The following is a 57,671-nucleotide window of genomic DNA, read 5'->3' on the forward strand; positions in this document are numbered from 1 at the left end:
ACCACGGTCAGTCCGTGCTCCAGCGCGGTGGCGGCGATCATCAGGTCGGCGCTGTCGTTGCCGAGCGCGGCGCTCAGCGCGCCCCAGCGCCGGGCCGCGCGGAGATCGAACGGGACGATACGCTCACCATAGACGGTCAGGATTCGGTCGAGCCAGGCGGTGAGGGCGCGGGCGAAGTCCGGATCGGTCGCGCGTTGTCGCGCAATGCCACGCTCGATCTCGCCGATGCTGATAACGCTGAGGAACAGGTCGGCCGTCCGCTGGCGTTCGAACCACGCGACGACATTCGGATTGCGCTGTCGCTTGCGCAAGGCCGACAGCGTGACGGTGTCGATCAGAAACATCAGAGCTCGACGTCGCGCATCCGCACGGGATCACGCGAAAAGTCGCCATCGTCCTGCGGCATCGCCAGCAGCACGTCGGCGAACGACGGGGCCGTGGCGCGTTCGAGTTGCTGGAGTCGTTCGTACTCGGCCACGTCGACCACGACGACGGTGGGCTTGCCGTGCTTGGTCACCGTCTGCGGACTGCGCCGCGCGGCCTCGACGACCTCGCTGAACCGGTTCTTGGCGTCCTGCACCGACCAACTTCGCTCGGCCATTTTGGATTCGTTCTGGCTAGAAAATCTAGCCAGAATATATAGAGCGGAGGCAATCGCGGTCAAGCCGTAGGCGGAAGGCGGGGCGATTGGAGGAGGGCGGTTCGGCGCGCGCAGTGCTCCCTGGATTTCGCTGCGCTTCATCCAGGCTACAGGCCCACGGCGCTGACTGTCGCCCGCCGCTGCACCGCGTTACGATGGAATTGTTAGTCGGTAGCTTAGATCTGGGATTTCAGGCGGGTCGAAGACATGTTGTCTCATTGGATTGCCGTGATGGTTTTGATCCTTGTTTTCTGCGGCGCAATGGCCCTCGCTTGGCCGCTTCGGAAGAAAGGAAGAGATCCATTCGGCGCCGACGTGAGTGGTCCGGGCTCCGCGATCAGCGGAGGCCATTGCCACTCGGATGGGGATAGCTGTTCGGGAGGGGACGGGGACTAGATCGGCAAGCAAGCGCAGCCCGGGTGAGCGGAGCGACACCCGGGATTCTTGACTGAAGCGCTCGCTTTCCCGGATATCGCTGCGCTCATCCGGGCTACCCCTTTGCTGCGCCTCTCCGAACGGATCAATCACCGCAGCCCGTAGGGCGGATTAGCGGAGCGTAATCCGCCATTGACCGAGACAAGTCCTGCGGCTGTTCGGCGGGTTGCGCCTTCGGCTAGCCCGCTCCACGGGCTGCGGGCTGCCGCAGTGCCGCCCGGACTCGCTACGCTCGTCTCTTGACTGAGATCGTCGGTGCGTTCGAACGACCACGCCGGAATGCTTGATCGGGCGATGGGAGCGCCCTAGATACAGGCTCTGCTCCTTCTGACCGTTTGGAACCGCGACGATGATTTCATCCCGAGCCGCAATGCCGACCCGCCTTGCCTCTCGGGAGTTTCATCCTCATGTCCGCGCCAATCGTTCTCTCCAAGCTGACTCTCGCCACGCCTGGTGGCCGACCTCTTCTCACTGACCTGGACCTCAGCTTTGCGCGCGAGCGCACCGGCCTGATCGGGCGCAACGGCGTCGGCAAGTCGTCGCTGCTCGCGGTGATCGCCGGCGAGCGCGCCGCGTTGGCCGGGACCGTCACGGTGGCCGGACGGATCGCGATGTTGCGCCAGACAGCCCAGCCTCGGCCCGGCGAGACCGTCGCCGACCTGTTCGGCGCGCGCGCCGCACTGGCGCTGCTGCGCAAGGCTGCGCAAGGCGAGGCCGCGCCAAGCGAACTGGACGAAGTCGATTGGACCATCGGGCAACGCATCGTGGCGTCGCTGGCGCGGTTCGGTCTCGACGTCGATCTCGACGTCGGTCTTGCGGCTCTGTCGGGAGGGCAGGCGACGCGCGCGCGCCTCGCCGCGCTGACGTTCTGCGAGCCGGATTTCCTGCTGCTGGACGAGCCCACCAACAATCTCGATGGGGGAGGGCGCCGCGCCGTGCTCGAGCTGCTCGCCGGCTGGCGCGGGGGAGCGATCGTCGTCAGCCATGACCGGGAGTTGCTTGAAACCGTCGACGCCATCATCGAACTCACATCGCTGGGTGCGTCGCGCTACGGCGGCAATTGGAGCCGCTATGTCGAGCGCAAGGACATTGAATTGTCGGCGGCAACGCGTGATCTGGCGGAGGCGGAGCGGCGTCTGACCGAGACCGATCGCAAGGCGCAAGCAGCTGTCGAGCGGCAGGCGCGGCGCGACGGCGCGGGCAAACGCAAGCAGGCGCGGGGCGACTTGCCGCGCATACTCCTCGGCGCGCGCAAGGATCGCAGCGAAGATACTGGCGGCGCCGGCGCGCGCACCGCATCGCGCCAGCGTGTCGAAGCGGTGGCCGGCGTCGATCTCGCCCGCCAGCGCGTCGAAGTGCTGCAGACGCCGTCGGTCGTGCTCGCGCCGACCGGTCTTGCCGCCGGCAAGACGGTTCTCGCGCTCGACCGTGTCAGCGTGGGCTATCAGCCGCTTCGGCCGGTGCTGAGCGATCTATCGTTGTCGATCACCGGCCCGGAGCGCATCGCGATCGTCGGGCATAATGGGACGGGCAAGACGACCCTGCTCAAGCTGATCAGCGGCGAGTTGCGTCCGTGGCGTGGCGTCGTCCACGTCACGTCGCGTCTGGCAGTGTTCGATCAGCAGCTCAGCCTGCTGCGTCCATCGGAGTCGGTGCTCGCCAACTATCAGCGGATCAATCCGGATTCGGACCTCAACGCCTGCCGCGCGGCGTTGGCGAGGTTCCTGTTTCGTGGCGACGCTGCGTTGCAGATCGTCGGCCAGTTGAGCGGCGGCCAGGTTCTGCGCGCCGGGCTCTCCTGCGTTCTTGCCGGGCCGCAGCCGCCTTTCCTGCTGGTCCTCGACGAGCCGACGAACCACCTCGACCTGGATTCGGTCCGCGCAATCGAGGCCGGCCTCATTGCGTATGACGGCGCCTTGGTGGTCGTCAGCCACGATGAGCAGTTTCTCGATGCCATCGGCGTGTCGAGCCGGATCGATTTGAACGCTTCACGGCCGGAGATGAAGCTGGGGCCGAACTGAGCCGCAAACCCATCGATGGAGTGTTGTGTGCGTACAGTCGGTCTCGCCGACGGGGACTGCAGCCGTACCGTGCGGGGGAATTGATTGACACGGGTGCAGGATAGTGGTCACGTCGCGGCCAGCACAATGCATCTCTGCGAGGCGGAGATGCCGATCGGTCGACGCTGCTGATGCAGGCGTCGCAAGATTCCCGAAACTCGCAAATCAGCTCCCGCGCAGGTGGACTGCGATGCGGGGCTTGCTGCAGTTCGCGGATCATCAAGGAGGAATGATTGCAGGTACTTGTCCGGGATAACAACGTCGATCAGGCGCTCCGCGTTCTCAAGAAGAAGATGCAACGCGAAGGCGTATTCCGCGAGATGAAGCAGCGGCGCTCTTACGAGAAGCCGTCGGAGCGCAAGGCGCGCGAGAAGTCCGAAGCCGTCCGCCGCGCCCGCAAGCTGGCGCGAAAGAAGGCGATCCGCGAAGGCCTGCTGCCCGCGCCGCCGAAGAAGAAGCCGTTCGAGCGGAAGTCGCCGTTGCCGGAGACCAAAGAGCGCGTCGGCCAGACCGGCGCACAGCCTTCGGCCCACAGCTGAGCAAACCGTCGCCCGCGCTACAGCGCCTCGTATTGCTGATAGATCGCGCGGGCGATGCCGAGCAGGTGGTCGCGGTCGGTCTGCGCCACCACGGCGTAGGACAGCTTGGCATCGATCCAGGAGAACGCCGCCAGTTCGCCGGTGCGTTCGAACCGGAACGCGCTCGGCTCGGCGTCGCCGCCGGGCCGCACATAAACGGTGACGCGGCGGCCCTGGGCGTCTTCGTACATGAACTGCGCCGCCGGGCCGCTGGTGGCCGGCAGCAGCCGGCCGCCGATCAGCTTCAGCCCGAGCGCGTCGAGCTTCGGCGCGGTCAGTTTTCGGCCGAGCCGGCGCGACAGCCATTTCACCAGATGCGCTTCCTGGTCGGCCGAGACTTCGACCGGATGCGCGACCTCGACCGCATAGGTCCGCCACGCCACCATCGCGGCGTCGGCGACCGGCGCGGCCGCAAGGATGGTCGGCGTGCGGTGCCAGCGCTCCGAGGCCAGCCAGCCGCCGGCGCCGCCGATCAGCAAGAAGGCCAGCGCCGCGGCGATGGCGCCGAACCGCTGCCCCGCAAAGGCGCGGCGCTCGCTGCGCAGATGCGCGATGCTGAGCCGCGCCGGGATCGGCTCGGCGGCGACCGCCGCGAGCCGGGCGCGCAGATCGTCGCGATCGGCGATCTGGCCGGCGATGCGGCGGGCGGCCTCGGCGTCGGATTCCAGATAGGCTTCGACCTCCGCGCGGCGCGCGGCCTCGAGCCGGCCGTCGACATAGGCCTGCAGATCGTCCTCGCTGAGAGGGCGACGGGCGGTCATTTCACTCTCCTCAACACGGTGGTGCGGCCGGCCTCGACGCTGTGGCGCAGCGCCTCGCGGGCGCGGCTGAGCCGCGACATGATGGTGCCGACCGGCACGTCGAACACCCGCGCGGCCTGCTCGTAGCTCAATTCCTCGACGCCGATCAGCAGCAGCAGCGAGCGCTGATCTTCCGGCAGATCGCCCAGCCGCGCCAGCGCGTCGCGCGCGATCAGGCTGCGCTCGGGGCCGGCGGCCCCGTCGGTAAACGGGCCGCGGGAGTCGAGATCGACGGCGGGGCCGCGACGGACCGCGCGGCGGCGTTGGTCGAGATAGAGATTGCGCTCGATCGTAAACAGCCAAGCGCGCAGATCGCCGCCCGGCCGCCGCAGCCGCCAGCGCGTCAGCGCCCGCTCCAACGTGCTCTGGACGAGATCGTCCGCGGCGTCGCGATCGTGCAGCAGCGCCCGCGCGTAGCGGCGCAGGCTTGGTATCAGCGGCTCGATCTCGGCGGCGATCTCGTCCAAAGCGGTCTCGTCGGATCAGGGCTTGGCGATGTGCCAGGCGCCGTTGAGGAAGCCGTCGCCGGTGGTGTCGCCCGGCTTGGCGTCCTTGGTCCAGGCATACAGCGGCTTGCCCTTGTAGGCCCACTGCTTGGCGCCGTCGTCGCGGGTGATCACGCTCCAGTCGCCGGAGGCCTGCGCGCTCGCCGCAGCCATCAGCGGCGGCCAGTTGGTGGCGCAGGGGCCGTTGCAGGCCGACTTGCCGCCGGTGTCCTTGTCGAAGGTGTAGAGCGTCATGCCCTTGGCGTCGACCAGCGCCTTGCCTTTGGCGGTGTCGGCGACCTTGGCCGGGGCGGCGGCCTGGGCGAATGCCGCGGTGGCGGCGAGCACGAGAGCGGATGCGAGCGTGAGCGTGCGGATCATGTTTCCTCCTTCGGGTGGGTGGATCCGCAACCAGAGACGATTTCGGTCGGCGGTTATTCCCGAAGGCGCGGTCACGAGCGCGTGAGGACGAAGGCGGCAGGCGCGTGCGCTCACCGCCACCTGTTCACCACCCAGATCGCCCCCCACGCCCCCGCCAGCGTCACGAGCATCGCGCCCGCAAGCGCGACAGCCATCACCGGGCCGCCGGCGGCGGCGAGGGAGGATGAGCCCTGCACGAACGGGGCGAGCAGCATGGTCACGGCCATGCCGCCGAGCGGGGCACAGAGGAAGGCGCCGATGAGGGCGACGGCGATGCTGACGATCCAGCCGAGCGGGCCGCGGCGGCTGGTTCGGGCGTCGTGGATGCCGACCGCCAAGGCGCCGAGCAGGAAGGCCAGCGCGATCAGCATCGGCCCGCCGACGCTGCCTGCGGGGATCGCGCCGGTCGCTTGCAGACACAGGATGCCGATCACGGCACTCAGCATGATGATGGGCATGCGGCGCGTCCTCGCTGCTCGGGCGCCGAGAAGCTCGCGGCGGCCCATCGGCATGATCGAGATGGGGGCGCAGAGCAGCCTGCTGCGGCGTCGGTCGACTTCCCTTTTGTCCGGGAAGCGCGCTTGCAAGTTCAACGCGCTGCGTTCGGGATGATCACCCGGCCGACGGCCGGTTTGTCACGCGATCGGTTCGGCTGCGATGCTGCAGCCACAGTAGCGTCGCGCCGAACAGTGGGATGAGGATGTCGGTGTAGAACACCACGCCGGCGTTGCCCGGGGCGAAATTGTGTTGCGTCACCATCTGATTGATGTGGCCGACGGCGGCGCCGAGCGTGAACAGGCCGGGGCCGACGATCGCAGCGAGGCGAAGATCGAAGCTGCGGAAGGCGGCGAGGAAGCCGACGACCGAGTACCCGAGGCTCGCGGTGGCGACCTCGAACTGGAACGGGCTGTCGGCCCAGCCGATGAACGCCGCCGACATCCTGCCGAAGAAGCCGTGCATCACGAAGTTGTAGAAGTAGCAGACGCCGATCGACCAGAACAGGTGCCAGGCCAGCAACCGGTCGATCACGTCCGGGAATCGCAGCGGCTTCGGCGCGCGCGCGATCGCGACCAGCCCGAACAGCAGGCCGATGACGAAGAAGCTCAGGGAAAAGTTCGACAGCATGAACACGATCGTCGCCTTGATCACTTCCGCCATACCTCGTGCTCCGTGCGGTGATGATCTCCGCAGCCATGGAGCTGAAGCGGCGGGATCGGGTCGATGGTAACACTCATTCGGACAGCAGCCATCAAGGGCGAAGACTCGCCGGACGATCACGGGGCGAGGGCGCGTTGCTACGCGGGGAACCGTTCGACGTGGAGTTCAGCGGAGACGATTTTTCGCAATGCGGGATTAGGTTCACACGCTGTTTTAAACGCAGTTCGATCAAGACAACCCGGCGGGTTCGTGTCTATAACCGATGCGCGGTCGTCCGCCCGGGACGGCTGCCAACGACGCCAAGAAACGCAACCAAGAAAAGCCACGAGGAGCACGCCCGCATGCAGACGGCCTACGTCCCCCGCCAGACCCCTTACACGCTCGCGCCCGAAGACGCGCTCAACGATCTGCGGATGAGCGAGGCCGTCCGGCCGCTCTACGACCATGTGAAGAAGTTCATCGCCGAGACCGTCGAGCCGATGCAGCACGAGTTCGATATCGCGGAAGCGAAGAATCCGAACCGCTGGTCGTTCTCGCAGGAACAGCTTGATCTGCTCGGCAAGGCCAAGGCCAAGGCCAAGGAAGAAGGCCTCTGGAACTTCTTCCTGCCCGACGCCGAAACCGGCGAAGGCCTCAGCAATCTCGACTACGCCTATATCGCGGTCGAACTCGGCAAGGCGCCGCTCGCCTCCGAAGTGATGAACTGCTCGGCGCCCGACACCGGCAACATGGAAGTGCTGGAGCGCGTCGGCACCCCTGAGCAGAAAGAGAAGTGGCTCAAGCCATTGTTGAACGGCGAGATCCGCTCCGCCTATGTGATGACCGAGCCGAACGTCGCTTCGTCCGACGCCAAGAACGTCTCGACCTCGGCGGTGCTCGACGGCAACGAGTGGGTGATCAACGGCGAGAAGTACTACATCTCCGGTCTTGGCGATCCGCGCTGCAAGATCATGATCGTGATGGTCAAGACCGATCCGACCGCCGCGCCCAGCAAGCAGCAGTCGCAGATCCTGGTGCCGGTCGACACCCCCGGCGTCGAAGTGCTCGGCCCGATGCACGTGTTCGGCCACGACCACGCACCGCGCGGCCACATGCACATGCGCTTCAACAATGTCCGGGTGCCGAAGGAGAACATCCTGCTCGGCGAAGGCCGCGGCTTCGAGATCTCGCAGCTCCGGCTCGGCCCCGGCCGCATCCATCACTGCATGCGCACCATCGGCAAGGCCGAGAAAGCGCTCGACCTGATGGTGGCGCGCGGCCTGACGCGCGAGGCGTTCGGCAAGAAGCTGGCGCATCTCGGCGGCAACATGCAGATCATCGCGCAGGCGCGCTGCGAGATCGAAGCGATGCGGCTGATGGTGCTGAAGGCCGCCAAGGCGATGGACGTGCTCGGCAACAAGGAAGCGCGCGTCTGGGTCAGCATGGTCAAGGCGATGGTGCCGGAGCGCGCCTGCAAGATCATCGACCAGGCGATCCAGATGCACGGCGCCACCGGCATCTCGCAGTGGACCCCGCTCGCCGAGATGTACACCGACGTCCGCCACCTCCGCTTCGCCGACGGTCCGGACGAAGTGCACTGGATGGTGGTCGGCCGCCACGAGCTGACGCTGTAAGCGACTGCTATCAGCTTGACGACATCAGGGCCGGGGCATTGTCCCCGGCCTTGTTATTTGTGGGATGCGCGGCCCGAGCCCGGCGTCACGACGAACTCACGCCTCAGCGAAACTTCTTCTTCGCCTTCGTCTTGAACGGCGGGTTCTTGGCCGACGGATCGGCGCGGCGGGCCTTGCTGACATAGGCCGGCTTGTCGCCCTTCGCCTTGCCCGGCTTGAAGCCGTCCTTCTTGAACGGCTTGGCTTTGAAATCGCCCTCGATCGACTCCTCGCCGCGCGGCTTGAAGCCCTTGTCCTTGAAGCCCTTGTCGTTGAAGCTCTTGTCCTTGAACCGCGCCGGCTTGCCGCCGCGCGGAGCCTCGTCGTGCGGCGCGCGCTTGCCCGGCCGCGGCGCGTCCTGCTCGCGCGGATCGGGCAGCGGTTCGCCGGACAGCGGCGACCACGAGTCGGGGCGCTTGCCACGGCGCGCGTCGCGATCCGGCTTGCGGTCCGCATCCGGCCGCGGCGGACGCTTGTCTTCGCGCGGCGGGATCGGCTTGGCGCCGATCAAGGGCTCGATCCGGATGTTGTCGTCGTGATCCGGCCGCTTGATCTGCGCCGCGAACGCATCCGCGGCGGCGGGCGAGATCTCGAACTCGGTGGTGGTGTCGAGGATGCGGATCGCGCCGATGTCCTGACGGGTGATGCCGCCACGGCGGCAGATCATCGGCAGCAGCCAGCGCGCCTCGGCGTTCTTGCGCTTGCCGATCGCGGCGCGAAACCACACGCCGCCCGCCATCGCGTGCTTCTCGCCGGCCTTGGCCGAGCGCGTTCGCGGTGCCTTGTCGCGCGGCTCGTGATCGCGCGGCTCGCGCACAGCCTTTCCGCCGCGCTCGTCGCGGCCGCGAACCGGGCGCTCGCCGGGATCGAGGATGTCCTCCGGCGCCGGCATCCGCGCCCGTACTACCCTGGCCAGCGCCACCGCGATCTGCTCGGGCGAGCGCTCGGCGAGCAGCGCCTGCGCCAGCGCCTGATCTTCGGCGGTCGGCTCCTCGGTGAACAACGGGTCCTGCAGCATGCGCTGCTGATCGAGGCTGCGGATCTCGTCGGCCTGCGGCGCGGTGCCCCAGTTCGCTTCGATGCCGGCGAGCTGCAGCAGCAGCTCGGCGCGCCGCCGCCGCGCCGGCGGAACTAACATGACGCTGATGCCCTTGTTGCCGGCCCGCCCGGTGCGGCCGGAGCGATGCTGCATCACTTCGGCGTCGTTCGGCAGCTCGGCGTGAATGACGAGGCCGAGGTTCGGCAGATCGATGCCGCGCGCGGCGACGTCGGTGGCGACGCAGACCCGGGCGCGGCCGTCGCGCAGCGCATTCAGCGCGCCGGTACGTTCATTCTGGGTGAGCTCGCCGGATAGCGCCACCACGGCGAAGCCGCGCTCCAGCAGAGCGGTCTGCAGATGCGTGACCGCGCTGCGGGTGTTGCAGAACACGATCGCGGTCGGGGATTCGACGTAGCGCAGCACGTTGACCACGGCGTGCTCGACGTCGCTCGGCGCAATCCGGATGGCGCGATACTCGATGTCGGCGTGACCGCCCTCGGCGCCCTCGACCTCGATCCGCATCGCGTCGTGCTGATAGGTCTTGGCCAGCGCGATGATGCCGCGCGGCAGCGTCGCCGAGAACAGCAGGGTGCGGCGGGTCTCGGGCGTGGTTTCGAGGATGAACTCCATGTCCTCGCGGAAGCCGAGATCGAGCATCTCGTCGGCCTCGTCGAGTACCACGGCCTTGAGCTGCGAGACGTCGAGCCGGTTGCGGCGCAGATGGTCGCACAGCCGCCCCGGCGTGCCGACCACGATGTGGGCGCCCTCTGCCAGCTCGCGCTGCTCGCGCCGCGGGTCCATGCCGCCGACGCAGGAGACGATGCGGGCGCCGGCGTGGCGATACAGCCAGCTCAGCTCGCGGTGCACCTGCAGCGCCAGTTCGCGGGTCGGCGCTACGATCAGCGCCAGCGGCGCGGCGGCGGGCTCGAACTGTTCGGCATCGCCGAGAAGATCGCGCGCGATTGCGAGGCCATAGGCCACGGTCTTGCCGGAGCCGGTCTGCGCCGACACCAACAGGTCGCGGCCAACCGTGTCGGGCGCCAGCACCGCGCTCTGCACCGGCGTCGCCTGGAGATAATTACGCTCCGCCAGAGCTCGGGCGAGCGGCGGGGGACTGGTCGGAAATGTCACGAACGACGACCTTCTGGGCGATCACGCCGAATGGGAAAATCCCGTCCTGGCTCTTCTGTTTGAGCCTTCGAACGATGCGCCGCCGCGCGCGGCGGGCAATGACGGGAGACCGGCACGCTTTAAGCCATGCCGGGCCAAAGCGCCAATCTTTCGTGCGGGTGGCGACGTGCCGCGCCCGCTGCGACGTTTACGGGGCGTTAACGACACCCCGTAATTGCCCTGGGGGCATTCAGGAGTTGTTGTCTGCCGCTGTGCAACTCATGGTGTAATTCAGTCGCTGGCGCGTCGCGGAGATCGTGACAATGCACAAGAGACGAACCGAGGAAACGTACCCCTGCGCGGGACCGCCGGATCATCCGGGGGAGAGCGCACAGCTACAGCGCGAGCTGGCCGAGGCCAGGCAGGCGCTGGAGACGCTGTACGCCGCGCTCGACAATGTCGACGCGGGCCTCTTGATCCTGAACGAAGAACTGCGCGCAGTTTACAGCAATCCGGTGCTGCATGTGATGTTCAGGGCCAACAGCGCCGAGGAGATCCGGCAGAACCGGCCGCTTTATGCCGAGATGCTGGCCGCCTCCGCGCAGGCGGTCGCGGTCGATCTCGACGACTATGTGTCGCGGCGGCTGGCCTGGGTGCAGTCCGGCGATCCGAAGCCGATGGATCTGGCGATGACCGACGGCACCGCGCTGCGCTGTCATCTGGCGGTGCTGCCCGGCGGCGGCCGGATGCTGATCTACAGCGATGTCACCGATATCGTGCGCCACGCCGAGGAGCTGGAGCGGCTGGCGACCACCGACGGCATGACCGGGGTCTACAACCGTCGCCACTTCCTGACGCTGGCCGACCGCGAATGGTCGCGCGCCCGGCGCTACGATCGGGCGATGTCGTTCCTGATGATCGACATCGATTACTTCAAGGCGATCAACGACGGATTCGGTCACCAGGTCGGCGACGAAATGATCGTGCATCTCGCCAGGTTGGCGCGCGACTGCAAGCGGGATTGCGACGTGCTGGCAAGGCTCGGCGGTGAGGAATTCGCTCTGCTGCTGCCGGAGACCGATCTGGCGCAGGCGGAAGTGGTCGCAGAGCGACTGCGCCGCGAGGTCGCCGCCAACGCGCTGGTGGTCGCCTCGCATGCGATCCCGGCGACGGTGAGCATCGGTGTCGCCACCGCACTGCCGGGGATGAAAGATGTCTCCGACCTGATGAAGGCGGCTGACCAGGCTCTCTACGACGCCAAACACGCCGGCCGCAACCGCGTCATCTGCCGCGCCTGCCACGATCCGGCGCCGAGTCTGGTCCCGGCCGTGGTGCCCCGGCGCAAGACTGCGACGATCGGGTGAGGCGGCTTCAGAAGCCCAGCGTCTGCGCTCGCTCGATCGCCTCGCGCAGCCGCTCGCGCGAGGGGGCCGCCAGCCGCTCGATCTCCAGGAGTCGCGCATAGACCAGGGGCGGGTCGTCTTCGGCGAGCGCGTGGGTGTGCGCCAACACAAAATCCACCAGCTCAGCGAGGGCGATTTCGGCCAAAGGCCGGCGGTGATCCGGGCCGTGAGGCATGCGGAACGCGACGCGTTCGGTCATCGTGCCGGGCAGCCACAAGAACGCGCCGGACGTTTCATCCGTCCGCTCGTAGTCCTTCAAATGCCGCGACACCTGTTCGCGAATGCGGGCGCCGGTCCGCGACCAGCCGTGCGCCCGCGCGATGCGCTGAGCCAGGACGTCCTCCCTCACCGGTGCTTCGGCGATCATCACCGCATCGACCATCGCCGCGATGGTCGGACGGTACGAGAACTCAAAAAACCGTTCGGCGTCCGTCTTGAATCCCGAGAGATCGGCGATGCGGAAGGTCGTGCAAGTTTCCTTGACGGCAAGATCGAACGAGGCCAGTCGGGCTTCGCCGGCCGGCTGGGCCACGGCGTGGGCAGCCTCCCATTCGAGCTCGCGGAGGTCGTGGTCTTGCTCCGGTTCGTCTGACCTTTGCGCGTCCGGCTGTCGCTCGTCCGGCTCGCCCAGCGTCAGATCCACGCCGTCTGCAAAGCCGGCATTGCTCTCGCTGGCCGGTTCGCCCGCACGTTCGTTGTCAGCATCGGCACGGCTGGCCGTGAGGAGTTCATTCAAGGCGGTATGGACGCGCTCGATCGCATCGGCCGCACTGAACCACCAGTCGGTCGACCATATCCGCAGGATGTTCCAGCCCAGACCACGCAGAACCTGCTCGCGCACCTTGTCTCGATCGCGGGCCGTGGCTGAGCTATGATAAGTGGCGCCGTCGCATTCGATTCCGGCGAGATACAGTCCAGCGTGATCTGGATGCCGGATGCCGAGATCGATCCGGAAGCCGGACACGCCGACTTGCGTCACCACCTGCCAGCCGCGGGCTTGAAGCGCGGCCGCGACAGCCTGCTCGAACGGTGACTCGACCCCGCCGAGCGATCCCTCGTCCTGAGCGGGCAGGGCGATCGCGCCGCGCGCCGCATAGTCGAGAAATGCCTTCAGGTGATGCACGCCCAACGCTTTGCTGCGGTTGAGATCGATATCGTCGGCACGGATGCCGGAGAATACTTTCAGTTCACAGCGGGTGCGTGTAATCGCCACGTTCAGTCGTCGTTCGCCACCTGGCCTATTGATGGCGCCAAAATCCATCGGCAGCTTTCCGGCGGCATCGCGGCAGAAGGTGATCGAGAAGTAGATCACGTCGCGCTCGTCGCCCTGAATGTTCTCGAGATTCTTGACGATGACCGGCTCGATCCGATCGTCGGAGAAGAACCAGTCGAGGTCAGGATCGGCGCGGCACACTTCGTCGAGCAGGTCCTGAATAAGCGACTGCTGCTGCGCATTGAACGTGATGACGCCGACCGTCGGGCGTTCGGCCTCCGGCAAGCCGAGCCAGCTCTTCAGCTTGGCCCGGATGTCGGCGGCGATTGCGCGCGCCTCCTCGGGATTGGTCCGGCTCTTGCCCCGATCATAGACGCCGGTCGGCACCAAGTTCAGGGAGACCGCACGATCCTCCGTCACCGGGCTCGGGAAGGTGACGAGATGATTGTCGTAGTAGTGCCAGTTCGAGAACGCGATGAGAGATTCGTGGCGGCTTCGATAGTGCCATCGTAGATTAAGACGGCGAAGTCCCGAAGCCAGCGTTTCGTCGAGGATGCTCTCGAGGTCACGTTGAAACTCGGGTACGTCGTCCTCCTGATCGTCCGCACGGCCGAAGAAGTTCGTCGGCGGGAGTTGCTTGGGATCTCCGACGATGATGGTCTGTCGGCCACGCGCGATTGCACCGACCGCGTCCCAGGTGGCGATCTGCGACGCCTCGTCGAAGATCACGATGTCGAACAGCGCCTGATCGGGCGGAAGATACTGCGCGATCGATAGCGGTGACATCAGCACACACGGCGCGAGTTTGCTAAAGCTATGTGGCATCGCCGCGACCATCTCGCGAATTGATCGGCTGGGACGTGTTAGACCCATTTGATGGCGCAGTTGTCCGAGCTCTGATTGCCGAGGCACCGCAGCTGACGGGGGAAGGCCATGCGCCAGCGCGCTGACCACCTTGTCACTGGCATGGGCGCGGACCAGATCGTCCACCGCTCTGAAATCGTCGATCGCATTCTCGTGGGCGAAGCGGCGGAAGCTCCGCAGCTCTTTGCTGTCGTCGATCGCGAGCGGCAGCCACCAACGTGCGTAGCCGAGCCTGAACGCCGACACGCTGCTGTCGGCCGGCACGGCACCGGTCTCGATAGCTTCCACGAGGGGCGCTAGTCCGCGCGCGATGGCCCGCTTCCGGACCGCGCACCACGACGACCAATCGCGAAACAACGCGCGGGCGTGTTCGATCTCGTCCATCTGCCGGATGATGGAGCCGAGAAAATCGTCGGTATTGCGCTCGAGCGGCAGGCCGGCAGCCTGTTCGAACCGGCCAATGCAGGACTGCAGCTCCTGGTAAGAGGTCAGATAGGTCTTGGCGGCTGCAAGCTGCGGCTGATTGACCTGTCCCTTCAGGTTGGCGGCGATGCTGGCCGCCACCTTTTGTACGTCGCCAGCGAACTCGCCGAGCTGCACCAGCGAAGTTCGCAGCCGCTCCGCTTTTTCCAGATGACCCGTCAGCGCCTTGCAGTCGGTATCGAGTCCTTTGAAGGCCAGCGGGGCCTGGGCGATCGCATTATTCTGGATCGATTGAAGCCGCGCCTGCAATTCGCGCAGCAGCCCGATGTCGGTGCCGGGCTCCGCGGTCTTGGTTCCGGCGTAAGATCCGAGCAGGCGTCTCACCCGCCGCGTCCCAAGCCAGGATTTCGGCCACATCGCCGCCTTCGCCTCGTGCCAGTCGCGATCGATCTCTGTGATCGGAATGCGCGCGACGGTGTCTGGCGCGTAACGTGCGGACAGACCGGTCTCGCTATGGCGGTAGGCCGAAATTGCCGTTTCGAGCTCGGCCAGCGCTCTGGCCAGCGCGGCGAAGTCGCGGTGCAGGATGATGGTGTGATCCTCGCCGGAGGTCGCGATCAGATCCTGGGCGAGGTCGGCGAAGTATTTCAGGCCATCTGCTCGGCAGTCCTGAAAGCCGTCGAGACCGAGCCGCGGACTGATCGCGGCCAGCGCGGTCCGTGCCGCGATCGCCGCTTCCGCCAGTGCCTGTGCGGCCGCGAGCAGTTTTTCCTGCCACGCGTTGGTCCACTCCTCGACATGCAGCAGGCTGAGCACCGGGCGGACGGTTACGGCCGCATAGGTCAGGCCGAGATCGCGGGCGAGATCCTCCAACTCGCCGTAGGCCCGAGCGTCATGAGAGTCCTTGCTCGGCCACTCGAATTTCGGGGCGTGCTCGTCGCTGCCGAGGGTTGCAATCCCGATAGCGAGGTAAGGTGTTAGTCCGTTTGGTGACTTGCTGTGGAGCGCTTCGACATAAGCATTCAGCTCGTCGCGGCGGATCTGCAGCCGATGATTGAGCTTCACCCATTCGGTTTCGTTCTTGGCGGCGCGCTTCTCCCACGAATTCTTCAATTGGCCGAAGAAGTGCTTCCGGTCCGCCTTGCTGGAATGCAGCTCGAGGCAATGGTCGCCGAGCCGGTGCTCGCGCAAGCGCCGATACACGACGTCGAGAGCCGCCGTCTTTTCGGCGACGAACAGCACGGTCTTGCCGGCTGCCAGGCACATCGCGATCATGTTGGCGATGGTCTGGCTCTTGCCGGTGCCGGGCGGCCCGATGATGACGAAGTCGCGCCCTTGTGCTGCCGCGAGGCACGCGGCGATTTGAGACGAGTCCGCCGGAAGCGGCAGCACCAGATCGGCCGAGGCGTACTGCCGATCGATATCGGCTTCGTCCGGAAAGGGCTGGTCGGCACCGTCGAGGATGCGATCGGGATTGTCGATCAGGTGTTTGACGACGCGATTCTGACGCAGCGCTGCGACGCGGTCGGTCAGATCCTTCCACATCAGGTATTTGGCGAACGAGAAGGTCGACAGCGCGATGTCGTCGACGACTTCGAAGCTCGGGACGTCGCGGACGGCGCGTCGCACCCCGTCGAGCACCTTCGACACGTCGATGCCCTTTTCGTCCTGCGGAAGGCTGCCGCGAAAATCCGGAAGCGAAAGGTCGAAATCACGCTTGAGAAACTGCAGCAAGGTGGCGTTCAGCTGCGGTTCGTCTTCGTGGAATTTGAGGCGGAAGCGATCGGATGCCCCCGAGCGTTCGAGCTTCACCGGGAGCAGCAGCAGCGGGGCGCGATAGACACGCTCATCCGTCGGCGCTTTCTTCCATTTCAGGATTCCGACCGCGAGATACAGCGTATTGGTGCCACCTTCGGTCAGGTCATTCTTGGCCTGACGATACAAATCCGTGAGGCGAGCCGACAGATCCTTGGGCTCGAGCTTTGAAGACAGTTCGTCTCGCTTCAGCGCTTCGGCCGCGAAGGTCCGGTGCAGGTCGTCGCCGCGCCGATCGCGATGCAGGGACGGGTCCCGGTCGCCCAGCGGATTCTGCTGGGGCAGCGAGATGATCTTGATCGAAATTCCCTCGGCCAGACGATCTTCGAGATAGGCGACGTCCGGGCATAGGAACGGGATCGCCCGTTTTCCCTCGGAGAAGTTCAACAGACGATTGCGGAGCGACAGATCGAGCAGCCGCGATCGCCACCGCTCGATGCGTCCGTCCGGTGTGGTCGGCTTCTCGTCGACCAGATCGGCCGGGGAAAGAATGTCAGGTGCGGGAGGCAGAGGGAGTTCGGCGGACGTTTCTTCCTCGTCGATCCCCGCCTCCATCCTCGGCGTGTGGGATGCCAACGGCAGGATGCCGGACGAGCGCGAGCGCGCGACGTCGACTGCAGCAACAAACGGCTGCAGCGCCTCTTCCTTGAGTTTGTCTTCGCCGACCTTCCGGGCTTGTTCGAATGTCATCGCAGGCCGGTGCGTGACCCCGGTCGTTTCGAACACGATAAACTCGCGGGCAGCGATTGCCTTGCGGAGTTCGCTGACATCGTCTTCGATGGTTCTCGGCAGGGTGCGCTTCACGAGCCACACGCCGACAAACGCATGTCCGTCGAGCAAGACGGTGACAGGATTCAGGCCGACGGCCTCCAGGGCCGCAGCGAACAGAAGAGTCACGTCAAGGCAGGTCCCGAGCTGATCTTGGATCAGCTTGCTCGGTCCGCGCACTTTCTGCCCGCGCTTCTCGAAACTCGCAGGCGGCTCGGCGTAATGCAGTCCCAGTGCCGCGATCGCCGAATAGACCGCTGCCGCCAGCATGTAGGCGCGCTTCGGATCGCTGCTCTGGTAGCCGTCCAGGGCCGATGAGTGGCCATGGGAGGCAAGGCGTTCGGCAGCCGATCGCAGGACTCTGTGAATGGCCGGGTCGTTCGGCATCACAAACGCCGGAAGGAGCTGTGCCATGTCGGACACGCCGCCCCATTCGTCGCGGGCCAGCAGGCGCACTGGCAGGATGGCCTCAGCAACGAGGGTATCTGCCTGCAGCAGCCGCAACGTGATGTCGCCTGCCTCTGCTTCATCAAGTCCGGCCAGATACGAGGGATCTAAATCCACGCGCCGGTCGCTGAGGGTATGCCTGTCGCCCGCGAAAATCCTGTCGATTGTCCAGGTCTTCGGCCGAAGAAATTTGGGACTGGAGACCAGCTCCAGACGAAGCTTCTCAAGCGGCTCTTGGCTCGCGTTGACGATCGCAACCGCGCGGAGGACAGGAATCGAATTCTGATGCGAGGCGAAGGTGAATTTCTCAGCCAGATCGGCTTCGATCTTTACGGTTTGGTCTTGCGCACTCGAACTTGCACCGTCAGCTGCAAGCTCGGCCAATTCACGTTCAGCCTTCATCACCCAACATCACTCCTCACTGCAATCATTGCGGCATTGAAAAATCATCCGCAAGCATGAAGTGTGTGGTCTTCAAAGGGTGAGAGTGGTTCTCCAGAGTATTCGGCCAGCGAATAGCCTTCGGACGGAGCGGTCGGTGGGCTTCCTCTGATCCAGTCTGCCGATCCTTGCGCTCGCTCGGTCGTCAAGTCTTTTGAGATCGCGCCCTTATTCCGGCTGTTCAACCGCCATTAATAGCACCACTCCAATCCCGGCTTTCTTCCGCCGGTACGAGCCGTGGAGCTGCACGTCCGCGCGCCTGAACAGCGCGCTTTCATCCCGCCTGTGTTGCCGGTGAGGCACGCGCGATCGTGGCTTCCGCGGCGCACGGCGTGGGCTGCAAGGTGTTGCAGCCGACGCTGATCGATCTCGAAGGTCGCGCCGGCAATGCCGGCCGGATCGCAAGGCTACCGGCTGACGGTCAATCGGACGATCCGTCAGGCCGGCTGACCGATCGTCACGTTCAGCGTTCCGATCCCGTCGACGCCGGAGGCGATGGCATCCCCTGGTGACAGCGCTGCGACGCCGGCCGGAGTGCCGGTCATGATGATGTCACCGGCGGCGAGTTCGACCTGCGCCGATAGCTTGGCGATGATTTCCGGCACGTTCCAGATCATCTCGGAAAGATCGCTGGCCTGCCGCTCGGTGCCGTTGACCGACAGCCAGATCTTGCCGGTGGCCGGATGGCCGATCTCGGAGGCCGGGCGCAGCGCGCCGCACGGCGCCGAGGCGTCGAACGACTTGCCGATTTCCCAGGGCTGCTCCTTCTTGCGCGAGGCGATCTGCAGGTCGCGGCGGGTGAGGTCGATGCCGACCGCATAGCCCCAGACGTGATCGAGTGCCTTCTCGACTGGAATGTTCAGCCCGCCGCTCTTCAGCGCCACCACCAGCTCGACCTCGTGGTGCAGGTCCTTGGTCAGCGGCGGATACGCGATGGTTGCACCATCGGGCGCGACCATGTCGGCGTGCTTGGCGAAGAAGAATGGCGGCTGGCGCTCGTCATTGCCCATCTCGCGGACGTGTTCGAGGTAGTTGCGGCCGACGCACCAGATCCGGCGCACCGGAAAGCGGTCGCTCGTCCCGGCAACGGCGAGACTGGGCTGCGGCGGCAGGGCGATCACGAAACCAGCGTTGCTCATGAGTGTCTTTCGCAAGCTAAGGGGACGAAGAGGGCGGGGCGGGATCAGATCATCAGGTTAGGCGGAGGCTTCGGCGGGCGCCAGAGGCGTCGCGTGGCGCTGCTGCAACCGGAAGAACGAGGCATAGCGCCCGCCGCGGCGCAGCAGGTCGTCGTGCTGGCCCTTTTCGACGATCTCGCCGGCTTCGACCACCAGGATGGAATCGGCATGCATGATGGTGTGCAGCCGATGCGCGATCACGATGGTGGTGCGGCCGCGGGCGAGACGGTCGATCGCCTCCTGCACCAGCTTTTCCGATTCCGAATCGAGCGCCGCAGTGGCTTCGTCGAGCAGCACGATCGGCGCGTCGCGCAGCAGCGCGCGGGCGACCGCGATGCGCTGGCGCTGACCGCCGGACAGCTGCGCGCCGTGTTCGCCGACCGGGGTGTCGTAGCCGAGCGGGAAGCTCATGATGAAGTCGTGCGCGCAGGCGGCCCTGGCGGCGGCGATGATTTCGTCGTCGGTGGCGCCGATCTTGCCGAACGCGATGTTGGCGCGGACGGTGTCGCGGAACAGATAGACGTCCTGGCCGACATAGGCGGTCTGCCGGCGCAACGATTCACGCGATTTGCTGGCGATCGGCTGACCGTCGATACGGATCTCGCCGCCGCCCGGTTCGTACAGTCTCAGCAGCAGCGCCAGCACGGTCGATTTACCGCCGCCGGACGGACCGACCAGCGCGGTCATCTTGCCCGGTTCGGCGACGAAGCTCATCGCATTCAGCACCGGCTCGTCGGGCCGATAGGCGAACGAGACCTGGTCGAATTCGACCCGCGCGTCGGTAAGTTGCAGCGCCGGCTTGTGGCTGTCGTCCGGCTCGCTCGGCGGGCTGTCGATGATCTCGAGCAGCATCCGGGCGCCGACCAGACCGCTGTTGAGCTCAATGTTGAGCCGCGCCAGCCGCTTCGCCGGCTCGTAGGCGAGCAGGAAGGCGGTGAGGAACGAGAAGAATTCGCCGGGCGTTGCGCCGGTCGCGACCACGCGATAGCCGCCATACATCAGCGATGCCGCCACCGCGAAGCCGCCGAGCGTTTCCATCAGCGGGCTGGAGCGGTTCGACACCTTCGCCATCTTGTCGGCGTTGGCCTGCACCGCGGCGATGTTGGCGTCGATCCGGTCGCTCATGGTCTTTTCGAGCGAGAACGCCTTCACGGTGCGGATGCCCTGCAGCGACTCCTGCATCGTTTCGAGGATCTGGGCGTTGCCGGTGAACTGCGTCAGCGCCAAGCCCTTCACCCGCTTCACCAGCTTGCGCACCACGAACGCCGCCGGCGGCGCGACCAATAGGCCGAACAGCGCCATGAACGGATCCTGCACCACCATCACGATGACGAGGCCGATCAGCGACAGGAAATCCCGGCCGATCGCGTTGATCAGCAGGTTGAGCACTTCGGTGACGGAGTTGGCGCCGGCGGTCAGCCGCGCGAGGAATTCGGAGGAATGCCGCTGCGAGAAAAAGCCGATGCTCTCGTTCATCAGCTTGTGGAACATCCGCCGCTGATTGTTGGCGAGGATCGCATTCTTGATCTGGGTGAGGATCACCGACTGCCCGTAGGTCGCTGCACCCTTCAGGGTGAAGACCACCAGCGTGACGATCGACCAGAACATGATGCCCTGCAGGTCGCGGTCGACATAGGCCTGGTTGATGACCTTGCCGAGCAGGAAGGCCGAGCCGGAGGTCGCAGCCGCAGCGATCGCCATCAGGCCGAACGCCAGCGCGTAGCGCCGCCAATAGGCTGCGGCCTGTTCCATCACCAGGCGGCGGATCAGCTGCCACGCGCCATACGGGTCGTCAGTGATCTTGCGTGGGGCTTCGGTCATTCCCGCATTCCATCGACGGCGTCGGACAAGGGTCGCGCGCGAGGAAGGCGTGCGTCTTGGCGGAGTCCTTGCCCCCGATGGGCCGGATTTTCAAGCCAAAACGGCGGAACCGGTCCCGCTTTCAGGCCGGAATGGCTTGTAATTCAATCCCTTGGCGCATGCGCACCAGCTTTTGCTCCCACGCCAGCGCATGCGTGGCGATGGTCTCAAGGTCGTTATAATGCGGTGTCCAATCGAGTGTATGGCGGATCCGGCTGGTGTCGGCGACCATCGTCATGATGTCGCCGGGTCGGCGTCCTGCGGAGGCGACAGCGAAATTGCGCCCCGCCACGCGTTTGACGGTGTCGATCGTTTCGAGCACCGAATAGCCGCGGCCGTAGCCGCAATTCAAGGTCACCGGCTTGCCGCCTGCGCGCAAATATTTGAGCGCGGCGCAGTGAGCCTGCGCGAGGTCGGCGACGTGAACGAAGTCGCGGATGCAACTGCCATCGGGAGTGGGATAATCGGTGCCGTAGACGTCGATCCGTCTGCGCTGGCAGGTGGCGGCCTCCACGGCGATCTTGAGAAGATGCGTGGCGCCGGCGGTCGCCAGACCGATCCGCGCATGCGGATCGGCACCGGCGACGTTGAAGTAGCGCAGTGTCACGTAGTTGATGCCGCACGCGATCGATGCATCATGCAGCATGATTTCGGTCATCAGCTTTGAGCGGCCGTAGGGTGACGCCGGGCGCGTCGGCGCGTCCTCGCCGATCGGAACCTGATCTGGATTGCCGTATACGGCTGCGGTCGACGAGAACACCAGGCTCTTGATGCCGCGCCGCGCCGCGGCACTCAAAACGCTGCGCGAAACCGAGGTGTTGTTGCGATAGTAGCTGAGCGGATCGCGCATCGATTCGGAGACGATCACCGAACCGGCGATATGGATGATGGCATCGACCTGGTGCGAGGCGATCACACCGTCGACCAGATTTTCGTCGCCTGCATCGCCGATGAACAGCGGCACGCCTTCGGGAACGAACTGCGAAAAGCCGGTGGATAGATTGTCGATCACCACCACGCTTTCGCCGGCCTCGACCAGCGCCAGAACCGTGTGGCTTCCGATGTAACCGGCGCCGCCGGTGACGAGTACGGTCATCTTGGTTTCCGTCCAAGCTGCAGGTTCGTCGAACGCATCAGGGCCAGCCTGTCGACAAACAATGGAATTGCGGTATAGCGGGGCCATCGAATGCGCGAATTGCCAGCGGTTTCGCCGGGGATTCGACTCTATGGTTGTCAATCTGTAACGAGGACCGCGGCAATTGCGGGCCTTCTGCGTCAATGTCGGACATCCTCATCATCAAGACCTCTTCGCTCGGTGACGTGGTGCACCAGATGCCCGCGATCGCCGACGCTGCGCGCGCGATGCCGGGCTTGCGGATAAGCTGGGTGGTGGAAGAGGCGTTCGCGCCGCTGGCGCAGCTCCACCCTTCGGTTGCCGAGGTGATCCCGGTGGCGACGCGGCGCTGGCGGTCACATCTGACGAGCCGCGCCACCTGGCGCGAGATCGGCGATTTCAACACCCGTTTGCGCGAGCCCGAGTTCGACAAGGTGATCGACACGCAGGGCCTGATCCGCTCCGCGATCATCGCGCGGCTCGCGCAGGGCGAGCGCCACGGCTACGACGCACAGAGCATCCGCGAGCCTCTGGCGTCGCGGTTCTACAACATCCGTCATAGTGTCAGTCGGGCGCTGCACGCGGTGGCGCGCAACCGTGAGCTCACTGCTCTGTCGCTCGGCTATCGTCCCCCTGACGAGATCGACTACGGACTGATCAAACCGGGACGCAGCGGTGACGCGCCTTATGCGCTGCTGCTGCACGGCACTTCGCGGACGTCGAAGGAGTGGCGCGCCGAGGATTGGATCGAGACCGGCCGTTGGCTGCACGCTCGGGGGCTGCAGGCCGTGCTACCTTGGGGCACCGAGACCGAACGGCAGACCGCCGAATTGCTGTCGAACGAGATTCCGGGCAGCCGCGTGCTGCCGCGTCAGCGGCTTGATCTCACCGCGGGCGTGATCGCGCGCGCCACGGTGATCATCGGCGTCGACACCGGCCTGTTGCATCTTGCCGCCGCGTATCGGGTGCCGCTGGTCGGGATTTATGTCGCGACCGATCCGGGACTGACCGGGCCGGTCGGCAGCGGCGCGATGCGGGTGCTCGGCAGCAAGAGCGGCGGTCCCTCGGTACGGCAGGCGATCGAGGCGGCCGAGCAGTTGCTCGGTTAGTTGGATGCAGTGGTGCGCTGCATCTCGATCAGCACCTGTTTGACGAAGCCATCGATATCTTCGCTCTCGAAGCGAAAACCGGGAATGCCGGCAGCTTGTGCTGCTTCGATATCACTTGCGCTGTCGCCGATCACGAAGCTGCGCGTCATGTCGACCGGCCAGGCCTTGGCGAGATCCAGGATCATGCCGGGCCCCGGCTTGCGATGCTCGCAGGCGACCCGATAAGCGTCGATCGTTCCGTCGACATGATGCGGGCAAAACCGGATATCGTCGATCTGCGCGCCTTGAGCCCGCAATTCATCCTGCATCCAGCGATGCAAGGCACGGACGTCGTCCTCACTGAACATGCCGCGCGCGACGCCGGACTGGTTGGTGATGATGAAGACGTAGTAGCCGGCCGCGTTAAGCCGCCGGATCGCCGCGGCGATGCCCGGCATCCAGCGCAGGCGCTCGCGCGTGCCGACATAGTGATCGTTGTAGTTGATGACGCCGTCGCGATCGAGGAAGGCGGCGGGCCGGCGCGGCGCGGACGCGGTCATAGCGCCGGCGTGCCGAGCGCTGCTTCGATCTCGTCGCAGATCGCGTGTGCTGCCATCAAGTGGATTTGCTGAACCAGCGCGGTTTCGGGCCCCGGCGCAATCAGAACATGATCGCACAGCGCGCCCATCGATCCGCCGCTCGGGCCGGTCATGCCGACGGTGACGAGGCCGCGCTGCCGCGCGACTTCGAGCGCCGCGAGGATGTTCGGCGAGCGACCGGAGGTGGTGATGCCGATGAAGACGTCCCCGGGCTGGCCTAGACCTTCGACCTGCCGGGCGAAAACGCGCTCGAAGCCGTAGTCGTTGGCGATCGCCGTGAGTGCCGAAGTGTCGGTGGTCAGCGCCACTGCGGGCCAGGCGCCGCGCTCGCGCTTGTAGCGGCCGATAATCTCGGCCGCGATGTGCTGGGCGTCGGCAGCGCTGCCGCCATTGCCGGCGAGCAGAATCTTGCGGCCCTGCTGCAGCGCCTTGATCGATGCCGCTGCGATGGCCCGCGACGCGGCCAGCAGAGTTGCATCGCCGGCGGCAGCAGTCATCGCGGCAAGCGAGAGCTGGAAATGGGCGGCGATCTTGTCCTGGCTCACGTCACACCTGAAGGCTGAAACTGATGGCTCTGGTAAAGCGCAGGGCGGGGGCCGGCGCAAGCCAAGGGGCTCAGACCGCCGGTGCGATGCCGGCGGCCTGCAGCGCGCGCAGCGCCGCGGTGGTCACGTCCCCGACCGCGATGTCGCGCATGCAGCGGTGATGCTCCATCCGGCAAACCGGCTTGTGGCAGGGCCGGCAGGGGATATCCCCGGGCGCCTGGATCACCGTCTCGATCGGGTTGAGCGGGGCATAATGCCAAGGGCTGGTCGGGCCGAAGATGCCGATGGTCCGGCTGCCGATCGCGGCGGAGACGTGGAGCAGGCCGGAATCGTTGGAGATCACCAGATCGGCCGCCGCCAGCGCCAGGATGCCGTTGCGCAGGTCTGTGCCGGTGAGATCGCGGACACGCGGGCCGCCGGCTTCGACAATTTCCTGCGCCTTGGCGGTTTCGCCCGGGCCGCCGACCACCCACACCTCAAAACCGCGCTCGGCCAGCGCCTTGCCGGCTTCGACGTAGTAGCTCCAGCGCTTCGCCGGACCAACCGCGCCGGGCGCGAGCGCGACCACGGTTCGGCCGTGCAGGCCGTTGGCTTGCCGCCAGGCCGCGATCTCGGCCTCCGGCACCTGAAGCTGCGGTTCGGGCCAATCCAGCGGTAATTCGGGCAATGGCGGCAGTGCAAGGGCGGCGCAGCGGTCGATCATCCGCGGCAGCGCCTTCTCGCCGCGTCGCCAGTCATTGAGCAGACCGAACCGGACCTCGCCAATGAAGCCGGTGCGTTTCGGGATACCGGCAAGCCAAGGAGCGATGGTGGACTTGAAGGTGCGCGGCATCACCACGGAGGTGCCGTAGCCCTCCTGTCGCAGCCTTGCTGCCAGCGCCCGCTCCTGAGACAGCGAGATCTTGCTGCGCGGCAGATCCCAGACAATGCCTTGGCGCACCCCGGGCATATAGTCGACCAGCGGCGCGCAAAGCGTGGTGGTTAGGACGTCGACCGGCCGGTTCGGCCAGCGGTCTTTCAATACCCGTACCACGGTGTGGCAGCGCACGAAATCGCCAATCCACATATATGGGACCAGCAGGACCGGGCTGGTTTCATCGCGGTCGGGCGCTTTGGCCAAGCTGGCTTTGAGTGATTCGTAATTCATCGCTTGTTCTGGGTGCCCTGCTGGGCAGGGACTGGTCGGCCCAGCCGGTTAGCGCCTGCTGCGGCCGGCGTCTAGCCGGCATTTCGCGCGCGAGACGCGCTCCATTCACAACAATTCAGGGTTGAAAGTTGCCTGCTTGAGCGGAGTGGGGCAAAGCTGGCCACGCAAATCAAGGCGGAGAAGTCATGCTGCTGGTCACCGGCGGAGCCGGATTTATCGGATCGAATCTGGTCGCGGCGTTGAACGAGGCCGGGCGGGCCGATGTGGCGGTGTCCGACTTTCTCGGCCATGACGGCAAGTGGAAGAACCTCGCCAAGCGGCAGCTTGCTGATTTCGTTCCGCCTGCGGAACTCGCCGAATGGCTGAAAGGCCGCAAGCTGGACGCTGTCTTCCACATGGGGGCGATCTCCGCGACCACCGCCACCGACGGCGACATGGTGATGGAGAACAATTTCCGGCTATCGCTGCGGCTGCTCGACTGGTGCACCGAAACCGGCACGCCGCTGATCTACGCCTCGTCGGCAGCGACCTACGGCGACGGCGAGCACGGGTTCGATGACGATTTCTCTCTGGCCGCGCTGAAGAAGCTGCGGCCGATGAATCTCTACGGCTGGAGCAAGCATCTGTTCGACCTGGTGGTGGCAGAACGGGCCGCCAAAGGTGAGAAACTGCCGCCGCAATGGGCGGGCTTGAAGTTTTTTAACGTGTTCGGGCCGAACGAGTATCACAAGGACACCATGGCCAGTGTGCTGGCGCGGCGGTTCCACGACATCAAGTCCGGACGGGTGGTGCAGTTGTTCAAGTCGCACCGCGATGGTATCGCCGATGGCGACCAGAGACGCGACTTCATCTATGTCGACGACGTGGTGCGGGTGATGATGTGGCTGTTCAACTCTCCAGATGTCAGCGGCATCTTCAATGTGGGCACCAGCCACGCCCGTAGCTTTCGCGACCTGATCCTGTCGGCTTACGCCGCGCTCGGAACGCCGCCGCAGATCGAGTACATCGATATGCCGGAACAGATTCGCGGCAGCTATCAGTATTTCACCCAGAGCGAGGGCGACCGGCTGCGCGCCGCAGGCTACAACGGCGGCTTCACCCCGCTCGAAGAGGCCGTCGCGTCTTACGTTAAGGGTTACCTCGACCGCAGCGATCGCTTCCGCTGATCGCGCAAACTGTTTGGAATCGGATGTTCAGTTTCGACGCCCTGCTGCAAACGATCGCTCGTCAGACCGTCCTGTGCGTCGGCGATCTGATGCTCGACGAATTCGTTTACGGCGAGGTGTCACGTATTTCGCCGGAGGCGCCTACGCCGGTGATCGCCGTTCAGCGCAGCGAGACCAATATCGGCGGTGCCGGTAATGTCGCCCGCAATATCGCGGCGATCGGAGCAAGCTGCATCTTCGTCGGACTCATCGGAGATGACGTCACCGGTCGGGCGCTCGAGGCCGAACTCGCCAACGAGCCGCGGATCGAACCGGTACTGGTGCGCGATACTTCGCGGCCGACGACCCGCAAGGTGCGCTTCGTCTCCGAGCACTTCTCGACCCATATGCTGCGTGCCGACTGGGAGACCGCTTCTGCGGCCAGCGGGGAAGTCGAGCAGCGTTTGCTTGAAGCGATCCTACCGCAGCTGTCGCGGGCAGATATCGTCCTCCTCTCGGACTATGCCAAGGGCGTGCTGACCGCGCGAGTGATTCGCGAGACCATCGATGCCGCTAAAAAACTCGGCAAGCGGGTTATCGTCGATCCGAAAAGCGCCAACTTCGAGATCTATCGCGGTGCTACGCTGTTGACGCCGAACCGCAAGGAATTCTCCGCTGCGACACGTAGCGCAGCGGCGACCGACGCTGAAATTGCCGCGGCGGCCCAAGACGCGATGGCGCTTACCGAATGTGAGGCGATGCTGGTGACCAAGAGCGAGCACGGCATGACGCTGGTGCCGCGCGGAGGCGAGCCGATTCACGTACCGGCGCTACCGGTAAAGGTTCGAGACGTCTCTGGCGCTGGTGATACGGTGGCGGCGGTGCTGGCGGTGGTGCTGGCGTCCGGAGCGAATTGGGCCACCGCGATGCGGGCAGCGAGCGCCGCTGCGGCCGTGGCGGTGAGCAAGAACGGCACCGCGGTGGTGACGCCTGGTGAACTGCGCCGACGGATCCTGCCGCATGCCTCGCTGGCGGCGGAAGAGAAGATTATCGGTGGTGACGCGGACCTCGACGAGCGGTTGAAACAGTGGCGCCGGGAAGGCTTGCGGGTCGGCTTTACCAATGGCTGCTTCGATATTCTGCACCCAGGCCACGTCAAAGTGCTCACCGCCGCGCGCGGCGCCTGCGATCGGTTGATCGTCGGCCTGAACAGTGACGCCTCGGTGCGACGACTGAAGGGCGAGAGTCGCCCCGTGCAGCACGAACGCGCCCGCGCCGAAGTCCTGGCCGCGCTCGAGGCGGTCGATTTGGTTGCAATCTTCGAAGAGGATACGCCGCTGCGGCTCATCACGCGGATCGAGCCGAGCGTGCTGGTTAAAGGTGGCGACTACACACGCGAACAAGTTGTCGGCCACGAGATCGTTACGGCCAAAGGCGGGGACGTGCTGCTGGTCGACGTGCTGCCTGGTTTCAGCACCACCTCGCTGGTCGCGCGGGCGCGCGAGGGGCAATCCTGACCATGTCGGCCATTCCGGATCATCGCGAGAAGAACATGCAATGCTGACGTCGATCCGGTCGTTCACCTACCGCAATTGGCTGATCGCATTGCACGATCTGCTCGCGACGGCGGCCGCAGTGCTGCTCAGCTTCTATTTGCGGTTTGATGGTGAGAATCTGTGGGATCGTTTGCCGCTGTTGCTGACGATTCTGCCGTACTTCGTGGGCTTCAGCTTTTTCGTCTGCTATCTGTTTCAGCTTACGACCACGAAGTGGCGCTTCATCTCGATCCCGGACCTGCTCAACATTCTGCGGGTTGCGAGCGTCCTGACGATTGCGCTGCTGGTGCTAGACTACATCTTTCTGGCGCCAAACATGTACGGGACGTTCTTCCTCGGGAAGATGACAATCGTTCTGTATTGGTTTCTCGAGGTGTTTTTCCTCGCTGGTTCGCGCCTCGCATACCGTTACTTTCGCTATACGCGCACGCGCAACAAGGCGCGCCGGATGGATGCAGCGCCGACGCTGTTGATCGGTAAGGCCGCCGATGCCGAGGTGTTTCTGCGGGGGATCGAAAGCGGCGCGGTCAATCGGCTTTGGGCGGTCGGTATTTTGTCGCCGGCTTGCTCGGATCGGGGGCAGTCGATCAGAAGCATCCCGGTGCTCGGTGGGCTGGATGATCTGCAAGACGTCGTGGAGGATTTTGCCGGTCGCAATAAGCCGATCCGCCATGTCGTGATGACGCCGTCCGCATTCGAGGAGGGAGCCGAGCCCGAGGCCACTCTGATGCGCGCGCGCAAGCTCGGTTTGTCGGTCAGTCGGCTTCCCTCGCTTGAGGAGAGCGGTGACTCCCCGCGGCTGGCGCCGGTCGCGGTGGAAGACCTGCTGCTTCGGCCAAGCGTGGATATCGACTATAGGCGTCTCGAGGGGCTGCTGAAGGGGAAGTCTATCGTCGTTACGGGGGGCGGAGGTTCGATCGGCTACGAAATTTGCGACCGCGTTGCGACTTTCGGTGCTGCGCGTCTGTTGGTAATCGAGCATTCCGAGCCAGCTCTCTACGCCGCGACGGAAGCGCTGGCGGCAAGAGCCAGCAACACCAAGATCGAGGGGCGTATCGCCGACATTCGTGATCGCGACCGCATCTCGAAGCTCTTCACCGAGTTCAAGCCCGACGTCGTGTTCCACGCCGCAGCGTTGAAGCATGTACCGATCCTCGAGCGGGATTGGGGCGAGGGTGTCAAAACCAATATCTTCGGATCGGTCAATGTCGCGGAGGCCGCCCGCGCATCGGGAGCCGAGGCGATGGTGATGATTTCAACCGACAAAGCGATCGAGCCGGTGTCGATGCTCGGCCTTACCAAGCGGTTCGCCGAGTTGTATTGTCAGGCGCTTGACCGCGAACTCGCGTGCGCCTCCGGCGAAAAGCCGCCGATGCGACTGATTTCGGTGCGCTTCGGCAACGTGCTGGCGTCGAACGGTTCGGTGGTTCCGAAGTTCAAGGCACAGATCGAAGCCGGCGGTCCGGTGACGGTGACGCACCCGGACATGGTGCGTTATTTCATGACCATTCGCGAGGCCTGCGATTTGGTCATCACGGCAGCGACCCACGCCCTGAAGTCACAACATGTCGACGCGTCGGTCTTCGTGTTGAGCATGGGCCAGCCGGTGAAGATTGTCGAATTGGCCGAGCGCATGATCCGGCTGTCTGGTCTGCAGCCGGGCTATGACATCGAGATCGTGTTCACCGGCGTCCGACCGGGAGAACGGTTGCACGAGATCCTGTTCGCCGAGCACGAGCCCACCACCGATATCGGCATCCCCGGGATTATGGCTGCGTGTCCGAATGAGCTGCCATTGCCTACCCTGCACCAGGGGCTCGCTGCACTCGAAGCGGCCGTCGTGGCGGGGCGGCACGACGAGGTCGTGGCGATCCTGAAGGGGGCGGTGCCTGAGTTCAGGATCGAGCCGGCGCCGTCTGCGCCACTGTAGAACTGCAACAGGCGTTCAAGCCCTGCGGTGCGCGAACCGCATCAACAGCGTCACCACAATGGCGCCGCCCAGGGCGAGCAGCATACAATCGGCGGCAATGGACTTAAGTGCGATCGACGCTCCAGCCAGCACAGCCAGCGCGAGGTTGGTCAGGCATACCATCCCGACGACCTCGCGTACCGAAAACCCATTGTCGGTGGCTTTTTGATAGAAGTGCGAACGATGTGCGAGCCAGAACGGCTCGCGGCGCAGCATGCGCCGCAGCAGTGTCAGAGTGCTGTCGGCAAGGTAGTACAACGGCAGCAGCAGCGCCGCGGCGATAAACCCCTGCAGGGCGAGCTGCAGCAAACACCAGCCGAGCAAAAGTCCGATCGGCAGACTTCCGACGTCACCGAGAAATACCTTGGCGCTCCCAGGCCGGTTGAATGGGGCAAAACCGAGCAGAGCGCCGCCGAGAGCTGCCGCCAGAAGCATCGAGGGCTGTGACAGCGCTCCGAACAGCCCGAACACTACAAGGGCAAAAGTGACCGGCACGCCCTCTGCGACTGTCATCCAGTCGAGGCCGTCCATGAAATTGACGAGGTTGACGAACCACAGACCTCCGATCAACAGGACGACGCGTTCGAGCCACAGCGGGAGAGCCTGGATAATTTGCTGGTCGGCGGGCATGGTGAACACCACTGCGCCGACGCACAGTGCCTGGAGAGCAAAGCGCGGAAGTACGGGGATCTGCCGGATGTCGTCGGCCGCGCCGACAATCCCGATCACGATCGCTGCGGCAAACAGAGGCATCAAAGCCAGCAACGCGGGAGCGCTCGATCCGAGAGCGAATGTGGTGACGATCAACGTCGCGGTGATGATGGCAATTCCGGCGCCTTGCGGCGTAGGGATCTTGTGAGACGACCGGGCATTCGGTCGGGCCAATGCGTAGCGCGCCAGCAGCGGCATCAGCGCCCAGGTGAGTACGGAGCAGCCTACGGCTGCGGAGATGATGGCGAGCAGCAAGACGAGATCTGGCCCGATCATTCTTTTCCCCCAGCGCGGGAACGCAATGCGCCGTTCGCGGTAGGTCGCATCGAGCTACTCCGGAACCTCGATGGGGGAGTCACCCTTCGCCGCCTTCTCTGCGCTTACGATCCAAATGAGGCCGCCGATGCCTCCCACGAGGAAATAAACTGCTCCGAACAGCAACGAAACAGCCACGCCGTCACCGGGGGTGAGGCCGGCGTAACCAAATGCCAATCCCATGCTGGCTTCGCGAACGCCCCAACCCGCGATTGAAATCGGGATCATGGTGATCAGCATGATCGGGGGAACGAGTTCGAGCAACAGCGCAAAACTCGCCGGCGCCTCGATCGCCCGGGCCACGCACCAAGCAATCACCACCGCCAGGATGGTAATGACCAAGGACGTGACGACGAGGATGGCTGCGCTTTTCGAGGTTGAGAGCACTTTCACGGCGACCTCGGAGCAGGCGCGCATGTGGCGAGTGGCCCAGATTCGGTCAAGCAGGCCGAACCGCAGAAAGGGCAAAGCCAGGAACACCGCACCGGCACCGAGAGCCGCGAAGTCCAGCAGCATCAATCCGAGCCGTCCGTCGGCATCTTCGATCAAACTGAGTGTCCATGGCAGCGTGACGAAGATCATCGCCGACAAGGCGATCAGGCCCATCGCGCGATCGACGAACACCGAATAGGTCGCCGCCCGCCAACCAGCGCCGGCTCGCGCGAGCAGCCACACCCGCACCGCGTCACCACCGATCGCCGACGGCAGCGTCTGATTGAAGAAAGCGCCGATCATCGTGTAGCGCATCGATCGGGCGGTCGTCAGGGGCGCCTCGCAGCACTCACCGATCGCCCGCCAACGCAGGGCGTTGACGAACAGTTGAAAGATCGTGGCAGCGACGGCTAACGCCAGCCAGCCGAGGCTTGTCGCGTCGATCCGAGCAGCAAGAGCGACGAAGTCGGTGTTCCGAAGAGCCAGATAAAGCAGCGCTGCTGAAACCAGGATCTTGGCTGCTGAAAGCAAAAACCGGCGCATAAGACGATAGCTCGGGTGGGTAGTTAACTGGTCGTCAGGAGCGAGCGGCGCCCGGCCATCGCGAAAGTTGCCGCCTTCGTAGGGACTTGCGCCCGATCTGGCAATAGTGCCGCGGGCGACGGGCCAGCAACTTCTGCTGATGTGCAGGGGGTGAGCGGGATCTCGGTTTCCAGCCCTCGATCCCGATCGAGGGCCGCGTCCATGCCTTCGCCGCCTGGTTTCGGGACGACCTTCGGCTGCAGCTTATTGCGTCTAATTCGCGTCTTGGCTGATCGGTGTAATTAACTGAATCAAAACGTGTTTGGGAAAGTTTCCCGAACGTTCGCCACATCTGTGGCCGCATGGTAGGAAGCCGCACCTTCAATTTCCCAAGGCGCGATGCCATGACTTCCAGCACTGAAACGGCCAAGACCCCCTCTCTCCGGATCGGCGTGATCGGCGCCGGGGTGATGGGAACCAACCACGGCCGGGTGCTGGCGGGACTGCCGGGAGTGACGCTGGTCGGGATCGTCGATCCGCTGCCGGAGCACCGCGACCGCGCGGTCGAGCTGATCGGCTGTAAGACCTTCGCAACGCTGGACGAATTGCTGCTGGCCGGGGTCGACGCGGTGACCATCGCGGCACCCACCCATCTGCATCACGACGTGGCGCTGACCTGCATCGGTCGCGGTATCCATGTCTTGGTCGAGAAGCCGATCGCCTCGACGGTGGCAGAAGGCCGCGAGATCGTCGCCGCCGCCAAGAAGGCCGGGGTCACCCTGATGGTCGGCCATGTCGAACGCTTCAATCCGGCGGTCGCAGCGATCAAGCAGGCGATTCGTGACGAGGACATCCTGTCGATCGGCATCACCCGGGTCGGCCCGTTCCCGCCGCGGATGTCGAATGTCGGCGTCGTCATCGACCTCGCCGTCCACGACATCGACCTGATCCGCTGGTTCACCGACTCGGAAATCACCGAGGTGCAGCCGCAGCTCTCCAGCGCCATCGCCGAGCGCGAGGACATCGCGCTGCTGCAGTTTCGCACCGCTTCGGGTGTGCTCGCGCACATCAACACAAACTGGCTGACCCCGTTCAAGGCGCGCACCGTGACGGTCGCGACCCGCGGCAAATACGTGATGGGCGACCTGCTGACCCGTCAGGTCACCGAGTGCTTCGGCTTCAAGGCGGACGGCAGCTATTCGATGCGGCATCTGCCGGTCGGGCACGACGAGCCGCTACGCGCCGAGCTGATCGCCTTCGTCAATGCGGTAAGCAGCAACGGCACGCCCGCCGTGACCGGCGAGGAGGGCGTCGCCAGCCTCGAGATCGCGATCCAGTGTCTCGATCAGCCCGCACGGCCCGCGGCGACCGCCGCTGCGCCCCGCCGCGCGGCCGGTTAGCCCAACGCGCGACCGATCTTCAGCGCATTCCCGTCATCCGAACCCGGCAAGGCCCCATGAATCAGCATCTCCGCAACGACCCGGTGCCCTTCATCGATGTCGGCGCTCAGCGCCGCAGGTTGGGGGCCGGCATCGACGAGGCGGTCGGCAAGGTGCTGAACCACTGCCAGTTCCTCAACGGTCCGGAAGTGATCGAGCTGGAGGCGAAGCTCGCCGCTTTCGCCGGCGCGCGTCACGTCGTGACCTGCTCGAGCGGCACCGATGCGCTGTTGATGGTGCTGATGGCCAAGGGCATCGGTCCCGGCGACGCCGTGCTGTGCCCGTCCTTCACGTTCTGCGCAACGGGTGAAGCGGTGGCGCTGACCGGTGCGACGCCGCTGTTCGTCGATGTCGACGAGGTCACCTTCAACATCGATATCGCATCACTGAAGCGCGGTATCGGTACTGCCAAGAAGCTCGGCCTAAAGCCGCGCGCGATCATCCCGGTCGACCTGTTCGGTCAGGCCGCCGACCACACCGCGGTCGGCGCCCTTGCGGCGGATGAAGGGCTGTTCGTGCTCGACGACGCGGCGCAGGGCTTCGGCGCCAGCCATCGCGGCCAAAAGCTCGGCAGCTTCGGCCTCGCCACCGCCACCAGCTTCTTCCCGGCCAAACCGCTCGGCTGCTTCGGCGATGGCGGCGCGATCTTCACCGACGATTCCGAATTCGCCGAGGCGCTGAAGAGCGTGCGCGTCCACGGCCAGGGCAGCGACAAATACGACAACGTCCGGCTTGGCCTCACTGGCCGTCTCGACACCATCCAGGCGGCGATCCTGCTGCAGAAGCTGACGATCTTCGAAGACGAGATCGCCGCGCGCAACGTTGTTGCCGAGCGCTATTCGGCAGCATTGGCCGATGTCGTCACCGTTCCGCGGCTTGCCGAGGACTGCACCTCGGTGTGGGCGCAGTACACCATCCGGCTGCCGCACGGCGTCGACCGCGACGGTTTTGCCGCGGCGCTGAAGGCGCAAGGCATCCCGACCGCGATCTACTATCCGAAGTCGATGCACCAGCAGACCGCGTATCGCGGCTTCCCGGTTGCCGACGGCGGCCTGCCGGTGTGCGAGCGGCTGTCGCGCGACGTCATCGCCCTGCCGATGCACGCTTATCTCGACGCGCCGACACAGGACCGCGTCATCCACGCCGTGCGCGGCGCGCTGGGGCGGTAAGGCACCGCCGTTCGCGTGGTCGGGCACTGAGCCTGCTCGTCATTCCGGGGCGCTCGCGTGAGCGAGCGAACCCGGAATCTCCTGGCTGCGGATAGGGCGCTCACACCAACCTCTGGATTCCGGGTTCGCGCGCCTGCGGCGTGCGCCCCGGAATGACGGGCGGGTAGGGCGCGCGCCGTCTTGCATTCCTGTTTTGCGCTGTCGCGACTTCCTGTAGAAGCGCCCCATGCTCAAGCGCATTTTCACCGTCGGCGGCTTCACCCTGCTGTCGCGCCTGACCGGGTTTGCCCGCGACATCATGCTGGCGGCGATCCTCGGCGCCGGTCCGGTGGCGGATGCGTTCTTCGTCGCGCTGCGGCTGCCCAACCATTTCCGGGCGATCTTTGCCGAGGGCGCGTTCAATGCCGCCTTCGTGCCGGCCTATGCGCATGTCCATGGCGAGAAGGGCGAGGCCTCCGCCAAGCTGTTCGCCGACCGCATCTTCACGCTGCTGTTTCTGTCGCAGCTGGTGCTGCTCGCCATCGCGCTCGCCTTCATGCCGCAGATGATGAGCATTCTGGCGCCGGGTTTCACCGACGATCCGGAGCAGCGCGCGCTGGCGATCGAGCTGACGCGGATCACCTTTCCATACCTGCTGCTGATCACCCTGGTGACGCTGTACGGCGGCATCCTCAACGTGATGCAGCGCTTTGCCTCCGCCGCCGCCGCTTCGATCTTCCTCAACATCTCGATGATGGCGACGCTGGCGCTCGCCGCGTTCTTCCCGAGCGCAGGCCATGCTGCTGCTTGGGGCGTGCTGATTTCGGGCGTGCTGCAGTATCTCCTGCTCGCCGGCGATTTGTCGCTGCACGGCGGACTGCCGCGATTCTCCAAGCTGAAGCTCGACGAGGACGTCCGTGCGTTCTTCCGTGCGCTGGGGCCGGCGACAGTCGGTTCGATGGGCACCCAGATTGCGCTGTTTGCCGATACCATCATCGCGACCTTCCTGCCGGCCGGCGCGCTGTCGGCGTTGTATTATGCCGACCGGCTCAACCAGTTGCCGATCGGCGTGATCGGCATCGCGATCGGCACCGTGCTGCTGCCGGAGATGTCGCGGCAGCTCACCGCCGGCGACGATGCCGGCGCCAAGGCATCGCAGCGCCGCGCGTTCGAATTCACGCTGCTGTTCTCGGTGCCTTTCGTCGCCGCATTTCTCACCGTCCCGGACGAGATCATGCGGGCGATGTTTGCGCGCGGCGCCTTCACCCGCGCCGATGCGATCTCGGCCGGCACCACGCTTGCTGCCTATGCGATCGCGCTGATCCCGTTCGTCTTGATCCGCAGCGCGGTGGCGCCGTTCTATGCCCGCAAGGACACTGCGACTCCGGTGAAGGCGGCGCTCACCGGTGTCGCCACCAACGTGGTGCTGAAATTTGCCCTGATGGGCTCGCTGGCGCAGGTCGGCCTGGCGCTCGCGACCGCCGCAGGCGCCTGGATCAATCTGCTGCTGGTGATCTTCTTCTCGGTCCGCGCCGGCTACCTCGAGTTCGACCGCGAGCTGGTGCGCGCGATCCTCAAGTTCGGCATCATCGGCGTGTTGCTCGGTGCCGCGCTGTGGCTGACCGCCTGGTTCGCGCCGACGTATCTCGCATTGCTGCCCGCGCTGCGCAGCGAGGCCGCGCTGGCGCTGTTGATCGTGGTCGGCGCCGTGGTCTACGGCGCCGCGCTCCTGGTGCTGTTCGGGCCGCGCTGGATCAAGCGCCTGCTGCGCGGCTGATCAAGCCGCGGTGGTCGACCGCACCAGATTGGTGACGTCGGAATACACCTGCAGCACCGGGTTGATGAAACGGTGCGCCTTGTTCTTCGACACGATGGTGTCGTGCATCACCAGATGATCGATGCCCGTCGTGAGGAAACACGCCATCGCGTCGCGAGGCGTCTCGACGATCGGCTCGCCCTTGATGTTGAACGAGGTGTTGACCAGCACCGGGACGCCGGTCAGCGCTTCGAACTCCTTCAGGATGTAATAGAGATCGGGGGCGGTCTCTTCGTCCACCGTCTGGACGCGGGCCGAGCCGTCGACGTGGACCACCGCCGGAATCCTGTCGCGCCACGCCGGCGCCACCGGTTTGGCCATCAGCATGAACGGCGAGTCGCCCTTGCCCTCGAAGATCTCATCGGCGCGCTCCTTGAGGACGATCGGCGCGAACGGGCGGAACGGCTGGCGATGCTTCACCCGGCTGTTGAGAATGTCCTTCATTTCGGCGTTGCGCGGATCGGCGAGCAGGCTGCGATGGCCGAGCGCGCGGGGCCCGAATTCCGAGCGGCCCTGAAACCAGCCGATGACCTTCTGGTCGGCGAGCAGTCGTGCCGTTTCCTTGTAGACCTCGCTGGACCGAACGATGTTGATCTGCGGCTTGACGAAGAACCGCTGCGTCGCTTCCTCGACCTCGGCGTCCGAATACGGCCGGCCGATATAGGCGTGCTTCATCTCGAAGCTGCGCTGCTTCTGCTGGATCACCAGATGACCGTAGTAAGCGCAGCCGATCGCGATGCCGTCGTCGCCGGCCGCGGGCTGGATCCAGACATTCTCGAAGCCCGCCTCGCGGGCGATCCGGCCGTTGGCGACGCAGTTCAGCGCGACGCCGCCGGCGATGCACAGGTTCTTGGCCCCGGTGGTCTCGCGCAGCCAGCGTGCACGTTCGAGCAGCACCCGCTCGGTGTCGTCCTGCACCCGCCAGGCGAGATCTTCCCAGTGCCGCATCGACGGGTTGTCTTCCCACTTGCCGGGGCTGTCCATGATGTAGGGCTGGTTCAGTTCCGGCGTCCAACGCGGCACGGTGAGCTTGTTATTCTCGAACTGCAGCATCGGCGGGATGGCGTCGGGCCGGCCGTAAGGCGCCAGGCCCATCAGCTCGCCGCATTTGTTCCAGTCGCCGAACACGTAGGTCGAGGCACGGCTGTAGTAGGCGCCAAGCCCCGGCATGTTGTAGAACTCGTCGCTGAGAAAGCCGCGCTCCGGCTCCATCCAGACCTTCTTCAAGCACTCCAGCTTGGTACCGCTGAATTTGTAGTAGCTCTCGGATTCGCGGGCGAGCGGCGAGGCGTCGTCGCCAGGAAACTGCTCGTCGACATCGGCCCGGTAGCTGCCGACGCCGTCGACGATCATCACCACGCCTTCTTCGAACGGGCACGGCGCGAACGCACTGTAGGCGTGCGCGAGGTGATGCGAGATCGTCGCCACCTTGTTGGTGTGGTTGCGGAACAGCGGGTGGCTGCGGGCGGTGCCGCGCTCATGCTCGGGCAGGAAGCCGGGCATGTCCTGGAAGATCAGCCTGTCTTCCATCTCCGGCACCGGTAGAATGTAGCAGTTGCGCACCACCAGATCGACGTCCGCCATCGTGATGCCTTCGGCGCTCAGGCAATAGTCGATCACCTCCTTGTAGAATCCGGATGCGTGCTTCTCGCGGGTGATGCGCTCCTTGGCAACGCCGAAGGCGACCTCGCCGTCTCGCAGCAGGACGGCGCTGACGTCGTGGTCGTAGGTGTTGAGGCCGAGAACGTAGGTGTGCTGACGGGGCATGGGCTACTTTTCTGAAGGTGCGGCGTCACCGCGGACAAAGGCGAAGGGTGTCTTTCTGAGTGTCGATCTGCACCTGGATGCGGTTCACTTAAATTGCAATAGAGCCTGTACGCGAAACGTGGGCACGCCGAGGCATTCGCGACGATCTTGCGGAACATACGCGGATATCGTCGTTGCCGCACCGCACCCGTGCCACAAATGCACTGTTCACTCCGTTGCGGAACAACTGTCGCGGCCGCTCGTTGAGTCGCCTCGAGTCCAATCGCGGCTTGACCAAAACCGTAGCTTGATCATAACCTTGATACCCAATGCCGATGACGGGGACGCTTCGAACCCCGTGCATTTGAACCGTCTTCCCGCACAACCGCACCAACGACGGGACACACGGCAACCTGCTTAACGACCGGGAGAAGAATCCATATGGCTCAGACTGCTTCCAAGGCCCGTAAGGGATGGACGACGCGCATTCTCGCTGCTGTGACGCTGACGGCGATCTACTGCTTCAGCCTCGTCGGCACCTCGGCCCTGTTCCTCACTGCCAGCACCAGCAAGGCTGAAGCCCAGCGCGGCCGCGGTCGCGGCCGTGGGCGCGGTTATTATGGCCGCGGACGTGGCCGTGGCTACTATCGTGGCCGCGGGCGCGGCTACTATCGCGGCTATGGTGGTTGTGTGTTCAACCCGGTGTACGGCCGGGTGATCTGCTACTGACGTCGTTACGGTCGGGCGACTGCGCCTGACATCATTTGCGAAAGGTGCATCGGGCGACCGGTGCACCTTTTTGTTTGAGGGGCCTCTTATCTGGCGTGTTTCATTCCCGGCTGAGGCGCGGTGCGCAGAGCCTGTGCGTGTCGAGCTCTGGACCGGCCTGCTACCGGAGGGGGAGCGAGCCGCCGTCGGCGGGTTCATATTTCGGTGTTCCATCGCGATCAGCCGGCCGGCGTGTTTGCTCCGGTCATCGATCCGCTGCAAGATGACGCCAACTCGTATCGGAGGTCACGACCCTATGGCTCCAACCAAGTTGGCTCCCACGAAGTTCGGCGTCGGCCAGAGTGTGCTCCGCAAGGAGGACGATCCCCTGATCCGCGGCAAGGGGCGCTACACCGACGACTACGCGCCGCAATCATCGGTACAGGCGCTGGTGCTGCGATCCCCACATGCGCACGCCACCTTCGAACTCGACACCGCCGCGGCGCGCGCCTTGCCCGGTGTGCTGACGATCCTGACGGCGGACGATGTCGCGGATCTCGGCGGGTTGCCGTGTCTGTTCAATCTGCCGGACAAGCCATTCAAGAGCCCGGACTATCCGATCCTGGCGCGCCATGAGGTGCGCCATGTCGGCGATGCGATCGCGTTCGTGGTCGCCGATACGCTGGCTCATGCCCGCGATGCGCTGGAGGCGATCGAGGTGGAGTGGACGCCGCTTCCGGCGGCGATCGGCGCCGCCGATACGGTGAAGCCCGGCGCGCCGCAGGTCTGGCCGGAGCACGCCGGCAACGTGCTGTTCGATGCCGGGATCGGCGACAAGAAGGCGACCGAGGCCGCGTTCGCCAAGGCGCACGCGATTGCCGAGATCAGGATCGTCAATCCGCGCATCGTCACCAACTATATGGAAACCCGCGCCGCGGTTTGTGAGTACGACGCCAAACGCGATCACTTCACGCTCACGGTCGGCAGCCAGGGCAGCCATCGGCTGCGCGACATCCTGTGTCAGACCTTGCTGAAGATCCCTGTCGAAAAGATGCGGGTGATCTGTCCGGATGTCGGGGGCGGGTTCGGCACCAAGCTGTTTCCGTATCGCGAATACGCGCTGCTCGCGGTCGCCGCCAAGAAGCTGCGCAAGACGGTGAAGTGGACCGCCGACCGCGGCGATCACTTCGTCGGCGACTCGCAGGGACGCGACAACGTCACCACCGCGCGGATGGCGCTGGCGGAGGACGGCAAGTTTCTCGGCATGGACGTCGATCTGATCGCCGATCTCGGCGGCTATCTGTCGACGTTCGGCCCGTATGTTCCCTATGGCGGCGTCGGCATGCTGCCGGGTCTGTACGACATCCAGGCGTTCCACTGCCGCATCCGCACCGTGTTCACCCACACCGTGCCGGTCGATGCCTATCGTGGCGCCGGACGCCCCGAAGCGGCCTATGTGGTCGAGCGTCTGGTCGACGCCTGCGCGCGCAAACTGTCGATGTCGCCGGATGCGATCCGGCGCAAGAACTTCATTCCGCCGCGCAAGCTGCCCTACACGACTGCGACCGGCAAAGTGTACGACTCCGGCGACTTCGCCGCACATCTGAAGCGCGCGATGGAGATCGGCGACTGGAAGGACTTCAGCAAGCGCGCCAAGGCCGCCAAGAAGGCCGGGCTAGTGCGCGGCATTGGGCTCGCGTCCTATGTCGAGGTCTGCGGCACCATGGGCGAGGAAACCGCCAAGGTGGTGCTGGATCCGGATGGCGACATCACGGTGCTGATCGGCTCGCAATCGAGCGGGCAGGGACATCAGACCGCTTACGCGCAGATTGTCGCCGAGCAGTTCGGCGTGCCGCAGGAGCGGGTGCGGGTGGTGCAGGGCGACACCGACCGGGTCGCGACCGGCCTCGGCACAGGCGGCTCGGCCTCGATCCCGTCCGGCGGCGTCAGCGTGCAGCGCGCCACCCATCGGCTCGGCGAGCAGCTCCGCGACATCGCCGCCGATGCGCTGGAGACCAGCGCCGCCGACCTCGAGATCAGCGACGGCACCATCCGGATCGCCGGCACCGACCGCTCGATTTCGTTCGCCGATCTGGCCAAACGGTCCGGCGTCGATCCGGCCAAGCTGAACGCGGGCGCGACGTTCTCGAGCGCCGATGGCACCTTCCCCAACGGCACGCATCTGGTCGAGATCGAACTCGATCCGGCAACCGGCAAGATCAGGATCGTGAACTACGTCATCGTCGACGATTTCGGCGTGACTCTGAATCCGCTGCTGCTCGCCGGCCAGGTCCATGGCGGCACCATTCAGGGCATCGGTCAGGCGCTGATGGAGCAGGCGGTCTACAACGCCGAGGACGGCCAGCTCGTCACCGGTTCGTTCATGGACTACGCGCTGCCGCGCGCGGCCGATGGCGCGCCGATCACGTTCGAGACCCACAACGTGCCGTGCGCCACCAATCCGATGGGCGTCAAAGGCGCGGGCGAGGCGGGGGCGATCGGCTCGTGCCCGGCGGTGATGAACGCCATCATCGATGCGCTGTGGCGGGAATACCGGATCGACCACATCGACATGCCGGCGACGCCGGAGCGGGTGTGGATGGCGATCCGCGAACACGAACGCCGCCACCGGCTTTAGGCAGGCTGGCCGGCGAGGTGACAAGACGAAGCGAGGGGAGGCGGCGCCAAGCCGCCCCTGCGGTGAGCCGCGGAACCGGCGGCGCGTGACCAAGTTCAAACACCCAGCGGGAGGACGTCTTGATGTTGCGAACTGTGATCGTGGCCGGAGCCTTGGTGCTGACGGCGAGCGCCGTGATGGCGGAGCAGGACCTGGTCGATAAGACCCAGAAACTGATGAAGGACAACGGCCGGAACATGATGGTGCTCGGCGCCATGGCCAAGGGCGAGAACCCCTACGATCAGGCCGCGGTCGATGCGGCGCTGAAGCAGTTCGACGAGACCGCGAAGGATCTCCCCAAGCTGTTCCCGGACAGCGCAAAAGGCCTGAAACCGTTCGACGGCAAGTACAGCGCTTCGCCGAAAATCTGGACCGAGCGTGCCAAGTTCGACGGCGAGATCGCCGACTTCGCCAAGGCCGTCGACGCCGCCAAAGGAAAGATCAAGGACGTCGACACGCTGAAGGCGGCGATGCAGCCGATCGGCAAGGCCTGCGGAAGCTGCCACGAGAACTTCCGCCAGAAGGAAGGTTAGCGAGCCGCCGGCAGCGGAGATCGCCGTGGCCAGGACAATTGGAGCCGCGATTCTGATCGCGGCGATCATCGGTGTCGCGGCGCTCTGGCTGCTGACCATACCGGCCACGGTGTCGGCCGACCGGCTGCCATCGCGCAGCGCCGATCTGGAGAACGGCCGCACCGTATTTATCGCGGGCGGCTGTGCCGAATGCCATGCCACGCCGAAGCAGGGCGACCGCACCCGGCTCGGCGGCGGGCTCGCGCTCACATCCGAATTCGGCACGTTCCATGTGCCGAATATTTCGCCTGACCCGAACGACGGCATCGGCAAATGGACCGAGGCGGAGTTCGTCAGCGCGGTGATGCGCGGCACCGCACCGGGCGGCGTGCATCTCTACCCCGCGTTTCCGTATCCGTCCTACGCGCATGCCCGGCTCGACGACGTCCGCGACCTGTTCGCCTACATCAAGACGCTGCCGGCGGTGGCCGGACGGGCGCCGCCGGACGAGCTGCCGTTCCCGTTCAACATCCGACGTGCGGTCGGCCTGTGGAAGCTGCTGTTCTTCGACGACGCGACGTTCACGCCGGACCCGGCGCAATCGGCGCAATGGAATCGTGGCGCTTATCTGGTGAACAGCTTCGGCCACTGTGCCGAGTGCCACAGCCCGCGGAATGCGCTCGGCGGCATCGTGGCGTCGCAGCGCTTCGCCGGCGGGCCCGATCCGGAAGGCAAGGGCTGGGTGCCGAACATCACCCAGAAAGGCCTCGGCGACTGGAGCGCCGGCGACATTGCCTATTTCCTCGAGACCGGCATGACGCCCGAAGGTGACAGTGCCGGCGGATCGATGGCTCAGGTGATCCGCAACACCTCGCAGCTCGGCAAGGCCGACCGCGAGGCGATCGCCGCTTACATCAAGTCGCTGCCGCCGGTGCAGGGGCCGGTCCGGCCCCCGCGCAAAGCCAAGGCCGAGTGATCGGCGATCACTTCGGGCCGAACGCCTTGAAGGTGATGATGGTGTGGGTGTCCTTGATGCCGGGGACCACCTGGACCTTCTCGGCGACGAAATGGCCGATATCGGTCGAGCGGTCGACATAGAATTTCACCAGCAGATCGTAATCGCCGGCGGTAGAATAGATCTCCGAGGCGATCTCGGCTTCGGCGATCGCGTTGGCGACGGCATAGGACTGGCCGAGCTGGCATTTGATCTGAACGAAAAACGGCACCATCGCGGGTCTCTCCGGCAGCTTGATTTGCGCCATCAAGCCTAAAACACCGTGTCGGCGCAAGCTCTTGCCGCTGCGGCGCGGGCGCGCTACGACCGCGGCAGACTGCCGGTCCGCAGCTTTTCAATCGAGCACGTTGATGGCCATTCCGATCGCACTCACCATCGCCGGCTCCGACTCCGGGGGCGGCGCCGGCATTCAGGCCGATCTCAAGTCGTTTTCCGCCAACCACGTCTATGGCGCCTCGGTGATCACCGCGCTGACCGCGCAGAATACGCGCGGCGTCACCGCGATCCACGACGTGTCGGCTGCGTTCGTCACCGCGCAGATCGATGCGGTGTTCAGCGATCTTGCGGTCGCCGCCACCAAGATCGGAATGGTGGCGCAGCGCTCGGTGATCACCGCGATTGCCGAAGGGCTGGACCGCTGGCATGCCGCCAACGTCGTGCTCGATCCGGTGATGGTCGCGACTTCCGGCGACCGGCTGATCGCCGACGACTGCGTCGAGGCGCTGCGCACGGCGCTGATCCCGCGTGCCCGCCTCATCACGCCGAACCTGCCGGAGGCTGCCGCGCTGCTCGACGAGCCGGTTGCCGCCGAGCCGGCCGCGATCGAACGCCAGGGCCGGCGCCTGCTCGCGCTCGGCTGCGAAGCCGTGTTGATCAAAGGCGGTCACGGGACCGGACCGACCAGCACCGATTACCTGTTTGTTGGAACCGATGTGCAGGCGCTCGCGGCACCGCGGATCATCACCGACAACACCCACGGCACTGGCTGCTCGCTGTCCTCCGCGATCGCCGCCAATCTCGCGAAAGGCCAGTCGTTGCAGGCTTCCGTGGCGGCTGCCAAGCAATGGGTGAGCGCTGCGATCGCCGCGGCGGACAGGCTTTCGGTCGGGCACGGCCACGGCCCGATCCATCATTTCCACGACTTCGACTAAGGCACAAACCGAGGCGCTGTGCGCTGTCGTCCAGTCGTCGTACTCGGCTGATAATCCGAATTCGTAAGTAATTTACGATTCGTGACGGAACCGATGACGCCCGACCTCGACAAGTCTCTGATTGAAACCGCCTACGCTCGCTGGGCTCCGATCTACGACGCGGTGTGCGGGCCGGTGATGGTGAAGGGACGACGCGCGGCGGCGGCTGAAGCGCGCGCGCAGGGCGGCAAAATTCTCGAAGTCGGAGTTGGCACCGGCTTGTCGTTCGACGATTACGACGCCTCCACCGAAATAACCGGTATCGATCTGTGCGGGCCGATGCTGGAGAAGGCGCGCGCCAAGATGGCGTCGGGCCGCTATCCGTGGGTCAAGGACGTGCGCCAGATGGATGCGCACGCGATGGACTTCGACGATGCGACGTTCGACTGCGTCGTGGCTCAGTTCGTCATCACGCTGGTCGCCAATCCCGAACAGGTGCTGTCGGAATGTCACCGCGTGGTGAAGCCCGGCGGTCGCATCATTTTGGTCAATCATCTGTACTCTGAAGTCGGCGTGGCGGCTGCGGTCGAACGCTGGGCGGCGCAAAAGACCCGCGCGCTCGGCCTGCGTCCGGAGTTTCCGTTCGCGCGGCTGCAGGCCTGGGCGCAGGGCACCTCCGACGCAATTCTGGTCGAGCGGCGCAAGCTTAAGCCGTTCGGCATCTACACGCTGGTGTGTTTCGAGCGGACCGGCACGCCGATGGCGGCGTGAGTCCTGTCTCGAAACGTCGCCGCCCGCGGGCGGCCTTGAATAGGACAAGACCGATGAGCGACGACGGTCCCGAACGACGGTTTCGCACCCTGTTCATTTCGGACGTCCATCTCGGCGCACGAGGATCGCAGGCCAATCTGCTGCTGGATTTCCTCCGCGTCCACGATGCCGATACGATCTATCTGGTCGGCGACATCGTCGACGGCTGGGCGCTGAAGTCGAGCTGGTACTGGCCGCAATCGCACAACGACTTCGTGCAGAAGATGTTGCGCAAGGTCCGCAAGGGCGCGCGGATCATCTACGTACCGGGTAATCACGACGAGTTCCTGCGCTCGTACTACGGCACGCATTTCGGTGGCATCGAGGTGGTCGAGAACGCGATCCACACCGGCGCAGACGGTCGCCGCTATCTCGTCATCCACGGCGATATCTTCGATCTGGTGGTACAGAACGCGCGCTGGCTCGCTCATGTCGGCGACAAGGCCTACGACCTCGCGATCCGGCTCAACCGCATCGTCAACGCGTTCCGCCGCTGGTTCGGCGTGCCGTATTGGTCGCTGTCGCAATGGGCCAAGCACAAGGTCAAGAACGCGGTGAACTACATCGGCGCGTTCGAGGAGACGCTGGCGCAGGAAGCCCGCCGTCACGGCACCGACGGCGTGATTTGCGGCCACATCCACACCGCCGCGATCCGCGACTTCCACGGCATCAACTACATGAATTGCGGCGACTGGGTCGAAAGCTGCACGGCGCTCGCCGAGCATGAGGACGGCCGGTTCGAGATCATCACCTGGACCGATCTGCTGAAGCGCAATTTGCCGGTGCCGACGGTCGCGGCGCGGGCCGCCTGATGCGCATCCTGATCGCGACCGACGCCTGGCACCCGCAGGTCAACGGCGTGGTGCGGACGCTGACGATGATGGCCGAAGCGGCGAAGTCGCTCGGCGTCGAGGTCGTGTTTCTCACGCCCGAGACGTTTCCGACGGTGGCGTTGCCGAGCTATCCGGATCTGCGGATCGCGATCCCGAATCCGATCCGGGTCGCGCATCTGATCAATGCGGCGCAGGCCGACTGCGTCCATATCGCCACCGAAGGGCCGATCGGGCTCGCGGCGCGGCGCTATTGCCGCAAGCGCGGTCTGCGCTTCACCACCAGCTTTCACACCCGGTTCCCCGAATACGTCTCGGCGCGGGCGCCGATCCCGGAGTCCTGGGTGTGGTCGCTGCTGCGCCGGTTTCACGGCGCCAGCCATGCCGTGATGGCGGCGACGCCGGCGCTCGCCGACGAGCTGCGCGGCCGCGGCTTCCGCAATGTCGTGCTGTGGCCGCGCGGCGTCGACGGGCATCTGTTCCATCCGCGCGAGGGCGCCGATCTCGGCCTGCCGCGGCCGGTGTTTCTCTCGGTCGGCCGGGTCGCGGTCGAGAAGAACCTCGAGGCGTTCCTGTCGCTCGATCTGCCCGGCACCAAGGTGGTGGTCGGCGACGGCCCTGCGCGTGCGTCGCTGGAGCGCGACTTCCCGAACGCGGTGTTTCTCGGCGCCAAGCAGGGCGAGGCACTGGCGGAGGTCTACGCCGCCGCCGACGTGTTCGTGTTTCCGAGCAAGACCGACACTTACGGCTTGGTGCTGCTCGAGGCGCTGGCGAGCGGCGTGCCGGTCGCGGCCTATCCGGTGACCGGGCCGCGCGACGTCATCGGCGACGAGCCGGTCGGCGTGCTCAGCGAGGATCTGCGCACGGCCTGCCTCGGCGCCTTGGAAATCTCGCGCGACGCATGTCTGGCGTTTGCGGCCGATCACACCTGGGAAGCCTCGGCACAGGCCTTCATCGACAATGTCCGCCGCGCGGCCATGCTGGAATCGGCCCGGCTCGGCCCGCACGGCGCCAAGCCGCACCGGGTGGTCGCTTAGCGCGGATGGAGCGCGCAGCTTGCCGGCGCGCGCCGCGGCGCGTTACATGCCGTGTCATGACCAATTCCCCTGTGCTGCCCGTTTCCGTTGCCGATATCGATGCGGCTGCCGAGGTGCTCGCGCCCGTCGCGGTGCGGACGCCGCTGCTGAGTTCACCCGCGCTCGACGCAGCGACCGGCGGCCGCGTGTTCCTCAAGCCGGAAGTTCTGCAGCGCACCGGCTCGTTCAAGTTTCGCGGCGCCTACAACAAGCTGGCGTCGCTGTCGCCGGAACTCCGGCGTGCCGGCGTCGTCGGGTTCAGCTCCGGCAATCATGCCCAGGGCGTCGCCGCGGCGGCGCAGCTGCTCGGCATTCAGGCCACGATCGTGATGCCGTCGGACGCGCCGGCTTCCAAGCGCGAGCGCACCGCCGGCTACGGCGCCGAAGTCGTGCTGTATGATCGGGAGCGCGAAGACCGCGAGGCGATCGCCCGCGACATCGCCGAGCGCAGCGGCGCGACACTGGTGCGGCCGTTCGACGATCCGATGGTGATCGCCGGGCAGGGCACCGTCGGCCGCGAGATCGCCGAAGACCTTGCCGCGCTCGGTCTCGCGCCGGATCTGGTGATGGCGCCGGTCTCGGGCGGCGGGCTGGTCGCCGGCACCGCGCTGGCGATCAAGGCACGTTTCCCGCAGGCGGCGGTGATGTCGGCTGAGCCCGAGGGCTTCGACGATCACGCCCGCTCGCTGGTGGCGGGACGCCGCGAATCCAATCCGGCCGGCGGACGCACGATCTGCGATGCCTTGATGATGTCGATCCCGGGCGAACTCACCTTCGCGATCAACCGGGTGCTGCTCGCCGGCGGCGTTGCGGCGTCTGACGCCGAAGTCGGCCGTGCGGTCGGTTTCGCATTCCGTGAACTGAAGCTGGTGGTGGAGCCCGGCGGCGCGGTGGCGCTGGCGGCAGTGCTGGCCGGCAAGCTGGATGTTCGCGGCAAGACCGTGGCGATCGTGCTGTCGGGCGGCAATGTCGATGCGGATCTGTTCGCTCGCCTGATCGCCTGATCGTCTCAGACGTGCGGGCTCATCGGCTCGTTACGATTCGCTGATTACGAAAAGAAAGCGATCTTTTCGGACTGGCTCATCCGCCGGAACGGCACCAGCGTGTCGCTGCGCATCTGCGATGGAGCCGCCACCGCGCCGCTGGCGATGGCTGCTGCGCCGAGTGAGGCGGGGGCAGCGGCGATCGCTTGGTCCGCGACGGCGCTCGCAGCAGCCATCGGGGCAGCCGGCATTGCGGCAGCGCTCATCGAGGCCGCGGTCGGTGCCGTCATGGCCGCCACCGGGGCGGCTTCGCCGATTTCGCCGACCGGGCCGAAGTCCGGTTCTGCACTGGCGACGGCTTCGTGTTCGCGCTCGTCCCGTTCCGACTCGGCGGGCGCTTCGAGCGCGTTGGCTGCGAATTCGTCGACCGCAAAGCTCGGGGCTTGGTCGGCCGGGATCGGCTCCGGCGCGGCCGCGATCTCCTCGTTCAACGCCTGCTGCAGCGCTGCGATATCGGACTCGATTTCCTCGGCCGTGCTGGCCGCGGCGGCCGCGTAAGCGTCGTCCTCGGGCCGATAAGGGGCAGAGACCTCGGGCGACGACATCTCCTGCGCGACCAGATCGAGAACCGCGTCGTCTTCGGCGGCTTCGGCGTCGAGCGCCACCACCTCGTCGAGCAGATCGGTGGCGTCGTTCGGCTGCGCGATCAGCCCGATGCCGGCCGATGTCCCGGCTGTGGCCGGGGTCGGCTCGGCGATCTCGTCCGCTGCCTGCTCTGCCGTCTCGACGAACTCGACCTCATCCGCCTCGACGCCCGTCACCATGGTCAAAGCCGCCTCAGTCGGCGGCTGCGGTGCGGCGAGGGAGGCCGGCTGCGGAGCTTCGGCGAGCTGCGGGGCCGCCGGCTGCGGTGCCGGAGCGGGGCTGTGCTGCGCGGGGGCGGCCGGTGACACCGTGTCCGCGGTCGCGGGGGAGGCGGCTTTGGCTGCTGCCGCGGCAGGCGCGGCCTCCGCGGCCGCACCTGAGATCGCAGCGACGTGCTGCAGCATCTGGTCGAACGCCGCTTCGATCGCGCCGCGGTCGATCGTCGCCACCAGCCGGTGGCCGCCTTCGATCGCTGCGACCTGCTGGTCGAGCAGATCGCAGATCCGCGCGTCGGCGCCGCATTCGCGTAAAGTCGACGCCACCTCGCTGACGGCACGGGCACCGCGATGCGCCGCCGTCAGGGTCGCTGTGTCGTCCAGCGCGGCGATCGCCTTGGCGACCCGGGCGCGCGCTTCGCCGACCATCGCGCAGAGCGCGATCAACGATTCGCCGGCCGCTTCAGCCTGCGCCTGCTTTTGGGCGGCGAGTGTCTGTTCGATCCGCGCCACCGCGTCGAGCACCATGGTGGTGTCGGAGTTGCGGTTACGCTTGGCATACTCGTTGAGAAACCAGCGCCCGCGCGAAGTCTCCATGAAGGCTTCGCGGATCGCGTCGTAGTCCGCATCACTCGGCATTGCCGCTCGGGCGGAGATCGGCGAAAGGGCGAATGCTTCGTCGGCCATCATGGACTCGTTGCACAAATCACTGCGCGTCACGATAACGATCACCACGATCCGCGTCGAATCGCAATTGAATTGATGTCTTTCGAATCACAAATCCCCACCCCATCACCAGTTTCGAGCCGATTCGCAGTTCGGCTCGCGATGTTCTACGCGACCACCTTCACCGTCACCGGCACCTATCTGCCGTTCTTCACGGTGTGGCTGAAAGCCGTTGGAATCGAGGCTTCTTGGATCGGCGTGATCGTCGCCGCGCCGGCGGTGACGCGCTTCACGCTGCTGCCTTTCATCACCGCCGCGGCCGAACGGCGCAACGCGATCCGCGCCGCAATGATCACTACCGCACTGATCACCGCGCTCGGATTCACCCTCCTCGGAATCCTACGTGGGCCGCTGCTGATCTTGGTGATGTTCGTGCTCACCGCCTGCTTCTGGACTCCGATCGTGCCGCTGACCGACGGCTACGCGCTGAAGGCTGTGGCGCGGTACGGGTTGAACTACGGACCGCTGCGGCTGTGGGGCTCTGCCGCCTTCATCGCCGCGGCGCTGATCAGCGGCGCGCTCGCCGATGTGGTGGCGCCAGAGCATCTGATCTGGTTGATCGTCGCCGCCGCATGGCTGGGCGCGGCCGCGAGCTTCGGCCTGCGACCGCTGGATGCGCCGGCGAAAGCTGTGGCGCAGCAGCGCGGCGCCGCGCTGCTGCGCAATCCCACCTTCCTGGCGATCATCATCGCCGCGGCGCTGATCCAAGGCAGCCACGCGGCCTACTATACGTTCGCATCGATCGTCTGGCAGGACGCCGGCCTCGGCGGCACGACGATCGCTGTGCTGTGGGTGCTCGGCGTCGTCGCCGAGATCGTGGTGTTCGCGCTGTCGCCGCGTTTCACCTGGTCGCCGATGTGGCTGATGCTGGGTGGCGCATTGAGCGCTGTGCTGCGCTGGCTGATCACCGCGCAGGATCCGTCATTGCCGCTGCTCACGGCGGTGCAGTTACTGCACGGCCTGACCTTCGGTCTGACCCAGGTCGGCACCATGGGGCTGCTGGTCCGCCATGTACCCGGTCCTGTGATCGCGCGCGGGCAGGGCTACTACACCGCCGCGACCGGATTGGTGATGAGCTCCGCCTCGATCGCCTCCGGCGCGGTGTTCGCCCGCTATGGCATGGCGGTGTACGACATGATGGCGATGATGGGCCTCGCCGGCGCGGTGGTGCTGGTGCTGATGCGCCGGCGATTGCTCGCGCCGGCGGGCGCCATTCAGCCCCACAGCGCCGGTTCGGGCGGATAGACCGTGCTGCCGTCGTAGCGCAGGCCGTCGTCGCGGTCGCGCGCCAGCAGCAGCGGGCCGTCGAGATCGACAAAGCGCGCGACCGGCGTCAGCAGCGTCGCCGGTGCCATTGCCAGCGAGGTCGCGACCATGCAGCCGACCATGATCTGCAGGCCGAGCGCCTGCGCGGCCTCGGCCATCGCCAGCGCCTCGGTGAGTCCGCCGGTCTTGTCCAGCTTGATGTTGACCGCATCGTAACGGCCGCGCAGCGCGGCCAGCGAGGCGTGGTCGTGAACGCTTTCGTCGGCACACACCGCGATCGGGCGAGAGATCTCGCTCAGTGCGTCGTCGCGGCCGGCCGGCAGCGGCTGCTCGACCAGAGTCACGCCGGCGTCGGCGCAGGCTTTGAGATTTTGCACGAGATTGTCAGGCGTCCAGGCTTCGTTGGCGTCGACGATCAGTTCGGCATTCGGCGCGGCACGGCGCACCGCCGCAATCCGTGCATCGTCGCCATCGCCGCCGAGCTTGATCTTCAGCAGCGGCCTTGACGCTGCCTTGGCGGTGGCCTCGGCCATTGTCTCGGGCGTGCCGAGCGAAATGGTGTAGGCGGTGACGGCGGGGCGCGGCGGCGGGCTGCCAAGCAGCTCCCAGGCGCGCCGGCCGCCGACCTTCGCCTCAAGATCGATCAGCGCGCAGTCGAGTGCGTTGCGGGCTGCGCCCGGCGGCATCGCGGCCTGCAACCCGGCTCGGTCCAGACCGGCCGCAAGCGGAGCGCGCATCGCCTCCAGCGCGGCGAGCGTGGCCTCGGGCGTCTCGCCGTAGCGCGCATAGGGTACGCATTCGCCGCGCCCGAGGTGGCTACCGGACCGCAACTCGGCGACCACGACGACCGCCTCGGTCTTGGCGCCGCGGCTGATGGTGAAGGCGCCGGCGATCGGCCAGCGCTCGATGCGGGCCGTCAGGTCGGACGTGATGGGGGAGGACATTTGCAGGCCTTGTCAGCTCAATCCGAGGGTTGCCCGGAGCTGACAAGTATGGCTGGTAAAGCGCTTGTCCCGCAAGGCGACGGTCGAAACCGGATTGGCTCAAAATGACACAGCAGATAGCGTTGGAGGGCGGCCCGTCGCTCGAACGGATCGCGCGTGGCGAAGGGCTGGCGCTGTGCGCGTCGGGATCATGGACGGCCAGGTTCGCGCCGGCGCTGGAGCGGCTGGTTGCCGAAGCCGAGCAGATCGCCGACAGCAAGCCGAACGTGTCGATCGATGTCTCGGGTATCGCGCGGCTCGACACTTTCGGGGCCTGGCTGATCGAGCGGCTGCGGCGCAATCTCGGACAGGACGGGGCTGAGGCGCGGATCTCCGGCTTGTCGACCAACTACGCCAGCCTGGTCGACGAGGTTCGCCAGGTCGGCACGGCGGAGCTGCCGCCGAAATCGGGATTGTCGCTGCGCGGGCCGATCGAAAAGCTCGGCCGCACCATGTATGCGTTTTTCGACGACATCGTTGCGCTGATCAGCATGATGGGCGCAGTGCTGGCCGGGCTTGGCCGGATCGTGATCCGGCCGACCTCGTTCCGGCTGACCTCGACGGTGCACCACCTCGAACAGGTGTGCTGGCGCGCGGTGCCGATCATCGTGCTGATCACCTTCCTGATCGGCTGCATCGTCGCCCAGCAGGGCATCTTCCATTTCCGCAAGTTCGGCGCCGATGTGTTCGTGGTCGACATGCTCGGCGTCCTGGTGCTGCGCGAGCTCGGCGTGCTGCTGGTCTCGATCATGGTCGCCGGCCGGTCGGGCAGCGCTTATACGGCCGAGCTCGGCTCGATGAAGATGCGCGAGGAGATCGACGCGCTGCGCACCATGGGGTTCGATCCGATCGACGTGCTGATCGTGCCGCGGCTGATCGCGCTGGTGTTGGCGGTGCCGATCCTCACCTTCCTCGGTGCGATGGCGGCGCTGTATGGCGGCGGCCTGGTCGCCTGGGTGTATGGCGGTGTCGATCCCGAGGCGTTCCTGCTGCGGCTGCGTGACGCGATCTCGATCGACCACTTCACCGTCGGCATGATCAAGGCGCCGGTGATGGCCGCGGTAATCGGGATTGTCGCCTGTGTCGAAGGGCTGGCGGTGCAGGGCAGCGCCGAGTCGCTGGGCCGCCACACCACCGCGTCGGTGGTGAAGAGCATCTTCTTCGTGATCGTGATGGACGGCGTGTTCGCGATCTTTTTTGCGGGAATTGGAATCTGACGATGACGGAAGCGGCCGATCCGATCATCCGGGTGCGCGACGTCACCGTGCAGTTCGGCGCCACCAAGGTGCTGAACGGGCTCGATCTCGACGTTCGCCGCGGCGAGATCCTCGGCTTCGTCGGCCCGTCCGGTGCCGGCAAGTCGGTGCTGACCCGGACCATCATCGGCCTGGTGCCGAAGCTGAGCGGCAGCATCGAGGTGTTCGGCATCGACCTCGACAAGGCGGGCAAGGCGGAGCGTCGCGGCGTCGAGCGGCGCTGGGGCATCCTGTTCCAGCAGGGCGCGCTGTTCTCGTCGCTGACGGTGCGGCAGAACATTCAGTTCCCGGTGCGCGAATATCTCAAGCTGTCGCAGCGACTGCTCGACGAGATCACCATCGCCAAGCTGGTGATGGTCGGCCTGAAGCCGGACGTGATCGACCGCTATCCGTCGGAACTGTCCGGCGGCATGATCAAGCGTGTGGCGTTGGCCCGCGCGCTGGCGCTGGATCCCGAACTGGTGTTCCTCGACGAGCCGACTTCGGGGCTCGACCCGATCGGCGCCGGCGATTTCGACGAGCTGGTGCGCACCCTGCAGCGCACTTTGGGCCTGACGGTTTTCATGGTAACCCACGACCTCGACAGCCTGCACACCGCTTGCGATCGCATCGCGGTGTTGGGGGATGGCAAGGTGATCGCGGCCGGAACCATCGCCGACATGCAGGCCTCGCAGCATCCGTGGCTGCGGTCCTATTTTCACGGCAAGCGCGCCCGCGCAGTGGTCGGTTCGCCATGATCGGGGCGCGTCCGGAAATTTCGATCGTCGCACCGTTGGTGCGTCGTTTTGCTTCCGCAATCTGCGCTCAAAGCCTGCCGCATGGCGCGGTGCGCTGCGGGCCGGCGGCGCCGCGGACTGGTGTGGAGTAAAGGCCAAATGGAAACGCGTGCGAATTACTTCCTGATCGGCACGTTCACCCTCGCGGTGATCGCCGCGGCGTTCGGGTTCGTGGTGTGGTTTCAGAGCCAGCACACCACCAAGGCGCGCAGCCCGCTGCGGATAATCTTCGAGGGCGCGGCCTCGGGCCTGCGCAACGGCGGCAGCGTCAACTTCAACGGCGTCCGGGTCGGCGAAGTGGTGTCGGTCAAGCTCGACAATCCGCGCCGCGTGGTGGCGCTGGCAATGGTCGAGAACACCGCACCGATCCGCAAGGACACCCAGGTCGGCCTCGAATTCCAGGGTCTGACCGGCGTCGCCGCGATCTCGCTGAAGGGCGGCTCGGAAACCGCGCCGCCGGTGCCGCTCGACGACGACGGCACCCCGGTGCTGACCGCCGATCCCGAACTGCTGCAGGACATTTCCGAGTCGATCAAGGCGACGCTGCGCAACGTCAACCGCCTGGTCGCCGACAATCAGGAGTCGGTGAAGACCTCGCTGGAGAATCTGCAGACCTTCACCTCGGGCCTGGCGCGCAGCTCCGACAAGATCGACAGCATCGTGTCCCGCGTCGACAGCGTGATCGCCAAGACCGACAGCGTGATGCAGGGTATCGACGCGCTGGCCGGCGGCAAGGACGGCGGCGAACTGTTCCAGGCCGTGAAGTCGTTTCGCGAACTCGCCGACAATCTCGACAAGCGTTCCGGCATGCTGATCCTCGACGGCCGCCGGACGCTCGCCGACATCAGCCGGGCGGTGAACAATTTCGACCGCAACCCGACCCGGGTGCTGTTCGGCCCGAGCAACACCGCCCAGCAGGCTCCCCCGGACGCCCGTGCCGAACAACCGCGCCCGCCGCGCCGCCGGGCGCAGTAGGAGGCGCGGGGCAAGGGTGTCCCGTGATCGGCCATGAGACACGTCATCCCGAGAGGTTGGCGTCGCGAGCTTCCAAGGGGCATTCGGCTCGTGGGTCTGGTTATCGCCGAGATCGCCATGTGGTGTCCCTCGAAACGTGGCTGTTGCGCCGGACTTTTTTTGAATCGTTGTAACTGATCGGCATACGGTGGATATCGCGATCTCGGAGGTCTAAGACAGCGCCCCCGGGAAACAGCGACGACCGCAAGAGGGCCGCATGCACGATGACGGTTCTGGACCAAGCCCTGCCGTCGAGATCTTGCGCAACCATGTCCGCGCGGATTGGCGGTCTCTGTCGGTCGTCGTAGTCGTCGTCGTGATCTCCAGCGCCGCCAGCGTGGCGGCGCCGTATCTGTTCTCCCGCGCGATCGATCAACTGCCGAAGGCCGGCGCGTCCGGCGAGCTGCTTTACACCCTGTTCACGTATGCGGCGCTGATCGGGATCGCATCCGTCTTGAGCAGAGTGGTCCAGTATCTCTCGGTGATCATCTCCGAGAACCTCGGATATTTCGTCTCCACCGAGCTGTTCACGCGAATCCTCAGGAAACGCTCGGAGTTCTTCATCGAGCACAATCCGGCCGAGATTCAAAATGCGGTCGGGCAGGGGCGAGGCGCCCTGACGACCATTGCGAATATCGCCCTGATCGTCTGGCTGCCGAGTGCCACGCAAGTCGGGCTGACGCTGTTCACGCTCGGCTATCTGCTCGATCTGCAGATCGTCCTCGCGGTCGCGGTCTACGGCGTGATCGTCGTCCTCGCCACATTCGGATCGACACGGCGGTCGCAACAGCTTCTGGACGCTGCGATGGCCGCCAGCCAGGACAACGCCAAGTTCGCCGGCAACGCGATGAATGCGATGGAGACCTTGCGCCAGCTCGGCAGCTCGACCTGGATGAGCCGGCGTTTCGCCGATCGGGCAGGCGCAGTGAGGGACGGATGGCGGGCCTACATGCTGAGGCGAGCAGGAACCTCGGCTCTGCTGGGGCTCGGGCTCGCGGTTCAGTCCGCGATCAACTTCGCGCTGTTGCTGCCGAGATATCAGGCGGGACTCGTCAGTGTCGGCGACATCGTGCTGTTCAACGCTCTGTTGCTACAGCTCAACACGCCGTTCGAAATGATCGCCCAGACAATGGACAGCTTTGCCCGGTCGCGCGCGCAGTTGGGACCGTTGACCCGTTTGTGGAACGCTCCCGAGGAACGCGACGATCGGTCGTCCGTCCCCTTCAGCATGTCGGGCGGAAGGATCACGTTTGAACAAGTCGGCTATGATTACGGCAACGGCCGCGGCGTTTCAGGAGTCGGATTCTCCGCCGTCCGCGGCGCCATCACCTTCATCGTCGGCGAGACCGGCGCTGGAAAATCGACCGTGTTCAAGCTCGCCGTGAAGTCTATCGAGCCTCAGCAAGGTCGCATCACGGTGGATGGCACCGACATTCGGCAGATCGCGCGTGCCGATTGGTTCAAGATGATCGCGGTCGTTCCGCAGGAGGTGATCCTGCTCAACGAGAGTCTGGCCGACAACATCCTGCTCGGCCGGGAGCGGGACGACGTCCGACTACGCGATGTAGCGATCAAAGCCGCAATTCTGAATCTGATCGAGTCTCTGCCGGACGGTTTCGACACCACTGTCGGCGAACGCGGCCTCAAACTGTCCGGCGGGGAGCGTCAGAGGATAGCGATCGCGCGTGCATTGTACGGCGCCCCGGCGATGTTGTTTCTCGACGAGGTCAGCTCCGCCCTCGATGAGGATACCGAGCGCGACATCATGGATCATATCAGAGCCATCGCCTGCGACGTCACGGTACTGGCGATTACTCACCGCCGATCGTTCCTGAGGCCAATGGACAATGTCGTTGATCTCAGCGCAAGCCGTGCGGCCAGCAGGGCGCACACGAACGATTGACGCGGATCGACGTTGTCGCCAGCCTGAAAGGAGCTGTCGGTGAGTACCGTAGCTATCCGGGCATTGACCTGCTATCCGACGAACACCGGCGGATATTTGCCAGCCCAGGGCTGAGCCTCTTCCAATTGATACGCAAGCTCCAGCAGCGTCTTTTCGCCGCCGCGTGCTGCGGAAAACTGGCTGCCGATCGGCAGGCCGGCCTCGTTCCAGAACAGCGGCACCGACATCGCCGGTGTTCCGGCGAAGTTGTGCAAGGCGGTGTAAGAGGCGTAGCTGAGCGCTCTGTCGCGCAACGTCGCGTAGGGGACCGTCGGGCTCAGTTCGCCGAGCTTCGGCGGTGCGCGATCGACCACCGGCGTCAGCCAGGCATCATATTTGGCGAAGAACGCATCGAGATGTCGGACGACCTCGTGCCGATAGGCGAGCGCCTTCGGCACGGCATCCTTCGGCAGCTTTTCGAATACGGCGGCGTTGCCGATCGTCCAAGGCTCCAGCACAGAGGAGGGATCAAGCCCGCGCTTCTTGGCGAGTTTGACGAGGGCGGCTGCGTCTGTCGCGAACAGGGCGATATAGGCATCGATGATCTGGTGATCGCCGGCCAACGGGTGTTTGGCCGGTATGACCTCGTGGCCTAGATCGGCACAGAGCTTCGCGGTCTGCTCGATCGCCGCTTTGACGTCGGCCGCGGGGGATGCTCCGAGGGCGTTATCGAGCGTCAGTGCGATCTTCAGCTTCCTGTTGCCGGGGCCGGAGACGTAACCAATCGGTGCAAAGGTCGCCTTGCGGCCGGTGGATTCAGTGATGGACAGCGCCATGGCACTGTCGCGCACGCTGCGCGTCTCCATGTGATCGGCGACCATCACGCCGGAAACGTCGGTATAGCCGAGATCGATCCGGCCGAAGCTCGGCTTCAGCCCGAACACGCCACAGCACGAGGCCGGAATCCGGATCGATCCACCGATGTCGTTGGCGTGCGCAAACGGCACCATGCCGGCGGCAACGGCCGCTGCGGCGCCACCCGACGAGCCTCCAGTCGAATGCTCGGTATTCCACGGATTGCGGCAG

Annotated in this window: 47 protein-coding genes (1 of these 47 running past the window's edge); 25 read left to right on the plus strand and 22 right to left on the minus strand. The window is 65.5% G+C overall.

From position 1 onward, the window contains the following. Both DY468_RS00800 and DY468_RS00805 read right to left on the minus strand, forming a co-directional pair. On the minus strand, positions 1 to 344 hold a 344-nt coding region (locus tag DY468_RS00800; protein ID WP_164601466.1), incomplete at its 3' end, for a type II toxin-antitoxin system VapC family toxin. Continuing rightward, positions 344 to 601, minus strand: a complete 258-nt coding sequence (locus DY468_RS00805) for a type II toxin-antitoxin system Phd/YefM family antitoxin (RefSeq protein ID WP_164601468.1) — start codon at positions 599 to 601, stop codon at positions 344 to 346. The genes DY468_RS00805 and DY468_RS00800, both read right to left, overlap by 1 nt. A gap of 881 nt (positions 602 to 1,482) precedes the next feature. Between DY468_RS00805 and DY468_RS00810 the strand changes: the two genes are divergently transcribed. After that, positions 1,483 to 3,096, plus strand: coding sequence for an ABC-F family ATP-binding cassette domain-containing protein (locus tag DY468_RS00810; RefSeq protein WP_164601470.1), 1,614 nt, complete (start codon positions 1,483 to 1,485; stop codon positions 3,094 to 3,096). A gap of 272 nt (positions 3,097 to 3,368) precedes the next feature. Further along, a complete protein-coding gene (gene rpsU / locus DY468_RS00815) occupies positions 3,369 to 3,674 on the plus strand; it encodes a 30S ribosomal protein S21 (protein ID WP_164601472.1) in 306 nt (101 codons plus the stop codon). A 17-nt stretch (positions 3,675 to 3,691) separates the two neighbouring features. Here rpsU and DY468_RS00820 read toward each other — a convergent pair whose 3' ends face one another. The 5 genes from DY468_RS00820 to DY468_RS00840 all read right to left on the minus strand — a co-directional run bounded on the left by DY468_RS00820 (position 3,692) and on the right by DY468_RS00840 (position 6,576). Further along, positions 3,692 to 4,474 carry an anti-sigma factor family protein gene (locus DY468_RS00820; RefSeq protein ID WP_164601474.1) on the minus strand — a complete coding sequence of 261 codons (783 nt, stop codon included), beginning with the start codon at positions 4,472 to 4,474 and terminating at the stop codon, positions 3,692 to 3,694. Next, a complete protein-coding gene (locus DY468_RS00825; protein WP_164601476.1) occupies positions 4,471 to 4,980 on the minus strand; it encodes an RNA polymerase sigma factor in 510 nt (169 codons plus the stop codon). The genes DY468_RS00820 and DY468_RS00825 overlap by 4 nt, the downstream gene beginning before the upstream one ends. A 15-nt stretch (positions 4,981 to 4,995) precedes the next feature. After that, on the minus strand, positions 4,996 to 5,379 hold the full coding sequence (locus DY468_RS00830; protein WP_164601478.1) for a COG4315 family predicted lipoprotein: 384 nt from the start codon (positions 5,377 to 5,379) through the stop codon (positions 4,996 to 4,998). A gap of 110 nt (positions 5,380 to 5,489) precedes the next feature. Then, positions 5,490 to 5,876, minus strand: a complete 387-nt coding sequence (locus tag DY468_RS00835) for a hypothetical protein (RefSeq protein WP_164601480.1) — start codon at positions 5,874 to 5,876, stop codon at positions 5,490 to 5,492. A gap of 154 nt (positions 5,877 to 6,030) precedes the next feature. Beyond that, positions 6,031 to 6,576: a DUF6790 family protein gene (locus DY468_RS00840; protein WP_164601482.1), complete on the minus strand. Its 546-nt coding sequence runs from the start codon at positions 6,574 to 6,576 to the stop codon at positions 6,031 to 6,033. A 341-nt stretch (positions 6,577 to 6,917) separates the two neighbouring features. Between DY468_RS00840 and DY468_RS00845 the strand changes: the two genes are divergently transcribed. Then, the gene (locus DY468_RS00845; protein WP_107356676.1) at positions 6,918 to 8,189 is read left to right on the plus strand and encodes an acyl-CoA dehydrogenase family protein; all 1,272 of its coding nucleotides are present in this window, start codon (positions 6,918 to 6,920) and stop codon (positions 8,187 to 8,189) included. A gap of 103 nt (positions 8,190 to 8,292) precedes the next feature. Here DY468_RS00845 and DY468_RS00850 read toward each other — a convergent pair whose 3' ends face one another. Beyond that, positions 8,293 to 10,398 carry a DEAD/DEAH box helicase gene (locus tag DY468_RS00850; protein ID WP_164601484.1) on the minus strand — a complete coding sequence of 702 codons (2,106 nt, stop codon included), beginning with the start codon at positions 10,396 to 10,398 and terminating at the stop codon, positions 8,293 to 8,295. Between the two features lie 302 nt (positions 10,399 to 10,700). Between DY468_RS00850 and DY468_RS00855 the strand changes: the two genes are divergently transcribed. Continuing rightward, positions 10,701 to 11,741 carry a sensor domain-containing diguanylate cyclase gene (locus DY468_RS00855; RefSeq protein WP_164601486.1) on the plus strand — a complete coding sequence of 347 codons (1,041 nt, stop codon included), beginning with the start codon at positions 10,701 to 10,703 and terminating at the stop codon, positions 11,739 to 11,741. 7 nt (positions 11,742 to 11,748) lie between these two features. Here the strand turns inward: DY468_RS00855 and proA are convergent, their stop codons facing one another. From proA to galE, 4 genes are all read right to left on the minus strand, one after another. After that, positions 11,749 to 17,712: an anti-phage protein ProA gene (gene proA / locus DY468_RS00860; RefSeq protein WP_164601661.1), complete on the minus strand. Its 5,964-nt coding sequence runs from the start codon at positions 17,710 to 17,712 to the stop codon at positions 11,749 to 11,751. 476 nt (positions 17,713 to 18,188) lie between these two features. Next, positions 18,189 to 18,890: a fumarylacetoacetate hydrolase family protein gene (locus tag DY468_RS00865; RefSeq protein WP_164601488.1), complete on the minus strand. Its 702-nt coding sequence runs from the start codon at positions 18,888 to 18,890 to the stop codon at positions 18,189 to 18,191. A gap of 57 nt (positions 18,891 to 18,947) precedes the next feature. After that, the gene (locus DY468_RS00870) at positions 18,948 to 20,750 is read right to left on the minus strand and encodes an ABC transporter ATP-binding protein (protein ID WP_164601490.1); all 1,803 of its coding nucleotides are present in this window, start codon (positions 20,748 to 20,750) and stop codon (positions 18,948 to 18,950) included. Positions 20,751 to 20,871: 121 nt separating this feature from the next. Continuing rightward, positions 20,872 to 21,885, minus strand: a complete 1,014-nt coding sequence (gene galE, locus DY468_RS00875; RefSeq protein ID WP_164601663.1) for a UDP-glucose 4-epimerase GalE — start codon at positions 21,883 to 21,885, stop codon at positions 20,872 to 20,874. Between the two features lie 182 nt (positions 21,886 to 22,067). On the opposite strand from galE, the gene waaC reads away from it, so the two are divergent. Beyond that, positions 22,068 to 23,012, plus strand: coding sequence for a lipopolysaccharide heptosyltransferase I (gene waaC, locus DY468_RS00880; RefSeq protein ID WP_164601491.1), 945 nt, complete (start codon positions 22,068 to 22,070; stop codon positions 23,010 to 23,012). Here the strand turns inward: waaC and DY468_RS00885 are convergent. From DY468_RS00885 to waaF, 3 genes are all read right to left on the minus strand, one after another. Then, on the minus strand, positions 23,009 to 23,551 hold the full coding sequence (locus tag DY468_RS00885) for an HAD family hydrolase (RefSeq protein WP_164601493.1): 543 nt from the start codon (positions 23,549 to 23,551) through the stop codon (positions 23,009 to 23,011). The genes waaC and DY468_RS00885 overlap by 4 nt on opposite strands. Next, positions 23,548 to 24,135: a D-sedoheptulose 7-phosphate isomerase gene (locus tag DY468_RS00890; protein ID WP_164601495.1), complete on the minus strand. Its 588-nt coding sequence runs from the start codon at positions 24,133 to 24,135 to the stop codon at positions 23,548 to 23,550. The genes DY468_RS00885 and DY468_RS00890 overlap by 4 nt, the downstream gene beginning before the upstream one ends. 70 nt (positions 24,136 to 24,205) lie before the next feature. Next, complete coding sequence (gene waaF / locus DY468_RS00895; protein ID WP_164601497.1) at positions 24,206 to 25,282, minus strand: lipopolysaccharide heptosyltransferase II; 1,077 nt, start codon at positions 25,280 to 25,282, stop codon at positions 24,206 to 24,208. Positions 25,283 to 25,467: 185 nt separating this feature from the next. On the opposite strand from waaF, the gene rfaD reads away from it, so the two are divergent. From rfaD to DY468_RS00910, 3 genes are read left to right on the plus strand one after another with little or no spacing between them, the layout of a single operon-like run. Further along, a complete protein-coding gene (gene rfaD / locus DY468_RS00900; RefSeq protein WP_164601499.1) occupies positions 25,468 to 26,448 on the plus strand; it encodes an ADP-glyceromanno-heptose 6-epimerase in 981 nt (326 codons plus the stop codon). A gap of 23 nt (positions 26,449 to 26,471) precedes the next feature. Further along, positions 26,472 to 27,944 carry a D-glycero-beta-D-manno-heptose-7-phosphate kinase gene (rfaE1, locus tag DY468_RS00905; RefSeq protein WP_164601501.1) on the plus strand — a complete coding sequence of 491 codons (1,473 nt, stop codon included), beginning with the start codon at positions 26,472 to 26,474 and terminating at the stop codon, positions 27,942 to 27,944. A gap of 40 nt (positions 27,945 to 27,984) precedes the next feature. After that, positions 27,985 to 29,913, plus strand: a complete 1,929-nt coding sequence (locus tag DY468_RS00910) for a polysaccharide biosynthesis protein (protein WP_164601503.1) — start codon at positions 27,985 to 27,987, stop codon at positions 29,911 to 29,913. Positions 29,914 to 29,928: 15 nt separating this feature from the next. Here the strand turns inward: DY468_RS00910 and DY468_RS00915 are convergent, their stop codons facing one another. Further along, on the minus strand, positions 29,929 to 30,939 hold the full coding sequence (locus DY468_RS00915; protein ID WP_164601505.1) for an MraY family glycosyltransferase: 1,011 nt from the start codon (positions 30,937 to 30,939) through the stop codon (positions 29,929 to 29,931). Between the two features lie 54 nt (positions 30,940 to 30,993). Next, positions 30,994 to 31,953 carry a lysylphosphatidylglycerol synthase transmembrane domain-containing protein gene (locus DY468_RS00920; RefSeq protein ID WP_164601507.1) on the minus strand — a complete coding sequence of 320 codons (960 nt, stop codon included), beginning with the start codon at positions 31,951 to 31,953 and terminating at the stop codon, positions 30,994 to 30,996. Positions 31,954 to 32,336: 383 nt separating this feature from the next. Between DY468_RS00920 and DY468_RS00925 the strand changes: the two genes are divergently transcribed. From DY468_RS00925 to murJ, 3 genes are all read left to right on the plus strand, one after another. After that, positions 32,337 to 33,332, plus strand: a complete 996-nt coding sequence (locus tag DY468_RS00925) for a Gfo/Idh/MocA family protein (RefSeq protein WP_164601509.1) — start codon at positions 32,337 to 32,339, stop codon at positions 33,330 to 33,332. A 56-nt stretch (positions 33,333 to 33,388) separates the two neighbouring features. After that, positions 33,389 to 34,540: a DegT/DnrJ/EryC1/StrS family aminotransferase gene (locus DY468_RS00930; RefSeq protein WP_164601511.1), complete on the plus strand. Its 1,152-nt coding sequence runs from the start codon at positions 33,389 to 33,391 to the stop codon at positions 34,538 to 34,540. A gap of 226 nt (positions 34,541 to 34,766) precedes the next feature. Next, complete coding sequence (murJ, locus tag DY468_RS00935) at positions 34,767 to 36,296, plus strand: murein biosynthesis integral membrane protein MurJ (protein WP_164601513.1); 1,530 nt, start codon at positions 34,767 to 34,769, stop codon at positions 36,294 to 36,296. On the opposite strand, the gene DY468_RS00940 is transcribed toward murJ, so the two are convergent. Next, on the minus strand, positions 36,297 to 38,102 hold the full coding sequence (locus DY468_RS00940) for a carbamoyltransferase family protein (RefSeq protein ID WP_164601515.1): 1,806 nt from the start codon (positions 38,100 to 38,102) through the stop codon (positions 36,297 to 36,299). 420 nt (positions 38,103 to 38,522) lie between these two features. On the opposite strand from DY468_RS00940, the gene DY468_RS00945 reads away from it, so the two are divergent. The 4 genes from DY468_RS00945 to DY468_RS00960 all read left to right on the plus strand — a co-directional run bounded on the left by DY468_RS00945 (position 38,523) and on the right by DY468_RS00960 (position 42,954). Next, on the plus strand, positions 38,523 to 38,810 hold the full coding sequence (locus tag DY468_RS00945; protein ID WP_110788682.1) for a hypothetical protein: 288 nt from the start codon (positions 38,523 to 38,525) through the stop codon (positions 38,808 to 38,810). A 295-nt stretch (positions 38,811 to 39,105) separates the two neighbouring features. Beyond that, positions 39,106 to 41,427 (plus strand): xanthine dehydrogenase family protein molybdopterin-binding subunit, encoded by a 2,322-nt coding sequence (locus DY468_RS00950; RefSeq protein ID WP_164601517.1) that lies wholly within the window; start codon positions 39,106 to 39,108, stop codon positions 41,425 to 41,427. Between the two features lie 122 nt (positions 41,428 to 41,549). Continuing rightward, positions 41,550 to 41,999: a c-type cytochrome gene (locus tag DY468_RS00955; RefSeq protein WP_164601519.1), complete on the plus strand. Its 450-nt coding sequence runs from the start codon at positions 41,550 to 41,552 to the stop codon at positions 41,997 to 41,999. 25 nt (positions 42,000 to 42,024) lie between these two features. Then, complete coding sequence (locus tag DY468_RS00960; protein ID WP_164601521.1) at positions 42,025 to 42,954, plus strand: c-type cytochrome; 930 nt, start codon at positions 42,025 to 42,027, stop codon at positions 42,952 to 42,954. A gap of 7 nt (positions 42,955 to 42,961) precedes the next feature. On the opposite strand, the gene DY468_RS00965 is transcribed toward DY468_RS00960, so the two are convergent. Then, positions 42,962 to 43,207 carry an Lrp/AsnC ligand binding domain-containing protein gene (locus tag DY468_RS00965; RefSeq protein ID WP_110788678.1) on the minus strand — a complete coding sequence of 82 codons (246 nt, stop codon included), beginning with the start codon at positions 43,205 to 43,207 and terminating at the stop codon, positions 42,962 to 42,964. A gap of 136 nt (positions 43,208 to 43,343) precedes the next feature. On the opposite strand from DY468_RS00965, the gene thiD reads away from it, so the two are divergent. The 5 genes from thiD to DY468_RS00990 all read left to right on the plus strand — a co-directional run bounded on the left by thiD (position 43,344) and on the right by DY468_RS00990 (position 47,843). Next, the gene (thiD, locus tag DY468_RS00970; protein WP_164601522.1) at positions 43,344 to 44,144 is read left to right on the plus strand and encodes a bifunctional hydroxymethylpyrimidine kinase/phosphomethylpyrimidine kinase; all 801 of its coding nucleotides are present in this window, start codon (positions 43,344 to 43,346) and stop codon (positions 44,142 to 44,144) included. A gap of 93 nt (positions 44,145 to 44,237) precedes the next feature. Beyond that, positions 44,238 to 44,894: a class I SAM-dependent methyltransferase gene (locus DY468_RS00975; RefSeq protein WP_164601524.1), complete on the plus strand. Its 657-nt coding sequence runs from the start codon at positions 44,238 to 44,240 to the stop codon at positions 44,892 to 44,894. 53 nt (positions 44,895 to 44,947) lie between these two features. Further along, positions 44,948 to 45,745, plus strand: coding sequence for a UDP-2,3-diacylglucosamine diphosphatase (locus tag DY468_RS00980; protein ID WP_164601526.1), 798 nt, complete (start codon positions 44,948 to 44,950; stop codon positions 45,743 to 45,745). Next, entirely contained in the window at positions 45,745 to 46,800 is a 1,056-nt protein-coding gene (locus tag DY468_RS00985) for a glycosyltransferase family 4 protein (protein ID WP_164601528.1), read from the plus strand. Before DY468_RS00980 ends, DY468_RS00985 begins: the two co-directional genes overlap by 1 nt. Positions 46,801 to 46,856: 56 nt before the next feature. After that, entirely contained in the window at positions 46,857 to 47,843 is a 987-nt protein-coding gene (locus DY468_RS00990) for a threonine ammonia-lyase (RefSeq protein WP_164601530.1), read from the plus strand. A 44-nt stretch (positions 47,844 to 47,887) separates the two neighbouring features. Here the strand turns inward: DY468_RS00990 and DY468_RS00995 are convergent, their stop codons facing one another. Beyond that, positions 47,888 to 49,369 carry a hypothetical protein gene (locus DY468_RS00995; RefSeq protein WP_164601532.1) on the minus strand — a complete coding sequence of 494 codons (1,482 nt, stop codon included), beginning with the start codon at positions 49,367 to 49,369 and terminating at the stop codon, positions 47,888 to 47,890. A 75-nt stretch (positions 49,370 to 49,444) separates the two neighbouring features. Here DY468_RS00995 and DY468_RS01000 point away from each other — a divergent pair, with 75 nt between their 5' ends. After that, entirely contained in the window at positions 49,445 to 50,653 is a 1,209-nt protein-coding gene (locus DY468_RS01000; RefSeq protein ID WP_164601534.1) for an MFS transporter, read from the plus strand. On the opposite strand, the gene dgcA is transcribed toward DY468_RS01000, so the two are convergent. Beyond that, positions 50,623 to 51,618, minus strand: coding sequence for an N-acetyl-D-Glu racemase DgcA (gene dgcA, locus DY468_RS01005; RefSeq protein ID WP_164601536.1), 996 nt, complete (start codon positions 51,616 to 51,618; stop codon positions 50,623 to 50,625). The genes DY468_RS01000 and dgcA overlap by 31 nt on opposite strands. A 104-nt stretch (positions 51,619 to 51,722) precedes the next feature. Here dgcA and DY468_RS01010 point away from each other — a divergent pair, with 104 nt between their 5' ends. The 4 genes from DY468_RS01010 (at position 51,723) to DY468_RS01025 (ending at position 56,606) form a co-directional block, all read left to right on the plus strand. Then, the gene (locus DY468_RS01010; RefSeq protein ID WP_164601538.1) at positions 51,723 to 52,874 is read left to right on the plus strand and encodes an ABC transporter permease; all 1,152 of its coding nucleotides are present in this window, start codon (positions 51,723 to 51,725) and stop codon (positions 52,872 to 52,874) included. A gap of 2 nt (positions 52,875 to 52,876) precedes the next feature. Next, positions 52,877 to 53,650: an ABC transporter ATP-binding protein gene (locus DY468_RS01015; protein WP_164601540.1), complete on the plus strand. Its 774-nt coding sequence runs from the start codon at positions 52,877 to 52,879 to the stop codon at positions 53,648 to 53,650. Between the two features lie 138 nt (positions 53,651 to 53,788). Beyond that, the gene (locus DY468_RS01020) at positions 53,789 to 54,664 is read left to right on the plus strand and encodes an MlaD family protein (protein WP_164601542.1); all 876 of its coding nucleotides are present in this window, start codon (positions 53,789 to 53,791) and stop codon (positions 54,662 to 54,664) included. 256 nt (positions 54,665 to 54,920) lie between these two features. Beyond that, the gene (locus DY468_RS01025) at positions 54,921 to 56,606 is read left to right on the plus strand and encodes an ABC transporter ATP-binding protein (RefSeq protein WP_164601543.1); all 1,686 of its coding nucleotides are present in this window, start codon (positions 54,921 to 54,923) and stop codon (positions 56,604 to 56,606) included. A 71-nt stretch (positions 56,607 to 56,677) separates the two neighbouring features. Here the strand turns inward: DY468_RS01025 and DY468_RS01030 are convergent, their stop codons facing one another. Next, positions 56,678 to 57,671, minus strand: partial view of an amidase gene (locus tag DY468_RS01030; RefSeq protein WP_164601545.1) — the 3' portion only. The gene runs 491 nt beyond the window's last position; only the last 994 of its 1,485 coding nucleotides appear in the window; its start codon lies off the right edge, out of view; the stop codon is at positions 56,678 to 56,680.

Source organism: Rhodopseudomonas sp. BR0M22, assembly GCF_010907035.1.
Lineage (GTDB): Bacteria > Pseudomonadota > Alphaproteobacteria > Rhizobiales > Xanthobacteraceae > Rhodopseudomonas.

Coding starts and splice junctions, on each gene's coding strand:
- DY468_RS00840 (WP_164601482.1), bottom strand. CDS start 6,576: ATGGCGGAAGTGATCAAGGCGACGATCGTGTTCATGCTGTCGAACTTT.
- DY468_RS01010 (WP_164601538.1), top strand. CDS start 51,723: ATGACACAGCAGATAGCGTTGGAGGGCGGCCCGTCGCTCGAACGGATC.
- DY468_RS00940 (WP_164601515.1), bottom strand. CDS start 38,102: ATGCCCCGTCAGCACACCTACGTTCTCGGCCTCAACACCTACGACCAC.
- DY468_RS00870 (WP_164601490.1), bottom strand. CDS start 20,750: ATGACCGAAGCCCCACGCAAGATCACTGACGACCCGTATGGCGCGTGG.
- waaF (WP_164601497.1), bottom strand. CDS start 25,282: ATGAATTACGAATCACTCAAAGCCAGCTTGGCCAAAGCGCCCGACCGC.
- DY468_RS00830 (WP_164601478.1), bottom strand. CDS start 5,379: ATGATCCGCACGCTCACGCTCGCATCCGCTCTCGTGCTCGCCGCCACC.
- DY468_RS00975 (WP_164601524.1), top strand. CDS start 44,238: ATGACGCCCGACCTCGACAAGTCTCTGATTGAAACCGCCTACGCTCGC.
- rfaD (WP_164601499.1), top strand. CDS start 25,468: ATGCTGCTGGTCACCGGCGGAGCCGGATTTATCGGATCGAATCTGGTC.
- DY468_RS00845 (WP_107356676.1), top strand. CDS start 6,918: ATGCAGACGGCCTACGTCCCCCGCCAGACCCCTTACACGCTCGCGCCC.
- thiD (WP_164601522.1), top strand. CDS start 43,344: ATGGCCATTCCGATCGCACTCACCATCGCCGGCTCCGACTCCGGGGGC.
- DY468_RS00865 (WP_164601488.1), bottom strand. CDS start 18,890: ATGAGCAACGCTGGTTTCGTGATCGCCCTGCCGCCGCAGCCCAGTCTC.
- galE (WP_164601663.1), bottom strand. CDS start 21,885: ATGACCGTACTCGTCACCGGCGGCGCCGGTTACATCGGAAGCCACACG.
- rfaE1 (WP_164601501.1), top strand. CDS start 26,472: ATGTTCAGTTTCGACGCCCTGCTGCAAACGATCGCTCGTCAGACCGTC.
- DY468_RS00950 (WP_164601517.1), top strand. CDS start 39,106: ATGGCTCCAACCAAGTTGGCTCCCACGAAGTTCGGCGTCGGCCAGAGT.
- DY468_RS00885 (WP_164601493.1), bottom strand. CDS start 23,551: ATGACCGCGTCCGCGCCGCGCCGGCCCGCCGCCTTCCTCGATCGCGAC.
- DY468_RS00855 (WP_164601486.1), top strand. CDS start 10,701: ATGCACAAGAGACGAACCGAGGAAACGTACCCCTGCGCGGGACCGCCG.
- DY468_RS00965 (WP_110788678.1), bottom strand. CDS start 43,207: ATGGTGCCGTTTTTCGTTCAGATCAAATGCCAGCTCGGCCAGTCCTAT.
- DY468_RS00810 (WP_164601470.1), top strand. CDS start 1,483: ATGTCCGCGCCAATCGTTCTCTCCAAGCTGACTCTCGCCACGCCTGGT.
- DY468_RS00910 (WP_164601503.1), top strand. CDS start 27,985: ATGCTGACGTCGATCCGGTCGTTCACCTACCGCAATTGGCTGATCGCA.
- DY468_RS00980 (WP_164601526.1), top strand. CDS start 44,948: ATGAGCGACGACGGTCCCGAACGACGGTTTCGCACCCTGTTCATTTCG.
- DY468_RS01025 (WP_164601543.1), top strand. CDS start 54,921: ATGCACGATGACGGTTCTGGACCAAGCCCTGCCGTCGAGATCTTGCGC.
- DY468_RS00805 (WP_164601468.1), bottom strand. CDS start 601: ATGGCCGAGCGAAGTTGGTCGGTGCAGGACGCCAAGAACCGGTTCAGC.
- DY468_RS00985 (WP_164601528.1), top strand. CDS start 45,745: ATGCGCATCCTGATCGCGACCGACGCCTGGCACCCGCAGGTCAACGGC.
- DY468_RS00920 (WP_164601507.1), bottom strand. CDS start 31,953: ATGCGCCGGTTTTTGCTTTCAGCAGCCAAGATCCTGGTTTCAGCAGCG.
- dgcA (WP_164601536.1), bottom strand. CDS start 51,618: ATGTCCTCCCCCATCACGTCCGACCTGACGGCCCGCATCGAGCGCTGG.
- DY468_RS00820 (WP_164601474.1), bottom strand. CDS start 4,474: ATGACCGCCCGTCGCCCTCTCAGCGAGGACGATCTGCAGGCCTATGTC.
- DY468_RS00945 (WP_110788682.1), top strand. CDS start 38,523: ATGGCTCAGACTGCTTCCAAGGCCCGTAAGGGATGGACGACGCGCATT.
- DY468_RS01020 (WP_164601542.1), top strand. CDS start 53,789: ATGGAAACGCGTGCGAATTACTTCCTGATCGGCACGTTCACCCTCGCG.
- murJ (WP_164601513.1), top strand. CDS start 34,767: ATGCTCAAGCGCATTTTCACCGTCGGCGGCTTCACCCTGCTGTCGCGC.
- DY468_RS01000 (WP_164601534.1), top strand. CDS start 49,445: ATGTCTTTCGAATCACAAATCCCCACCCCATCACCAGTTTCGAGCCGA.
- DY468_RS00995 (WP_164601532.1), bottom strand. CDS start 49,369: ATGGCCGACGAAGCATTCGCCCTTTCGCCGATCTCCGCCCGAGCGGCA.
- DY468_RS00955 (WP_164601519.1), top strand. CDS start 41,550: ATGTTGCGAACTGTGATCGTGGCCGGAGCCTTGGTGCTGACGGCGAGC.
- waaC (WP_164601491.1), top strand. CDS start 22,068: ATGTCGGACATCCTCATCATCAAGACCTCTTCGCTCGGTGACGTGGTG.
- DY468_RS01015 (WP_164601540.1), top strand. CDS start 52,877: ATGACGGAAGCGGCCGATCCGATCATCCGGGTGCGCGACGTCACCGTG.
- proA (WP_164601661.1), bottom strand. CDS start 17,712: ATGAAGGCTGAACGTGAATTGGCCGAGCTTGCAGCTGACGGTGCAAGT.
- DY468_RS00915 (WP_164601505.1), bottom strand. CDS start 30,939: ATGATCGGGCCAGATCTCGTCTTGCTGCTCGCCATCATCTCCGCAGCC.
- DY468_RS00930 (WP_164601511.1), top strand. CDS start 33,389: ATGAATCAGCATCTCCGCAACGACCCGGTGCCCTTCATCGATGTCGGC.
- DY468_RS00990 (WP_164601530.1), top strand. CDS start 46,857: ATGACCAATTCCCCTGTGCTGCCCGTTTCCGTTGCCGATATCGATGCG.
- DY468_RS00925 (WP_164601509.1), top strand. CDS start 32,337: ATGACTTCCAGCACTGAAACGGCCAAGACCCCCTCTCTCCGGATCGGC.
- DY468_RS00835 (WP_164601480.1), bottom strand. CDS start 5,876: ATGCCCATCATCATGCTGAGTGCCGTGATCGGCATCCTGTGTCTGCAA.